General features: G+C 66.0%; 42 protein-coding genes and 3 pseudogenes. 20 read left to right on the forward strand and 25 right to left on the reverse strand.

The features are described from left to right. Positions 1 to 442 precede the first annotated feature (442 nt). From BJG92_RS00230 to ffh, 4 genes are all read right to left on the reverse strand, one after another. Entirely contained in the window at positions 443 to 1318 is an 876-nt protein-coding gene (locus tag BJG92_RS00230) for a VOC family protein (protein WP_231961623.1), read from the reverse strand. A 74-nt stretch (positions 1319 to 1392) separates the two neighbouring features. Continuing rightward, positions 1393 to 2532, reverse strand: a complete 1140-nt coding sequence (locus BJG92_RS00235; RefSeq protein ID WP_231961624.1) for an amidohydrolase family protein — start codon at positions 2530 to 2532, stop codon at positions 1393 to 1395. Next, positions 2498 to 3262: a triacylglycerol lipase gene (locus BJG92_RS00240; RefSeq protein ID WP_231961625.1), complete on the reverse strand. Its 765-nt coding sequence runs from the start codon at positions 3260 to 3262 to the stop codon at positions 2498 to 2500. Before BJG92_RS00240 ends, BJG92_RS00235 begins: the two co-directional genes overlap by 35 nt. A gap of 60 nt (positions 3263 to 3322) precedes the next feature. After that, the gene (gene ffh, locus BJG92_RS00245; protein WP_231961626.1) at positions 3323 to 4906 is read right to left on the reverse strand and encodes a signal recognition particle protein; all 1584 of its coding nucleotides are present in this window, start codon (positions 4904 to 4906) and stop codon (positions 3323 to 3325) included. Positions 4907 to 5058: 152 nt separating this feature from the next. On the opposite strand from ffh, the gene BJG92_RS00250 reads away from it, so the two are divergent. After that, positions 5059 to 6447 carry a glucose-6-phosphate dehydrogenase gene (locus BJG92_RS00250; RefSeq protein ID WP_231961627.1) on the forward strand — a complete coding sequence of 463 codons (1389 nt, stop codon included), beginning with the start codon at positions 5059 to 5061 and terminating at the stop codon, positions 6445 to 6447. Between the two features lie 99 nt (positions 6448 to 6546). Here BJG92_RS00250 and BJG92_RS00255 read toward each other — a convergent pair whose 3' ends face one another. Together BJG92_RS00255 and BJG92_RS00260 are read right to left on the reverse strand one after the other, a co-directional pair. Continuing rightward, the gene (locus BJG92_RS00255; protein ID WP_028276847.1) at positions 6547 to 6885 is read right to left on the reverse strand and encodes a P-II family nitrogen regulator; all 339 of its coding nucleotides are present in this window, start codon (positions 6883 to 6885) and stop codon (positions 6547 to 6549) included. Further along, complete coding sequence (locus tag BJG92_RS00260; protein WP_231961628.1) at positions 6882 to 8243, reverse strand: ammonium transporter; 1362 nt, start codon at positions 8241 to 8243, stop codon at positions 6882 to 6884. Before BJG92_RS00260 ends, BJG92_RS00255 begins: the two co-directional genes overlap by 4 nt. A gap of 259 nt (positions 8244 to 8502) precedes the next feature. Between BJG92_RS00260 and BJG92_RS00265 the strand changes: the two are divergent. Both BJG92_RS00265 and BJG92_RS00270 read left to right on the forward strand, forming a co-directional pair. Continuing rightward, a pseudogene (locus BJG92_RS00265) lies at positions 8503 to 9738 on the forward strand (MFS transporter). Between the two features lie 381 nt (positions 9739 to 10119). Further along, positions 10120 to 11517 carry a hypothetical protein gene (locus BJG92_RS00270; protein ID WP_231961629.1) on the forward strand — a complete coding sequence of 466 codons (1398 nt, stop codon included), beginning with the start codon at positions 10120 to 10122 and terminating at the stop codon, positions 11515 to 11517. Between the two features lie 82 nt (positions 11518 to 11599). Here BJG92_RS00270 and ftsY read toward each other — a convergent pair whose 3' ends face one another. After that, on the reverse strand, positions 11600 to 12817 hold the full coding sequence (ftsY, locus tag BJG92_RS00275; RefSeq protein WP_231961630.1) for a signal recognition particle-docking protein FtsY: 1218 nt from the start codon (positions 12815 to 12817) through the stop codon (positions 11600 to 11602). Between the two features lie 54 nt (positions 12818 to 12871). Continuing rightward, positions 12872 to 16480 carry a chromosome segregation protein SMC gene (smc, locus tag BJG92_RS00280; protein WP_231961631.1) on the reverse strand — a complete coding sequence of 1203 codons (3609 nt, stop codon included), beginning with the start codon at positions 16478 to 16480 and terminating at the stop codon, positions 12872 to 12874. Positions 16481 to 16713: 233 nt separating this feature from the next. Here smc and BJG92_RS00285 point away from each other — a divergent pair, with 233 nt between their 5' ends. Genes BJG92_RS00285 through BJG92_RS00295 form a run of 3 tightly spaced genes read left to right on the forward strand, consistent with a single transcriptional unit; the run spans position 16714 to position 21406 of the window. Beyond that, positions 16714 to 17736 carry a 3-oxoacyl-ACP synthase III gene (locus BJG92_RS00285; RefSeq protein WP_231961632.1) on the forward strand — a complete coding sequence of 341 codons (1023 nt, stop codon included), beginning with the start codon at positions 16714 to 16716 and terminating at the stop codon, positions 17734 to 17736. Further along, positions 17730 to 20432 carry an alpha/beta fold hydrolase gene (locus BJG92_RS00290; protein ID WP_231961633.1) on the forward strand — a complete coding sequence of 901 codons (2703 nt, stop codon included), beginning with the start codon at positions 17730 to 17732 and terminating at the stop codon, positions 20430 to 20432. The genes BJG92_RS00285 and BJG92_RS00290 overlap by 7 nt, the downstream gene beginning before the upstream one ends. Next, complete coding sequence (locus BJG92_RS00295) at positions 20429 to 21406, forward strand: NAD(P)-dependent oxidoreductase (RefSeq protein ID WP_231961634.1); 978 nt, start codon at positions 20429 to 20431, stop codon at positions 21404 to 21406. Before BJG92_RS00290 ends, BJG92_RS00295 begins: the two co-directional genes overlap by 4 nt. A gap of 27 nt (positions 21407 to 21433) precedes the next feature. Here the strand turns inward: BJG92_RS00295 and mutM are convergent, their stop codons facing one another. The 5 genes from mutM to coaD all read right to left on the reverse strand — a co-directional run bounded on the left by mutM (position 21434) and on the right by coaD (position 24648). Then, the gene (mutM, locus tag BJG92_RS00300; RefSeq protein ID WP_231961635.1) at positions 21434 to 22393 is read right to left on the reverse strand and encodes a bifunctional DNA-formamidopyrimidine glycosylase/DNA-(apurinic or apyrimidinic site) lyase; all 960 of its coding nucleotides are present in this window, start codon (positions 22391 to 22393) and stop codon (positions 21434 to 21436) included. 8 nt (positions 22394 to 22401) lie between these two features. Continuing rightward, positions 22402 to 23187, reverse strand: coding sequence for a ribonuclease III (gene rnc / locus BJG92_RS00305; RefSeq protein WP_231961636.1), 786 nt, complete (start codon positions 23185 to 23187; stop codon positions 22402 to 22404). Positions 23188 to 23208: 21 nt separating this feature from the next. Continuing rightward, complete coding sequence (gene rpmF / locus BJG92_RS00310) at positions 23209 to 23412, reverse strand: 50S ribosomal protein L32 (RefSeq protein WP_009356569.1); 204 nt, start codon at positions 23410 to 23412, stop codon at positions 23209 to 23211. Between the two features lie 36 nt (positions 23413 to 23448). Further along, the gene (locus tag BJG92_RS00315; RefSeq protein ID WP_231961637.1) at positions 23449 to 23973 is read right to left on the reverse strand and encodes a DUF177 domain-containing protein; all 525 of its coding nucleotides are present in this window, start codon (positions 23971 to 23973) and stop codon (positions 23449 to 23451) included. A gap of 174 nt (positions 23974 to 24147) precedes the next feature. Continuing rightward, a complete protein-coding gene (gene coaD / locus BJG92_RS00320; RefSeq protein ID WP_231961638.1) occupies positions 24148 to 24648 on the reverse strand; it encodes a pantetheine-phosphate adenylyltransferase in 501 nt (166 codons plus the stop codon). Between the two features lie 48 nt (positions 24649 to 24696). Between coaD and BJG92_RS00325 the strand changes: the two genes are divergently transcribed. Genes BJG92_RS00325 through BJG92_RS00335 form a run of 3 tightly spaced genes read left to right on the forward strand, consistent with a single transcriptional unit; the run spans position 24697 to position 27589 of the window. Further along, positions 24697 to 25602 (forward strand): SDR family NAD(P)-dependent oxidoreductase, encoded by a 906-nt coding sequence (locus BJG92_RS00325; protein WP_231961639.1) that lies wholly within the window; start codon positions 24697 to 24699, stop codon positions 25600 to 25602. Further along, positions 25599 to 26807, forward strand: a complete 1209-nt coding sequence (locus BJG92_RS00330; RefSeq protein WP_231961640.1) for an aminotransferase class I/II-fold pyridoxal phosphate-dependent enzyme — start codon at positions 25599 to 25601, stop codon at positions 26805 to 26807. Before BJG92_RS00325 ends, BJG92_RS00330 begins: the two co-directional genes overlap by 4 nt. Continuing rightward, positions 26807 to 27589, forward strand: a complete 783-nt coding sequence (locus BJG92_RS00335; protein WP_231961641.1) for a spermidine synthase — start codon at positions 26807 to 26809, stop codon at positions 27587 to 27589. Before BJG92_RS00330 ends, BJG92_RS00335 begins: the two co-directional genes overlap by 1 nt. Before the next feature lie 286 nt (positions 27590 to 27875). Here the strand turns inward: BJG92_RS00335 and rsmD are convergent, their stop codons facing one another. The 4 genes from rsmD to BJG92_RS00355 are packed head-to-tail and all read right to left on the reverse strand — an operon-like array spanning position 27876 to position 32929. Further along, entirely contained in the window at positions 27876 to 28517 is a 642-nt protein-coding gene (rsmD, locus tag BJG92_RS00340; protein ID WP_231961642.1) for a 16S rRNA (guanine(966)-N(2))-methyltransferase RsmD, read from the reverse strand. Positions 28518 to 28547: 30 nt separating this feature from the next. Then, a complete protein-coding gene (locus BJG92_RS00345; protein ID WP_231961643.1) occupies positions 28548 to 30833 on the reverse strand; it encodes an ATP-dependent DNA helicase RecG in 2286 nt (761 codons plus the stop codon). Further along, positions 30823 to 31878 carry a DAK2 domain-containing protein gene (locus BJG92_RS00350; protein ID WP_232082032.1) on the reverse strand — a complete coding sequence of 352 codons (1056 nt, stop codon included), beginning with the start codon at positions 31876 to 31878 and terminating at the stop codon, positions 30823 to 30825. The genes BJG92_RS00345 and BJG92_RS00350 overlap by 11 nt, the downstream gene beginning before the upstream one ends. Before the next feature lie 22 nt (positions 31879 to 31900). Then, positions 31901 to 32929: a thiamine-phosphate kinase gene (locus BJG92_RS00355; RefSeq protein ID WP_232082033.1), complete on the reverse strand. Its 1029-nt coding sequence runs from the start codon at positions 32927 to 32929 to the stop codon at positions 31901 to 31903. 123 nt (positions 32930 to 33052) lie between these two features. Between BJG92_RS00355 and BJG92_RS00360 the strand changes: the two genes are divergently transcribed. Continuing rightward, positions 33053 to 33634, forward strand: a complete 582-nt coding sequence (locus BJG92_RS00360) for a YdcF family protein (RefSeq protein ID WP_232082034.1) — start codon at positions 33053 to 33055, stop codon at positions 33632 to 33634. Between the two features lie 73 nt (positions 33635 to 33707). Continuing rightward, on the forward strand, positions 33708 to 33986 hold the full coding sequence (locus BJG92_RS00365; protein ID WP_232082035.1) for a hypothetical protein: 279 nt from the start codon (positions 33708 to 33710) through the stop codon (positions 33984 to 33986). Positions 33987 to 33995: 9 nt separating this feature from the next. Here BJG92_RS00365 and BJG92_RS00370 read toward each other — a convergent pair whose 3' ends face one another. Beyond that, entirely contained in the window at positions 33996 to 35456 is a 1461-nt protein-coding gene (locus BJG92_RS00370; RefSeq protein WP_232082036.1) for a hypothetical protein, read from the reverse strand. A gap of 1424 nt (positions 35457 to 36880) precedes the next feature. Here BJG92_RS00370 and wecB point away from each other — a divergent pair. From wecB to BJG92_RS00405, 7 genes are all read left to right on the forward strand, one after another. Further along, complete coding sequence (wecB, locus tag BJG92_RS00375) at positions 36881 to 38032, forward strand: non-hydrolyzing UDP-N-acetylglucosamine 2-epimerase (protein ID WP_232082037.1); 1152 nt, start codon at positions 36881 to 36883, stop codon at positions 38030 to 38032. 66 nt (positions 38033 to 38098) lie between these two features. Next, the gene (locus BJG92_RS18500; RefSeq protein ID WP_232082038.1) at positions 38099 to 39289 is read left to right on the forward strand and encodes a glycosyltransferase; all 1191 of its coding nucleotides are present in this window, start codon (positions 38099 to 38101) and stop codon (positions 39287 to 39289) included. A 113-nt stretch (positions 39290 to 39402) separates the two neighbouring features. After that, complete coding sequence (locus BJG92_RS00385; RefSeq protein WP_232082039.1) at positions 39403 to 40386, forward strand: GSCFA domain-containing protein; 984 nt, start codon at positions 39403 to 39405, stop codon at positions 40384 to 40386. A 122-nt stretch (positions 40387 to 40508) separates the two neighbouring features. Continuing rightward, positions 40509 to 41159 (forward strand): hypothetical protein, encoded by a 651-nt coding sequence (locus tag BJG92_RS00390; protein ID WP_232082040.1) that lies wholly within the window; start codon positions 40509 to 40511, stop codon positions 41157 to 41159. Next, entirely contained in the window at positions 41156 to 41572 is a 417-nt protein-coding gene (locus BJG92_RS00395; protein ID WP_232082041.1) for a hypothetical protein, read from the forward strand. The genes BJG92_RS00390 and BJG92_RS00395 overlap by 4 nt, the downstream gene beginning before the upstream one ends. After that, positions 41565 to 43592, forward strand: coding sequence for a glycosyltransferase family 2 protein (locus BJG92_RS00400; RefSeq protein WP_232082042.1), 2028 nt, complete (start codon positions 41565 to 41567; stop codon positions 43590 to 43592). Before BJG92_RS00395 ends, BJG92_RS00400 begins: the two co-directional genes overlap by 8 nt. Then, positions 43589 to 44245: a hypothetical protein gene (locus BJG92_RS00405; RefSeq protein WP_232082043.1), complete on the forward strand. Its 657-nt coding sequence runs from the start codon at positions 43589 to 43591 to the stop codon at positions 44243 to 44245. Before BJG92_RS00400 ends, BJG92_RS00405 begins: the two co-directional genes overlap by 4 nt. Before the next feature lie 63 nt (positions 44246 to 44308). Here the strand turns inward: BJG92_RS00405 and BJG92_RS00410 are convergent, their stop codons facing one another. After that, positions 44309 to 44911, reverse strand: a complete 603-nt coding sequence (locus BJG92_RS00410; RefSeq protein WP_232082044.1) for a polysaccharide pyruvyl transferase family protein — start codon at positions 44909 to 44911, stop codon at positions 44309 to 44311. A gap of 487 nt (positions 44912 to 45398) precedes the next feature. On the opposite strand from BJG92_RS00410, the gene BJG92_RS00415 reads away from it, so the two are divergent. Next, positions 45399 to 46715, forward strand: a complete 1317-nt coding sequence (locus BJG92_RS00415) for a UDP-glucose/GDP-mannose dehydrogenase family protein (protein ID WP_232082048.1) — start codon at positions 45399 to 45401, stop codon at positions 46713 to 46715. A gap of 144 nt (positions 46716 to 46859) precedes the next feature. Continuing rightward, a complete protein-coding gene (locus tag BJG92_RS00420) occupies positions 46860 to 47192 on the forward strand; it encodes a transposase (protein ID WP_232082045.1) in 333 nt (110 codons plus the stop codon). Between the two features lie 270 nt (positions 47193 to 47462). On the opposite strand, the gene BJG92_RS18505 is transcribed toward BJG92_RS00420, so the two are convergent. The 6 genes and pseudogenes from BJG92_RS18505 to BJG92_RS00445 all read right to left on the reverse strand — a co-directional run bounded on the left by BJG92_RS18505 (position 47463) and on the right by BJG92_RS00445 (position 51281). Next, complete coding sequence (locus BJG92_RS18505; protein WP_308011600.1) at positions 47463 to 47693, reverse strand: transposase; 231 nt, start codon at positions 47691 to 47693, stop codon at positions 47463 to 47465. Continuing rightward, the gene (locus BJG92_RS18510; RefSeq protein WP_308011601.1) at positions 47662 to 48402 is read right to left on the reverse strand and encodes a transposase; all 741 of its coding nucleotides are present in this window, start codon (positions 48400 to 48402) and stop codon (positions 47662 to 47664) included. Before BJG92_RS18510 ends, BJG92_RS18505 begins: the two co-directional genes overlap by 32 nt. Before the next feature lie 342 nt (positions 48403 to 48744). Then, positions 48745 to 48960: pseudogene (locus tag BJG92_RS00430) on the reverse strand (IS3 family transposase); the annotation flags it as partial. Positions 48961 to 48976: 16 nt separating this feature from the next. Beyond that, a complete protein-coding gene (locus tag BJG92_RS00435) occupies positions 48977 to 50053 on the reverse strand; it encodes an IS110 family transposase (RefSeq protein WP_232082046.1) in 1077 nt (358 codons plus the stop codon). Positions 50054 to 50118: 65 nt separating this feature from the next. Then, a pseudogene (locus tag BJG92_RS00440) lies at positions 50119 to 50958 on the reverse strand (IS3 family transposase); the annotation flags it as partial. 32 nt (positions 50959 to 50990) lie between these two features. Next, positions 50991 to 51281, reverse strand: coding sequence for a transposase (locus BJG92_RS00445; RefSeq protein ID WP_232082047.1), 291 nt, complete (start codon positions 51279 to 51281; stop codon positions 50991 to 50993). Positions 51282 to 51644: the final 363 nt, after the last annotated feature.

A 51644-nucleotide genomic window follows, 5' to 3' on the forward strand; every position in this document is an offset into this window, starting at 1 on the left:
GCCCCAGCCAGCCCCACCCGGTCCCGCCACTGGGCATGCGTTCCTCTGGCCCGCACCAGTGGACATAATGCCGCTATGTCCATTCCAGGTGGCGACCGGAGGACATGTGCCGCGGCCCGGTCCGCGACGAGTGGGCATGTCCTCCCCGGGCCCGGCAGAACCCACCACTCACGGGCCCGGCCGAACCCCGCCCCAACCAACCCCACACGGTCCCGCCACTGGGCATGTCCTCCCCTGGCCCCCGGGCATGTCCTCCCTCGGCGCGGACCAATGGACATAATGCCGCTATGTCCATTGCGGGCCGCGACCGGGGGGCATGTCCCGGGAGGTCCAGCCGACGAACTCATCCTGAATAGCTGCGGCTATGCGCGGCCGCCGTGCATAGCCGCTCGGGCTGCTCGGGCCGCTCAAGGGCCGGCGTCGGCTCCGGGTCAATGCGCCCTTAGCGGACCGCCACGCGGATGCGGTTGCGCCACGGGTCCTCGAAACGCAACTCGGCTCCGGTGTGGTGCAAGGAGACGCGGGCGGTCTTGAGGCGCTCGGCGAGCGCCCCGACGTCGTCACCCGAAGGTACTTCGATGAGCACTTCACCAAGGCCCAGGGTGTCCCGGCGCGGGCCGGCGCCGCGGCTGTTCCAGACATTCATGGCCATGTGGTGGTGGTAGCCGCCGGCCGAGACGAACAGCGCCTGGCCGTGCCAGCCCGCCGTCCTCTCGAAGCCAAGGGTCCCCACATAGAAGTCCTGGGCCGACTGGACGTCACCCACCTGCAGGTGGACGTGCCCGACGCCGGCCTCCGCCTCCCGCTGTCCGGCCAGCGACGCTTCGGTGAGGTGCTGCTCGAGGTAGCGCCGCGGCGGCAGGGCCAGGCTGTCCATCACGACGTTCTTGCCGTCCCAGGACCAGGCCTCGCGCGGCCGGTCCCAGTAGAGTTCGATGCCGTTGCCCTCGGGATCACTGAAGTAGAAGGCCTCGCTGACGAGGTGATCGGCGCTTCCGGTGAAGGACTGCGGCTCGTACTGCGCGGCGGACGCGACGGTGGCCGCCAGGGATGGCTGGTCCTCGAACAGCAGGGCCGTATGGAAGAGGCCCGCCTCTCCGCGCGGGGGGATGGCGAGCCCGGGTGAAGGGGCCAGGTGGACCAGCGGCTTCTGCCGGCGTCCAAGGTAGATCCCGCCGTCCTGCTCGGCCACGATCTCCAGGCCGAGGGCCTGCTGGTAGTAGGCGGTCATGACCTTCATGTCACCGACCTTGAGCATCACGGTGCCCATGGCCAGTTCGGCGGGAAGAAGGTCCTGGGTGCTGGCTTTTGCAGACATGTGATCGCTCCGGTGCTTCATCGGCCACCGACCTTCGATGACCTCCTACAGAGTAAATTACTTGAAGCTTCAATTTATTCCGAATCGGCCCGATATCCCCGGCTGACGAGCTCTCCCCGCAGCACAATGTGCGTGAGCTCCCGCAGTGTGGCCGGATTGTTCCGCGGATCCTCGGCGACTACGAGGACATCGGCGCTAGCCCCTTCCGTGATGGAGTCAGCCCCGAGCCAGTCCCGCGCGGCCCAGGCGCCGGCGTCGAGGGCGGCCCGGGCAGGCAGCCCGGCTGCGTGCAGGGCCTCGAGCTCGTCCACGATGCGCCCGTGCCTGATCACGCTGCCGGCATCCGTTCCGGCGTAGATGGTGACGCCGGCCTCGAATGCCTCAAGGACCCGCTCAGCGCGCCGTTCCCAGAGCGTGCGCATGTGGGCCGCGTACCGGGGGAACTTCGCGCCGGCCTGCGCGGCGATGTCCGGGAACGTGGCGATGTTGATCAGGGTGGGGACAATCGGTACGCCCTGCTCCACGAAACGGGGCAGGTGCCGGGACTGGAGGCCGGTGGCGTGCTCAACGCAGTCGATCCCGGCGTCGAGCATGCCATCGAGCGTGTCCGCGGCGAAACAATGCGCCGTCACGCGGGCGCCCTCGTCGTGCGCGGCCCGCACGGCGTCCTTGAGCACCGCGGCGGGGAAACAGGGGGTGAGGTCACCGGCGTCGCGGTCGATCCAGTCCCCCACAAGCTTGACCCAGCCGTCCCCGGCGCGGGCCTGCTTGCGCACCGCCTCCACGAGGCCCTCCGGTTCCACTTCGACGGCGAAGCCCTGGAGGTAGCGGCGGGTCCGGGCGATGTGCCGTCCCGAGCGGATGATACGCGGCAACTCTTTCCGCTGCTGGAGCCAGCGGGTGTCATGGACCGCCCCGGCGTCGCGGACCAGCAGCGTGCCGGCGTTCCGGTCCGTGACGGCCTGGCGTTCGGCCAGCTCGGCCGTGACGTCCCCGCCGGGGCCAAGACCGATGTGGCAGTGCGCATCCACCAGCCCGGGCAGGACCCAGCCGTCCAGCACCAGGTCCGGGGAGCCGGCGGGCCGGCGGAAGGTCAGCAGGCCGTCCACCGACCAGAGCCCGCGCGCTTCCCGGTCGGGTCCGGTAAGAATGGGGCCGCTGAACTCGATGATGCCCACGTCAGGAGGCCCGGGCGTGCTGGCTCCGGCTGACATCGGCGATGAAGGAACGGATGATGCCGTCGCCCTCGGCGGAATCCTGTGGCCGGTGGCCCCCCGGGGCGGTGCGGTGCAGGGCGCCGGTTTCGCGCAGGTAGCCGGCGATTTCCTCGTAGAGGGGCTCCCACCCGCCGGTGAGAATCAGGGTGGGTACGCCGGGCACTATCTGCAGCGGCGCCTCCCACGGGGGTGCCTGCAGCCGGAGCCGTCGGGCCTCGCGCTGATCAGGCGGTGTCGAGGCCGCAGCGCCTGGCACGTGGGCGGGGTCCGAGACTGGGTCCGAGACTGCAAAGGCACGGCGGATAAACTCCCGCTGGAAATCATCGTCGCTGAGGTGCAGCCGAACGTCGAAGAGCGGCTGCATCAGCACCCGGTGCGCCGCCGTGGCGGGAAGCTCGGCCGTGAGCGAGAGGCAGGCCGGTTCCACGAGCGTCAGGGACTGCACCAGCTCGGGCCGTTCGACGGCGGCCATCATCGCCGCGATGGCCCCCTGGGAATGCGCCACGATGTGGCCGCCGGCCTCCCCGCGGCCGTCGTCGGCCAGGGCGGCGAGGACAATCGCGGCGTCAGCGGAGAAGTCCGACGGGAGCGGCTCTGCGACGGCGTCGAAACCGTGCCGGCGCAGGAACAATGAATCGTAGCCCAGCGCCATCCCGTGCTGTTTCGGCCACGCGGCAGCTCCGAAACTGCCCGCCCCGTGGACGAAGACAACGCGCTGCTTGAACATGCACTAACCCTATTCCACCGGCCCGACAATAAGGCCGGCGACATCGCCGCGGGCGGCTGCCTACTTGTTGCCGCCGAGGAACTTGTCGAAGCCCTTGGGCAGGTTCAGCTGGGAGGGATCGAAGTCCGCACCCTGCTGCCCGAAGGATGCCCCGGTGGGCAGTGCCTTGGGGCCTGCGGCACGCCGGGTCTCCGCGTCCTTGAGTTCCTGCGCGGCCTTGGCCGGGTTGCCGGAACGGGCCTTCTTCTTGGGGGCGCTCTTGGCGGCCTTGCGCGCACCGCCGCCCGTGCCGGGCATCCCCGGCATGCCGGGCATGCCGCCGCCGGCAGCCATCTTCTTCATCATCTTCTGCGCCTGGCCGAACCGCTCCAGCAGGCCGTTGACCTCGGAGACGTGCACACCGGAACCACGGGCAATGCGGGCCCGGCGGGAGCCGTTGATAATTTTCGGTGCCACGCGCTCGTGCGGCGTCATGGAGCGGACAATGGCCTCCACACGGTCGATTTCGCGTTCGTCAAACTGTTCCAGCTGCTGCCGGATGTTCTGCGCGCCCGGCATCATCATCAGCATCTTCTTCATGGAACCCATGTTGCGGATCTGCTGCATCTGGGCCAGGAAGTCATCCAGGGTGAAATCTTCCCGGTCGGCGAACTTCTGCGCCATCCGGGCAGCTTCATCCTTGTCCCAGGACTTCTCCGCCTGCTCGATCAGGGTGAGCACGTCACCGAGGTCGAGGATGCGCGAGGCCATCCGGTCCGGGTGGAAGAGCTCGAAGTCATCGAGGCCTTCGCCGGTGGAGGCGAACATGACGGGCTTGCCGGTGACCGACGCGACGGAAAGGGCGGCACCGCCGCGGGCGTCGCCGTCGAGCTTGGAGAGCACGATGCCGGTGAAGTTGACGCCCTCATCGAAGGCGAGGGCCGTGTTGACGGCGTCCTGGCCGATCATCGAGTCGATGACAAAGAGGACTTCGTTGGGAACGATTGCCCGGCGGATCTGGCGGGCCTGCTCCATCATCTCGGCGTCGACGCCGGTCCGGCCGGCGGTGTCCACAATCACGACGTCGTGCAGGGTGCGGCGGGCCTCCTCGACGCCGGCACGGGCGACGGCGACGGGGTCGCCGATCGGGTGCTCAAGCTCCGCGGAGGTGGCACCGGGGTGCGGTGCGAAGACGGGGACGCCGGCGCGCTGGCCGACGATCTGGAGCTGGTTGACCGCGTTGGGTCGCTGCAGGTCCGAAGCGACCAGCATGGGGCTGTGGCCCTGGGCTTTGAGGTGCTTGGCCAGCTTGCCGGCGAGGGTGGTTTTGCCGGCGCCCTGGAGGCCGGCGAGCATGATGATGGTGGGCCCGGTCTTGGCGAGGCGGATGCGGCGCGTTTCGCCGCCGAGGATCTCGACGAGCTCCTCGTTGACGATCTTCACAATCTGCTGGCCAGGGTTCAGCGCGGCGTTGACCTCGGCCCCGAGCGCGCGCTCGCGCACGCGTCCGGTGAACTCGCGGACCACGGGCACGGCGACGTCGGCGTCCAGCAGGGCACGCCGGATCTCGCGGACCGTGCCGTCAACGTCAGCCTCGGTGAGGCGGCCTTTGCCGCGGAGGTTCTTGAAGGTTGCTGTCAACCGGTCAGAGAGTGAATTGAACACGCGCCGTGCACTTCTTTCAGTGGATCTACAGTTGGCGGCCGGTCCCGCATGCCAGCGTCGTGACTGGTGTTCGCCTGAACGAACCGCCTCGACAACGGGACTCGACTATCTAGGGTACCAAGACGCGCGTTCAAGATGGCATGCTGGCTTAGGTGACCAGCCAAATAACTGTGAAAACCCTGCTCATCCTCGGCGCGACGGGCGACCTGACCGGCAGGCTGTTGCTCCCCGGCCTGGCCAGGCTCGTGTCCCGCGGACGCGCCGATGCGCTGACGCTGGTAGGGGCGGGCTCGGATGCCTGGACGCAGGAACAGTGGCTGGGCCGGATTGAAGAGTCCTTTGCCGATGAGGCTTCCCAGGCCGAGGCCTACGGCAGGCGGGAACTGAAACGGATCCGGGAGACCAGCAGCTACCACCAGCTGGATGTCACGGCCGCGGGTCAGCTGGCCGGACTCCTGGCCCGGCTGGAGGGGCCCGTAGCCATCTACTTCGCGCTACCGCCGCGCGTCAGCCAGCTGGCCTGCGAGGCGCTGGCTCCCGGGCAGGTACCGCCCGGGACCCGGCTGGTCATGGAGAAACCGTTTGGTTCCAGCGAGGACTCCGCCCGGCACCTGAATGTTAGCCTTGCCGGCCTTGTCCCGGAGGACCACATCCACCGGGTGGACCACTTCCTGGGCAAGGCGACAGTGCTGAACATCCTGGGCCTGCGCTTCGCGAACGCCTTCCTCGAGCCGGTGTGGAACCGGGAGCACATCGAAAAGGTGGAGATCATCTTCGACGAGGACCTCGCCCTTGAGGGGCGTGCCCGCTACTACGACGGCGCCGGCGCCCTCCGCGACATGGTCCAGAGCCACCTTCTCCAGGTCATGGCGCTCATGGCGATGGAAGCTCCGGCGTCCGTCGATGAGCGCGATTTGCGCGATGCGGTGGCCACGGCCCTGCGCGCCAGCAGCATCAAGGCGCCCTATGCCAAGAGCACACGCCGCGCCCGGTACGCCGCCGGCTCCATCAACGGGCGCAAGGTCCCCGACTACGCCAAGGAAGAGGGGGTGGACGCGGCCCGCGGGACCGAGACTCTTGCCGAGGTCCACGTGGAGATCGACAACTGGCGCTGGCAGGGGGTGCCGTTCATCCTGCGCTCCGGCAAAGCCCTGGGCATAAAACGCAAGGAGGCGGTGGTTACCTTTCGTCCCGTCCCGCACTTGCCGAAGGGCTTCACCGGGGTGGACTCGCCCAATCAGCTGCGGATCGGGTTCGGCCCGGACACGCTGGAGTTCGACGTCGATGTGAACGGCCCGGGCAATGTGCTCAGCCTGGACCGGGCCACGCTCAAGGCCGAACTCAGCGGTTCCGGGCTGCTCCCTTACGGCGAAGTCCTGGAGGGGGTCCTGACCGGCGATCCCCTGCTCTCAGTCCGGGCGGACATCGCGGAAGACTGTTGGCGGATCATCGACCCCGTCCTCAGGGCCTGGGGCCGGGGCAGCGTGCCGCTGGAAGAGTATCCCGCCGGCGGTGCGGGGCCGGCGGGCTGGCCGGCCTGACCGCCGCCGCCTGAGGCGGCCCGACCGCCGTCGTCGTCGGACACGAAAGCGGGCCGGGAACCATGTGAGGTTCCCGGCCCGCTTTCGGTTGCGCGCCGCCTAGATAGCGGCCGATCCGCGTTCTCCAGTGCGGACCCGCACCGCCTCGAACACGTCCATCGTCCAGACCTTGCCGTCACCGGCCCGGCCCGTGTTGGAACTGGCGATAATGACGTCCAGAATGTCGTCCGCCTGCTCGTCGGTGGCCAGGACTTCCACCCGGATTTTGGGCAGCAGGTCAACGTTGTATTCGGCGCCGCGGTACACCTCGGTGTAGCCGCGCTGCCTGCCATACCCGCTTGCCGCGCTGACCGTGAGGCCCTGCACCCCGTAGGCTTCCAGGCCCTCCCGGATCGCTTCGAGCTTTTCCGGCCGGACGATTGCTGTAATCAGTTTCATGCCCCCACACTTTCCTTGCCTGCTGCGGTCTTCTTGCCGTTGGACGCCGGGTCCATCGGTGCGGCTGGGGCCCCTGCGGCCTGGGCCTTGCCCGTGATGAGTTCGTGCAACGGGGTGAAGCTTCCGCCGTGGCCGCCGACACCGAATTCGTAGGCGGTCTCTGCGTGCAGGCTGAGGTCCACGCCGACGACTTCCTGCTCCTGGGAGACCCGGAAGCCCATCGTCTTGTGGATGGCCAGGGCGATGATGGTGGTCAGGATCGCGGAGTAGGCGATCGCGATGCCCGCCACTGCGAGCTGCGCCCAGAGCTGGGTGAGGCCGCCGCCGTAGAAGAGGCCGCCGCCCACGCCCTCGACCGGGAGGGCAATGAAGCCCAGCGCCACGGTGCCGATGATGCCGGACACGAGGTGGACACCGACGACGTCAAGCGAATCGTCGAAGCCCCAGCGGAACTTGAGTCCGACGGCGAGTGCGGAGGCCACACCGGCGATAACTCCGAGGCACAGCGCGCCGACGGGGCTGACGTTGGCGCAGGCCGGGGTGATGGCGACGAGGCCGGCGACCACACCGGAGGCGGCACCGAGCGAGGTCGGGTGGCCGTCGCGGATGCGTTCCGTGATGAGCCAGCCGAGCATGGCCGCGGCCGGGGCTGCCAGGGTGTTGACCCAGATGAGGCCGCCCTGTTCCGCAGTCGTCGCCGCGCCGCCGTTGAAGCCGAACCAGCCGAACCAGAGGATGGCGGCACCGAGCATGACGAAGGGGATGTTGTGCGGACGGTGGTTGGGATCCTTGCCGAAGCCCTTGCGGTTTCCGATGATCAGCACGAGCATCAGGGCCGCGACACCGGCGTTGATGTGGACCACCGTACCGCCGGCGAAGTCAATCGCGGGTCCGAGGGCCTTGCCGATGGCGCCTTCCGGGCCGAACAGCCCGCCGCCCCAGACCATGTAGGCCAGGGGGCAGTACACGAGCGTGACCCAGACCGGCACGAAGACCGTCCAGGCGCCGAACTTGGCGCGGTCGGCGATCGCGCCGCTGATCAGTGCCACGGTGATGATGGCGAAGGTTGCCGCGTAGCCGACCTTGATGAGTCCGTCAGGGGAGGTGATGCCTTCCAGCCCGAAGGTGGCGAAGGGGTTTCCGACGATCTGCAGGAAGCCCTCACCGGAGCTCATCGAGGCGCCCCAGAGCACCCACACCACACCGACCATGCCGATGGAGATGAAGCTCATCATCATCATGTTCAGTGCAGCCTTGGCGCGTGTCATGCCGCCGTAGAAAAATGCGAGTCCAGGTGTCATGAACAGCACGAGTGCCGCTGCCACCATCAGCCATACGTGACCTGCGGTAAGTTCCATGGTGCACGTCCTCCCTTGCTTGGATGCGATCTTGATTTCTTCTTGCGGAGTTTCTCCGCATGCCTCAACGCGGTTTGCGCTCTAAGAAGAGTGTGGCGGGGCCGTGTTTCGCCGCCGGAGGATTTATATTGCCGGGTTGTTACAAGAACCCCCGGGAAGTAAATGATGCAATTCCTTCTTGTTACGGTTATGTTTCACGCGATCCATCACGCCGTTGCAGCGGCCACGCCCCGCACCCCCACCGCCAGGAAGCCAGCACATGAGTAAGGCCCCACGCCAGGCCGCAGCCCCGCCCCAGACCAGCGACAGCAAGCCCGGACGGACACGGCTGCCGCGCGATATCAAGGTGATGTTGGTCGCGGCGTTCCTGATCGCCGTCGGATTCGGGCTGGTGGCGCCCGTGCTCCCCCAGTTCGCCACCACGTTCGACGTCGGCGCGACGGCGGCGGCCGTGATCGTGAGCATCTTTGCTTTCATGCGGCTCGTGTTCGCCCCGGCCGGCGGCGCCCTGATCGTGAAACTCGGGGAACGGCCCGTATATGTGGCCGGCCTGCTGATCGTCGCGGCCTCCACCGCGGCCTGCGCCTTCGCCCAGGACTACTGGCAGCTGCTGGTGTTCCGGGGCCTGGGCGGCGCGGGCTCGGTGATGTTCACGGTGGCGTCGATGGCCCTCGTGGTCCGGCTGGCACCACCCGAAAGCCGCGGCCGGGTCTCGGGGGCGTAAGCCTCCGCCTTCCTGATCGGCAACGTCTGCGGGCCGATCGTGGGCGGGTTGCTCGCCAGCTTCGGGCTGCGCGTGCCGTTCCTTGCCTACGCTGCTGCCCTGGTGCTGGCAGCCATTGTGGTGCAGACCCAGCTCAGCCACGTCCCGGCAGGCTCCCGTCCGGAGGGCGGGACAGCTCCGCCCATGGAGCTGCGCGATGCGCTGAAGGACAGCGCCTACCGCGCGGGGCTGTTCTCGAGCTTCGCCAACGGCTGGGCAACGTTCGGGGTGCGGATGGCCACCGTGCCGCTGTTCGCCGTCGCCGCCCTCAGCGCCGGGCCGGAATCGGCGGGCTGGGCGCTGGCGGTCTTTGCAGCGGCCAACGCTGCCGCCCTGACGTTCTCGGGCCGGCTGGCGGACAGCCTGGGCCGGAAGCCGCTGATGATCACCGGGCTGCTGGTGACCGGATCAGCCACGGCCACCATCGGCTTCACCCACGAGCTGCCGTGGTTCCTCGCAGCTACCGCCGTCGCCGGCATCGGATCAGGGCTGCTCGGGCCCGCCCAGCAGGCCGCCATGGCGGATGTGATCGGCAACCAGCGCTCCGGCGGCAGGGTGCTCGCGGTGTTCCAGATGACCGCGGACAGCGGGGCAATCATCGGTCCGGTGCTGGCCGGTGTGCTGGCGGACCGGCTGGGCTACGGCTGGGCGTTCGGCGTCACCGGAGGCATCCTGATCGCCGCGGCCGCCGGCTGGCTGCTGGCCCGGGAGACTTTCCAGCGTCCCAGATGAACTTTCGTCAACGAATTCTTCCGCGTCAAAAGCACCCCGCGGCCTTGGCTAAGCTGGTGGACACGTGTCACAAATCTCCGGAGGTAGTCCCCTATGCCCGAATTCGATTCACCATCCGGGAATGTGGGCCAAACTCGCTCCGATAACCGGCTGCGCGACAAGAGATCGCGGAGGCGGATTGTCTGGGCCGCGGGGCTTGTGGCACTCGGCACAGGAGTGGCCGTGGCCGTCCCGCTTACAGTCGGCACTCCGACGCCACCTTCAGCGCCAACACCCAGTGCAAGCAGCGCAGTGCCGACGGCAACCAAGTTGCTTCCGCCTGCTCCGGCTGTGACGTACTACGACCAGGCGGGTCCGCCGGCGGGGTCTCCACGGACCCCTGTGGAACCCCTCCAAGTCAAAATCTCAGCAGAGAAAACCGGCACGTCGCTGCCCGACGGCATAGTGGGGCTGTCCCTGGAAGCCACGGATCTGGCCGACACGAGCCTCCGCGCGGACAATCCGCAGATCGTTGCCGTGCTGCGAGGGCTCGGCAAGCCTCTTCTTCGTTTCGGAGGAAGCTCGGTTGACCGCCGGATGTTTTGGACGTCAACCGGCGAGGCTGTACCCGGAAACTATGAAGGGGACAAGCCTCGCCCCGTAAGGGCAGTCACTCCAGCCGACCTTGAGCGAGTCAACACGCTCCTGACTGCTGCTGACGCCAGTATCGCCCTGACTGTGGACCTAGGCCATTACGACCCCGCCAGGGCTACAGATATGGCCAAAAATGCGAGAAGGATCTTCGGGACCCGGCTGGTCGCTATCACCGTCGGCAATGAGCCCAACGGATTTCCTACAAGCGGTGTCCGGCCCGGCAACTGGGGCCTCAAGAACTACTTGGACGAGCTCAACACATACGCGGGCGCCATCAAGGCCCAAGCACCGGATGTTCCGATCGCGGGGCCGGGAGCGTATGCAGAGTCATGGTGGGAGCCGTTCATTAAGGCGGACCTGCCCCAGCAAAAGATCCTGTCCTTTCACCACTACCCCCTGACCAGTTGCGACGCCAAGGATCCGCAAAGTGCACCGACGATGGCCAACCTCGTGAGCGGTCGGATGCATGACCGCACCATTAGCTATCAACAGCAGGCGTTGAGCCAAGCGGGTGCTGCAGGGCTCGAGACCTGGATTTCCGAGACGGGAGTTTCCGCCTGCGACGGCTCGAACCCCACGAGCCGGACCCACGCCACCGCTCTGTGGAGTACCGACTACGTCCTGAGCTCAGCCCAGCAGGGTATCAAGCGGTTGGGTTTCCACAGCTCACTGCTGACGTGCAAGGGCGGTCCGCCGCTCTCCACTATCTGCTCCGGAGGACCGTATTTGAAACCTGACGGCACCATCACGGAACGCGCCCCCTATTTCGGCCTCTCCATGGCGGCCCGGATTGAGGCCGGCGACTTCCTCAAACTGAAGAGTTCGGGCGGCGGCCTGGCATATTCCTATGCCCTCCAGCAAAAGGACGGCAGCACCACGGTTGTTATTGTCAATGAAAACGACCCTGAAAAAGCTGCCCAGACTGACGTGGCCCTCCAGCTCCCCGGCAAGGCCCTAACCGGGACCATGTCCCAACTCACCGGCCCCAGCTACGCGGCTGAAGACAGCACGGCAATCGACGGGGCCAAGTCTGAACCCATCCCGCTCGCCGATCGTGCCACCGTCGCGGGCTTTGCCTACGGCTCCGATACGCAGAAGTTCAAGCTGACGGCAGGCACCGTCACCGTCCTGAACTTCAAGTACTAGACACCACAAGCAACTAGCCCGCAGTTGGTGCCGTTTTCAGGGTTCTCAACGGCAACTACTGCGGGCTGGTTGGGATGCCGGCTCAGTTCAGCAGGGCATCGACAAAGCTTTCGGCGTCGAACGGCGCGAGGTCGTCCGCGCCCTCGCCGAGGCCGATCAGCTTCACCGGGACGCCGAGGGACTTCTGGATGGCCACGACGATGCCGCCCTTGGCGGTTCCGTCCAGTTTGGTCAGCACGATGCCGGTGATGTTCACGACCTCGGCGAAGACGCGGGCCTGGTTCAGGCCGTTCTGGCCCGTGGTGGCGTCCAGGACCAGGAGCACCTCGTCCACCTCCGCGAGCTTTTCGATGACGCGCTTGAGCTTGCTCAGCTCATCCATCAGGCCCACCTTGTTCTGCAGGCGCCCGGCGGTGTCGATCATGACGACGTCGACTTCCTGCTCGATGCCCGCCTTGACCGCTTCGTAGGCGACGGAGGCCGGATCCGCGCCGTGGACGTCCGACTTGACGGTGGGGACGCCGACGCGCTGTCCCCACGTGGCCAGCTGCTCGGCGGCGGCGGCGCGGAAGGTGTCGGCGGCGCCCAGCAGCACGTCCTTGTCCTCGGCCACCAGCACGCGGGCAAGCTTGCCTACCGTGGTGGTCTTGCCGACGCCATTGACGCCCACCACCAGCACGACGGCGGGTTTGTCACCGTGGCGCTCGACGCGCAGGGCACGGTCCATGGTGGGGTCGACGAGCTTGATGAGTTCCTCGCGCAGCAGGGCCTTGACCTGCTCCGGGGAGCGTGTGCCGAGGACCTTGACCCGTTCGCGGAGCGCGTCCACGAGCTGCAGGGTCGGTTCGGTGCCAAGATCCGCCAGCAGGAGGGTCTCCTCCACCTCGTCCCAGACGTCCTCGTCGATCTTGTCCGCGGAGAGCAGCGCCAGCAGGCCTTTGCCGAAGATGTTGTTGGACTTGACGAGGCGTTCACGCAGCCGCGTCAGGCGGCCGGCCACCGGCAGCGGCGTCTCCACCGGCACGGTTTCCAGGCCGGCGACGTCATCCGGCACCTCGACGGTTTCGAGGCCTTCCAGGTCGACGGCGGCGGCGTCCGGGGCCACGCGTTCACCCGGCGGCGCGGGGCGGTCCTCGAGGAGGGTTCCGCCGCCCCCGCCCGGCTTCACCGGATCGTTCTCGTCGCGCTTTCCGGGGTAGCTGGTGATGTTCCTCCGGGTCTTCATGAGGACCGGGATGAGGGCACCGAGGACCACCAGGGCAGCGAGAATGGGCAGGAGAATGGGGAGGATGTCGTTCACTCCCCTAGCTTCTCACAAACCCCAAACGCGCCGGCGCCGCCGGGGAAGGACCGCTCACACCTGCGCGCCGAGCCGCTGGCTGATGACGGTGGAGACGCCGTCGCCGCGCATCGTGACGCCGTAGAGGGCGTCCGCGATCTCCATGGTCCGTTTCTGGTGGGTGATGATGATGAGCTGGCTGGACTCGCGGAGCTCCTCGAAGATGGTGATGAGCCGGCCCAGGTTGGTGTCGTCCAGGGCCGCCTCCACCTCGTCCATGACGTAGAACGGGGACGGCCGGGCCTTGAAGATCGCGACGAGCAGGGCCACCGCCGTGAGTGAGCGTTCCCCGCCGGAGAGCAGTGAGAGCCGCTTGATCTTCTTGCCGGCCGGGCGCGCCTCGACCTCGATGCCGGTGGTGAGCATGTCCGAGGGGTCGGTGAGGACCAGCCGGCCCTCACCGCCCGGGAAGAGCCGGGCGAAGATCCGGACGAACTGCGCCGAGGTGTCCTCGAAGGCTTCGGCGAAGACCTTCTGCACCCTCTCGTCGACTTCCTTGATGATGTCCAGCAGGTCCTTGCGGCTGGATTTGAGGTCTTCGAGTTGGGTGCTGAGGAACTGGTGGCGTTCCTCGAGGGCTGCGAACTCCTCCAGCGCCAGCGGGTTGACCCGGCCCAGGGCGGCCAGATCGCGTTCGGCCCGTTTGAGCCGCTTTTCCTGTTCCGCACGGACAAAGGCTTGGCCCGCCACGATGTCGCGGCCGTCCTCGTCGACGGGGGCGCGCAGCGCGGCCCACTTGTCCCCCGATTCGGCTGCCGGCACCGGCACCGGCTGGTCCGGGCCGAAGTCGGCGACGAGCTGCTCGGCGGTCAGCCCCAGCTCCTCCACGCTGCGGAGCTCGAGGGCTTCGATCCGGAGCCGCTGCTGCGCCCGGGCGAGCTCGTCGCGGTGCACAGAGTCCGTGAGCTCGGCCAATTCGCGGGCGAAGGCGTCATTGCCGCTGCGCACCCCGGCGAGTTCGCGGTCCACCTGATCCCTGCGCTCCTCCGCGGCGTCCCGCTCCCGGCGGGCAAGTTCGACCGAGACATCGATGAAGCCGATCACTTGGCCGACGGCGGCGGAGACGGCGGCGGCGCGTCTGGCCTGGAGCCCGCGGCGGCGGGCCCGTTCGGCGGCCTCCGCGCGGGCACGCCGTTCGGTGGCTGCGGCGCGTTCGAGCGAGGACGCCCGGTTGGTGGTGGCCGTGAGTTGTTCCTCGGCACTGCGCAGGGCCAGCCGCGCCTCCATTTCGGCGGCCCGGGCCAGCGACGCGGCCAGGGCGAGCGCATCGCGGCGCTCCGGGGACGGTTCCGCCTCCGCAGGCGCCTCCTGGGCGGCCGCGAGCCGGGCCGCCACCGCGTCGAGGGATCGCTGCTCGCTGACGATGTTGGCCTCGGCCCTGGCGAGGGACGCGGCGAGGCGGTCACTTTCGCCGACGGCGCTGCGCAGCACGGAGTTGAGATGGGCCAAACGCTCGGCCACGGCTGCCAGCCGGGCGTCCGAGTCGTGGAGTTTTTCGAGGGCGGCATCGGCCCGGTCCTGCGCCTGGGCCTTGCGGGTCCGTGCTGCGGAGAGGGCAAAGCGGTTGCGCTCCAGCTCGGCCGTCACCGTGGCCAGTTTCCCGGCGGCGTCGTCGACGGCGGCCTGGACCTCCAGCAGTGAGGGCGCGGTGGCGGACCCGCCGCTGACGGTCAGGGCGGTGAAGACGTCACCGGTCCGGGTCACGGCGGTCAGCACCGGATGTGCGTCAATCAGCCGCGCCGCGGCGTCCAGGTCCTCGACGACCGCGACTCCGGCCAGGAGCCGGGATAGCGGCAGGCGGGGACCGGCATCGTCGGTGGCGGACGCCGTCACGAGCAGGGACGCCCACCGGGCGCCCGCCGGGAGCTCCTGGTCGCGGGCGGGGGGCTCCTGGTCGCCGGCGGCGGCGGTTGATCCCGTCAGCACCAGCGAGGCCCGGCCGGCGTCGTGGTCCTTCAAGCGCCGGACCGCGGCCGCAGCGGCGTCCGCGTCCTGGACCACCACCGCGTCGGAGGCGCTGCCGAGGGCGGCGGCGATGGCGGTCTCGAACCCCGGTTCCACGGTGATCATGGCGGCAAGGGACCCGAGCACGCCCGGCAATCCGGCACCGAGCACGTGCTCCGAGCCGTCCTTGCGGTTCAGGCCAAGCTGCAGGGCCTCGCGGCGGGCGAGGAGGGCGCCGCGTTCCCGTTCGCCCTCGCGTTCGGCCGCTTTCAAGGCGTCGATGTCGGCGGCAACGGCGTCCAGCGCCGCGCTGGCCTCCTCATACTCGGCGTCGAGGGTTTCCTCCCCGTCCTCTACCCCGGCCACCTGGGATTCCAACGCCGTGAACTCGCCGTGGGCGAGCCGGCGCCGGTCCTCCCCCGCCTTGAGGGATTCGCGGAGCCGGCCGATCTCAGCGTGGGCAGACTCCACCCGAGAGCGTGCGGCGCCGACCTGCCCCGCGAGTTTGGCGAGGCCCTCACGCCGGTCTGCGGCGGCGCGGAGCAGGGCCGCGAGGCGCTTGTCCTCCGCGGCGGCGGCGTTTTCCGCCTCCTGCTTGGCGGCGGCGGCGGTGTCGAGGGCCCTCCTCCGGTCCAGGATCTGGCGCTCCAGCCCGGCCTGTTCCTCACGCACCCGGGCGGCCTGCCGGTCCAGCTGGTCGGGATCCCGGCCGGAGTCCGGGACCGCATCGGCCGCGCCCAGAAGGCGGCGGCGTTCCGTGGCCAGCGAACCGAGGGACCGCAGCCGTTCGCGGCCGGCAGAAAGCTGGTACCAGGTGTCGCGGGCGGCGTTGAGCCTGGGCGTGGCCTCAGCTGCGAGCTGTTCCAGGGCCGCCTGGCGCTGCCGGCCGATTTCGAGGTCCTGTTCGACGACGGTGCGGCGGGCCTTGAGCGCGCTTTCGTCCGCGATGTCCTGGGCCAGGGCGGACTGCAGCTGGACGAGGTCGTCCGCGAGGAGCCGGGAGCGCGCGTCCCGGACCTCGAACTGGACGGACTGGGCACGCCGGGCCACTTCGGCCTGTTTGCCCAGCGGCGTGAGCTGGCGCCGGATTTCACCGGTGAGGTCGCTGAGGCGCGCCAGGTTCGCCTGCATCGCTTCGAGCTTGCGGACGGTTTTTTCCTTGCGGCGGCGGTGCTTGAGGATGCCGGCGGCTTCTTCGATGAACCCGCGCCGGTCCTCGGGAGTGGCATGCAGGACCTTGTCCAGCTGCCCCTGGCCGACGATTACGTGCATTTCCCGGCCCAAACCGGAGTCCGACAGGAGTTCCTGGATGTCCAGGAGCCGGCAGCCGGCACCGTTGATGGCGTATTCCGAGCCGCCGGTGCGGAACAGGGTGCGGGAGATCGTGACTTCGCTGTAGTCGATCGGCAGGGCGCCGTCGGAGTTGTCGATGGTCAGCGAGACGTGGGCGCGGCCCAGCGGCGGGCGTCCGGACGTTCCCGCGAAGATGACATCTTCCATCTTTCCGCCGCGGAGGGTCTTGGCGCCCTGCTCGCCCATGACCCAGGCCAGGGCATCCACCACGTTGGATTTACCGGACCCGTTGGGGCCGACCACGGCCGTGACCCCGGGTTCGAATTCGAAGGTCGTCGCCGAAGCGAACGACTTGAATCCCCGGACGGTCAGGCTCTTGAGGTGCACGGTGTTTCTGGTCTCCTGCTCGGCGGACGCGGATGGTGGGGACAGCCGCGGATACCTACAATCTACTGCGGGGCAGGGACATTTCTGCGCAGAAGCCCGGCAACGACGGTGCAGATGCTCCGATTTGCTGATGCAGGAATGGATCGGCACGGGGCATAGTTAAGCTCTTGGGCTTGCATCTGAAGGTGCGGACACCCGCCTGGGCGCAGGACAGACACGAACAGAGGCCTGAAGTGATAGGGAATGCAACGTTCCGGCACCGCAACACCGCCCTGCTTTCGGTGAGCAGCGTCGAAGCTCCGAGGATCATCAGCTCCACGGATTTCGACCACAAGCTGGCGTCGACGCTGCGCCGGTTGAAATTCCCGCCGAAGCTGCTGGAACGGGTTGCCGGCGTCACGCACCGGCGGTGGTGGGCCCCCGGGACCTCGTTCGACGACGCCGCCATCGAGGCCGGCGCGAAAGCCCTGGCCGAGTCCGGCATCGAGGCCTCCGAGGTGGGCCTGCTGATCAATACCTCCGTGACGCGGCGGAACCTCGAGCCGTCCGTGGCGGTGAAGATCCACCACGGACTCAGCCTCCCGTCGTCCGCGATGAACTTCGACCTCGCCAACGCCTGCCTCGGCTTCGTCAACGGTATGACCCTGGCCGCCAACATGATCGACTCCGGCCAGATCAAGTACGCGGTGATCGTCAACGGCGAGGATGCCCAGGCAACGCAGGAGGCCACCCTGGCCCGGCTGCAGCGGCCGGAAACCACGCGTGAGGACTTCAACCGCGAGTTTGCCACGCTGACCCTGGGTTCCGGGGCCGCCGCGGCCGTCCTCGGCCCGGCGGACGAGCACCCGGGGGCACACCGGATCCTCGGCGGCGTGATGCGCGCCGGAACGGAGCACCATGAGCTGTGTGTGGGCGGCATCGACGGCATGACCACGGACACCAAGGCCCTGCTCGACGGCGGCCTGCAGCTCGTGGTGGACGCCTGGCACGAGGCGCAACCGGAGTGGAACTGGGGTTCGATGGACCGTTACGTCACGCACCAAGTGAGTACCGCCTACACCCAGGCCATCATCGACGCCATCGACCTGGACCCGGACAAAGTGCCCATCACCTTCCCGCACTGGGGCAACGTGGGCCCGGCCTCCCTCCCGATGACCCTCGCCGAGGAGGCGCAGACCCTCGGAGCCGGTGACCGTGTGCTGTGCATGGGCGTCGGTTCGGGCCTCAACACCGCGATGGTGGAAATCGTTTGGTAGCCGCCGACTGGCCCGGCGTCGACCCCGCATGGTCGCGCGAAATCAGCGTGGCCTCGACGTCCGCAGCGGATGAGCCCGGAACCGTGCGCAGCTGGCACCTGCTCGACAACGGAGCCCAGCTCTCCCGCCGCGGCCTGACCCCGGCCGGTACCCTCCTGTGCGTGCACGGCAACCCCACCTGGTCCTACCTGTGGCGGACCCTGCTGGCCGCCGGATCGGACCCCGCCCAGCCGTGGCGCGTCGTGGCGGTGGACCAGCTGGACATGGGCTTCTCCGAGCGCACCGGCACGTTCCGGCGCCTGGCGGACCGGATCAACGACCTCGGCGACCTCACCGCCGCCCTCGGACTGGAAGGCCCGGTGGTCACCGTCGGCCACGACTGGGGCGGAGTCATCAGCCTCGGCTGGGCCCTTTCCCACCCGTTGCAGCTCGCCGGCGTCGTGCTCACCAACACCGCCGTCCACCAGCCCGCGGGCTCCCCCATCCCGCCGGCCCTGCGGCTGGCCCTGCACCCGGCCGTGCACCGCTGGGGCACCACGACGTCGGACGCCTTCCTGCGGGTGACGCACTCCCTGGCGCGCCCGCCGCTGGCCGCGGACGTCCGCACCGCCTACATGTCCCCGTACCGGGGCGCCGGCCGCCGCGAGGGCGTGGGGAACTTCGTCGCGGACATTCCCGCCGAAGCGTCCCACCCAAGCTTCCCTGCTCTCAGCCGGGTCGCCGACGGGCTGCACGGGCTGAGCGTGCCCGCCCTGATGCTCTGGGGACCACGGGACCCGATCTTCTCCGACCGGTACCTGAAGGATCTCCTCGACCGGCTGCCGGCCGCGCAAGTGCACCGCTTCGAGGGCGCCGGCCACCTGGTCGCCGAGGACCGGGACATCGCCGCTCCCGTTTTCGCGTGGCTCGCCGAGCACCGCCTGCACAGCGGACCCGCGGACGTTGAGGCAGTATCGCCGGGGGTTCCCCCGGCGGATGTCCCGATGACGGCGCCCGGCGTCCAGGCCCCGCCCCTGTGGGCGCCCCTCACGGAGCTCGCGGCGGGACCCGACGGCGGGGACACCGCCGTCGCCGAAATGGGAACGGACGGGAGCGTCGCCCGCTCCCTGAACTGGCGGGAACTGGAACACAGCATCGCCGCCCTCGCAGCAGGTCTGCAGGACACGGGCGTCCGGCCCGGCAGCCGGGTGAGCCTGATGGTTCCGCCGGGCGTGGACCTGACCGTGGTCCTCTACGCGTGCCTGCGGCTGGGGGCCGTGGTGGTTGTGGCCGATGCCGGGCTCGGCACCCGCGGCCTGAGCCGTGCCGTCAAAGGCGCCACCCCGGATTTCCTCATCGGCATCGACAAGGCCCTCGCCGCCGCGTCAGTGCTGGGCTGGCCGGGCCGGCGCATCAGTGTGCAGGACCTGCCGGCCGCGCGACGGCGGCTCCTCGCGGTGGAGACCTCCCTGGCCGCCCTCGCCCGCCGGGGACAGCTTCGGGAACGGACCGCGGCGCCGCCGCACGCCCCGCACGCCCCGGCCCCGGACGCCCCCGCCGCCGTGCTCTTCACGTCAGGCTCCACCGGTCCGGCCAAGGGTGTCCTGTATACCCACGCTCAGCTGGCCGCGATGCGGGACACCCTGGCCGCGACCCTGGGGATCCTGCCGGGCGCACGCCTGGTGGCGGGCTTTGCACCCTTCGCGTTGCTGGGACCGGCGCTCGGAGCCGTTTCAGTGACGCCCGCCATGGACGTCACCGCGCCCCGCACCCTGACGGCCACCGCGCTGGCGGACGCCGCCGCGGCCATCGACGCCACCGTGGTGTTCGCCTCGCCCGCGGCGCTGCGCAACGTCCTCGCGACCCAGGGCAGCCTCAGCCGGGCCGGGCACGAGGCCCTGGGGAGCGTGGAGCTGGTGCTTTCCGCCGGGGCGCCCGTCCCCGCGTCCCTCCTCGCCGAGGTGCAGCGCCTGCTGCCCCGCGCCTCCCTGCACACCCCGTACGGGATGACCGAAGCGCTGCCCGTCACGGACATCAGCCTCGAACAGATCCGCGCCGCAGGCGCAGACGCGGCCGCCGGCACCATGCCGGGTGCCGGCAACGGCGTGTGCGTGGGCCGGCCGGTGCACCGCGCCCGGGTGGCCATCATCCCGCTCGCCGACGACGGCACCGCCCCCGGGAACGACCCCGTCACCGAACCGGGAGTGACCGGTGAGATCCTGGTCAGCGCCCCGCACGTGAAGGAAACCTACGACAGGCTCTGGCTGACCCAGCGCGAGAGCGTCCGCTCGGCCGGCTGGCACCGCACCGGCGATGTGGGGCACGTCGACGCCGACGGCCGGCTCTGGGTCGAGGGGCGCCTCGCGCACGTCGTGACGGCGCCCGGGACAGTCGTGACGCCCGTGGGCGCCGAGCAGGCCATCGAACGCCTGGACGACGTCGGCCTGGCCGCCGTCGTCGGGGTGGGCCCGGCCGGGACGCAGGCGGTCGTCGCCGTCGTCGAAGCCGTTCCGCCCGTGCGCCGCGCGGGCCCTGCCGCCCCGGAGCTCGCAGCGCGCGTGCGCGACGCGGCCGCTGAGGCAGGCGTCAGCGTCTCTGCAGTGCTCAGCGTTCCTTCCCAGCCGACCGACATCCGCCACAACGCCAAGATCGACCGGACCCGCCTGTCCCGGTGGGCGTCCGCGGTGCTGGCCGGCGGCCGGCCGGGCACGCCATGAGGGTCCTCGTCACCGGCGCGAGCGGCCTGCTCGGCGGGGAAGTGGCCCGCCAGCTGGTCCGCGACGGCCACACCGTCACCACCTTCCAGCGCCGTCCCGCCGGCGTCGACGGCGCTGCGGATGTCTGCGGGTCCATCACGGACGACGGCGCCGTCCGCCGCGCCGTTGCCGGGGCCGGGGGCGTCATCCACCTGGCCGCGAAGGTCTCCTTCGCCGGCCGCGCCGCGGACTTCGACGCGGTGAATGTCGAAGGCACGCGCCGCCTGCTCCGGGCGGCCCGCGAGGCCGGTGTGCGGGACATGGTGTTCGTGTCCTCCCCGTCCGTGGCAAACTCCGGGGCCGCCATCGCCGGGCTGGGCGCAGAGCCGGCGGATCCGGCCCGGGCTCACGGCGACTATTCCCGCACGAAGGCCTCCGCCGAGCTGCTGGCGCTGGCCGCGGACTCGCCGGACTTCCGGGTCGCGGCGGTACGCCCGCACATCGTGTGGGGCCCGGGAGACACGCAGCTGGTGGAACGGGTGCTGGACCGCGCCCGCCGCGGCCGCCTGCCGCTGCTGGACGGCGGGGCGGCCCTGATCGACACCACCTATGTGGACAATGCCGCGTCGGCCATCATCGCCGCCCTGCACCGGATGGAACACGTTCACGGCCGGGCGCTGGTGGTCAGCAACGGCGAGCCGCGCCCGGTCGGTGAGCTGCTGGCGGGCATCTGCGCCGCGGGCGGTGTCCCGGCGCCGTCGTGGTCGGTGCCGGGACGGCTCGCGCGGGCGGCAGGATCGGTGGTGGAAAAGGTGTGGACCCGTTCCGGCCGGGCGGACGAGCCGCCCATGACCCGGTTCCTCGCCGAGCAGCTCTCCACCGCCCACTGGTTCGACCAGCGCGAGACCCGCCAGCTCCTCGACTGGGCCCCGGCCGTGTCACTGGACGAAGGCCTGGCGCGGCTGGCCGGGCACTACGGTTCGCCCGGGCTGTAGTGCCGTGCTAACGCGTCCCCGGCTCCCCTACCAGCGGCCGTTGCGCGGCCGGCGCTGGCAGACGGGGCACGTGTAGGAGGACCGGTTCATGAACTGTTCCCGCTTCATCACGCTGACCAGACCGGCGGCGGCGCATCGTTTGCATTCCTCACCTTCGCGGCCGTAGGCGTTGAGGGAGCGGTCGAAGTAGCCGGAGGCGCCGTTGACGTTGACGTACAGCGAATCGAAGCTGGTTCCGCCGGCGGCGAGTGCCTCCGTCATAACCTCCCGGGCGGCCTCGAGCACCCGTTCGGCGTCGGCCCGGCGCAGGGTGTCAGTGGGCCGGGCGTAGTGCAGCCGGGCCTTCCACAGGGCCTCGTCGGCATAGATGTTGCCGATTCCCGAGACCAGTCCCTGATCCAGCAGCGCCCGTTTGAGCCCGGTTTTCCGGGCGCGCAGCCGGCGGTAGAACTCGTCGAAGGAAAAGTAAGGGTCCAGCGGGTCCCGGGCGATATGGGCGGCTTCCCCGGCGATGAGCGGCAGCGGCGTTTCTGCGAGGCCGCCGGGACCGCCGTCGGCCGTGGGGACCAGCGAGGTCAGGAAAAGCCCGCCGAAGATCCGCTGGTCCACGAACCGGAGCTGGTCCGGCATGCCCTCGGAGGGGCTGAGGCGCAGGCGTACCTTCAGGTGCTTCTCGTCCGGGACGCCGGCGTCCTGCATCAGGAGCTGGCCGGACATGCCGAGGTGGGCCATGAGCGCAACGGAGGGCATGTCCGCTGCGGCGGAATCCCCCGCCGGCGTATCCGCCAGCGGCATCCAGAGGAACTTTCCGCGCCGGACCACGTCCAGGACGCGGGCGCCTTCGAGGTTGCCGGCAAAGTCCTCCGGGCCCAGGGTGTGCCGGCGCACCGAGCGCGGGTCCACCACCTCGACGGAGGTGATGGACCGCCCCCGCACCCAGCTCACGAGGCCGCGGCGGACAACTTCGACCTCGGGCAGTTCCGGCACGGTACGTGCTAGCTGCCGGGCTGGGTCTGCGGCCGCTGGGCTTCCGGAAGCGTTTCCGAAACCGTCTCCGGGGAAACCTGAGCTGACGGAACCTGCACCGGGGGCACCGGCGCCGCCGGCGCGGAAAGCCGGCGCCAGGCGTCCGCGGCGGCCTCCTGCTCGGCTTCTTTCTTCGAGTTTCCCGAGCCGGTGCCGTAGTCGTTGCCGCCGATCCGCAGCACAGCTTCAAACGTCCGGGCATGGTCCGGGCCGGAGCCCTCCACGGCGTAGTTGATGGTCCCGAGCTGGCGGCCGGCCGCAAGCTCCTGGATGCTCGTTTTCCAGTCCGTGCCGGCGCCAAGCGCTTCGGCGTCCTTGAGCAGCGGCCCGATCAGCCGCATGACCAGCAGGCGTGCGGTCTCGATGTCGTTGGAAATATAGGTGGCGCCGATCAGCGCCTCCATGGTGTCCGCGAGGATGGACGCCTTGTTCTTGCCCTCGGTGAGCTTCTCGCCCTGTCCGAGGTAGATGAACTCACCAAGACCGATGCTGCGGCCGATGCCCGCGAGGGCCCGGGTGCTGACGACGGCGGAGCGGCGCTTGGCCAGGTCCCCTTCAGGCAGCGTGGGGTTGTCGCGGTACAGTGCGTCGGTCACCGAGAACCCCAGAATGGAGTCACCCAGGAACTCGAGCCGTTCGTTGGTGGGTAGGCCGCCGTTTTCGTAGGCGTAGGAACGGTGTGTGAGCGCAAGACGAAGCGTCCCGGCGTCAATAGTGACACCGAGACGCTTCAGAAGCTCTTCAGTTGAAGACATCTTAGTCAGCCAGTTGGCGGATTAGACGTCTGCGACCTTGCGGCCCTTGTATTCAAGGAACAGCGCGGTGCCAGCCGAGTCGGTAACGACCTTTGCCTGGTGCGGCAGGCTGTACGTAACCTGACCGTTTTCGACAGTCTTCACCAGGTGGGGGGCAGTTGCCTTCCACTGGGAGCGGCGGGCGCGGGTATTCGAGCGAGACATTTTCCGCTTCGGGACAGCCACGGCTAACTCATTTCTCTCTAGTCCAACACTTACAAATCAGTTTTGCCGGTCAGGCTTAGCCAAGTCAGCTAGGGCAGCCCAGCGAGGATCTACCACCTCGTGGTGATGCCCCGGCTCGTCTTCCAGGCGAACTCCACATTCGGAGCAAAGGCCCTGGCAGTCTTCCCGGCACACCGGCTGGAACGGCAGTATGGTGACAACTGCGTCCCGCAACACCGGCTCAAGATCGATCAGATCGTGCTCGACTCGACGTTGCTCTTCTTCGTCTTCTTCATCCGAGAACACGGCGTCCTCGTAGAAGAAAAGTTCTTGCACATCGACCTCTTGGTCATACGCAAGGGGATCCAGGCATCGGCCACACTCGCCAGTTACTCCGACGTGCGCGGTTCCTGATACCAGAATTCCTTCGTGTACGGCCTCGAGCCGCAGATCCAGCTCGACATCCGAGCCTTCCTGCACACCGATGAGTGCCACACCGAGATCACCCGGTGCGGGTACATGTTCCGTCAGCGTCCGCATGCTTCCCGGACTGCGTCCGAGGTCCTTGACGTCAAACACCAAGGGCGAACTAGCATCTCGTTTAATGAGAACTCCTGTTGAACATATGACCGACGTACTATCTTAGCCTGATCTTCCGGACGGACTCAAACCGGGGGCACGCCTGCGGTTCACACCGCAGGCCGCTTCGGATTGGGGCCGCGCAACCGGCAGCAGGCCGCCGAGTACCGATCAAGCTTACCCTCTGCGCGGCTGTTCCTGGACCGGCTCGCCTGCGTGGAGACGTTTGAGCACGGACCGCGGGACGAACTCCGAGACATTGCCGCCCAAGGTGAACACTTCCTTGATCAGCGTCGAGGACAGGTGGAGATAGTGGCTTTCGGCCGGCAAGAAGACCGTTTCGACGCCGGTGAGCTGGCGGTTCATCGTGGCCATCGGCAGTTCGTAGTCGAAGTCCGAGGAGGAGCGAAGGCCCTTGACGATCGCGGAAACGCCCCGCTTCCGGCAGTACTCCGCCAGCAGCCCCTCCCCCACCGGCTCAACCACGATGCCGCCCAGGGACGCCAGGGTCTCCTGGGCCATGTCGATCCGCTCCTGCAGGGTGAAACGGTACGTCTTGGCGTAGTTGGTGGAGACGCCCACGATCACCTCGTCAAAGAGGCCCGCGGCCCTGGCAATGACTTCCAGGTGTCCGTTATGGATGGGGTCAAAGGAGCCGGGGCAGATAGCGCGTCGCATGCTCCGAACCTACAGTATTGCTGCCGCAGGCCGGGATAACATGGCTGAATGTCAGCATCGAGCATTCCTTTCACCGTGGCCGGAGGCGTGGTCCTCGTGACCGGCGCCGCTATGGGCATGGGCCGCCTGTACGCCCTGCGAGCGGCCCGTGAGGGGGCCGGCGTCGTGATTCTCTGGGACGTGGATGCCGACGGCCTGGCGAAGACCGCCGCCGAAGTGACCGCGCTCGGCGCGCGCGCCGTCGTCCGGCAGGTGGACCTCGCGGACCGGCAGTCAATCGCGGACGCCGCGGCGGACGCGGCCGCGGAGGGCCCGCTGTCCCTGTTGGTCAACAACGCCGGAATCGTCCGCGGCGCACTCTTCTGGGAGCACAGCCCCGAACGGGACATCGCCCTGACCATGGACATCAATGCGCTGGCGCCCATGTACGTCACGCACGCCTTCCTGCCGGCCATGATGGCCGACGGCGGCCGCCAGCGCCGGATCCTGAACGTCGCGTCCGCCGCCGGAACCGTGTCCAACCCGCGCATGAGCGTCTACGCGGCCTCCAAGTGGGCCGTCATCGGCTGGAGCGACTCGCTGCGGCTCGAACTCGAACAGCAGGGCTACCGCCACCTGAAGGTGACCACGTTCTGCCCCAGCTACATCTCCACCGGCATGTTCGACGGCGCCCGCGGCCCACTGATGACGCCCTTGATGACGCCGGACGACGCCGTGGACCGGGCCTGGCGCGCCACCACTGCCGGCCAGCCGCAGCTGATCGCCCCGGCAATGGCGGCGCTGGGCAAGGTCCTGAGGGGCATCCTGCCGGTGCGGGCCTGGGACTTCGTGGGCGGGAAGGTGTTCGGGATCTACTCCACCATGGACAAGTTCACCGGTCGGGCCGACGGTCCTGCCGGCGGTTCTGCCGGCGGTTCTGCCGGCGGTTCTGCCGGCACGGCAGGCTCGCGGTGACCGCGCCGCTGCAGTTCCCGTGGCAGCGTGCCGCGACCGGCGCCAACCTGCTCTCCCCCGACGGCAGCCTGGGCGTCACCATCTTCGAGGAAATGACCACGCTCGCCCAGCAGAGCGGCGCCATCAACCTCGGCCAGGGCTTCCCGGACGAGGACGGCCCGGCAGAAATGAAGGCCGCCGCCCAGGCCGCCATCGCCGCCGGCTACAACCAATACGCACCGGGCAAGGGCATCCTGGAGCTGCGCGAGGCCATCGCCCTCCACCAGGCACGCTTCTACGGCCTGACACCGGACCCGCAAAGCGAAATCATCGTGACCACAGGCGCCACCGAGGCCATTGCCGCTTCCCTGCTCGCGCTCGTGGGCCCGGGAGATGAGGTCCTGACCTTCGAGCCGTTCTACGACTCCTACGGCGCAATCATCGGCCTCTCCGGCGCCCGGCACGTCACCGCCCCACTGCTGGCCCCTGACTTCATGCCGGACCTGGACGCCCTCGAAGCGGCGTTCAGCAGCCGCACCAAAGTAGTGCTGGTCAATAACCCCCACAACCCCACCGGTGCGGTGTTCCCCCGCGAGGTGCTGGAGCGCGTCGTCGAGCTCGCCACAAAATACGACGCCGTCATCATCACCGACGAGGTTTACGAGCACCTCACCTTTGGTGCCCTGCACATCCCAGTGGCCACCCTGCCGGGAGCCGCCGGGCGTACGCTGACGATCTCCTCGGCCGGCAAGACGTTCTCCTTTACCGGCTGGAAGATCGGCTGGCTCAGCGGTCCCGAGCATCTGGTCGCCGCCGCCCGGACGGTCAAGCAGTTCCTCAGCTACAGCTCCGGCACCCCGTTCCAGGGCGCCATCGCGGTGGGCCTGGGACTGCCGGATCCGTTCTATGCCGGGATCGCGGATACCCTCCAGCTCAAACGCGACATCCTCAGCGAGGGCCTCCGCGCAGCCGGGCTGGACGTCTTCACTCCGCGGGGCACGTACTTCGTGAATGTCGACACGGCACCCCTCGGGATCTCCGACGCCGTCGACCTGGCCCGCCGGCTGCCCGCCCTGGTGGGCGTCGCGGCCATTCCGGTGGCAGTTTTCTGCCACCCGGAAGGCGCCGAACGCACCCGGAGCCTGCTCCGCTTTGCCTTCTGCAAGCGAATCGATGTCCTGCAGGAGGCCGCGGAACGGCTCGCGACGCTCCGGGACATCCTCTGATGCCGGCTACGCCAGCAGCGTCACGGTTCCTGCGGACCACCGGCCAGCACGCCACGATTGAGCCCGACGCGTTTACCGGGGGCGCCTTTGTGCTCAGCATCGGCGGCGCGGAGCAGTCCCACGTGAACCTCGCGGACCCGTCGGACATCTTCTACGAATATCTGCGCCGGATCGGGCATGTGGTGGACCTTGCGGCGCCGTGGGGCGAGCCCATCAGCGCCCTCCACCTCGGCGCCGGGGCCCTGACCCTGGCCCGCTACATCCAGGCCACCCGGCCCGGCTCCGTGCAGTACGCCGTGGAGCTGGAACGGGAACTGCTGGACTTCGTCCTGGACCAGTTGCCGCTGCCGGCGGGCACCGCGCTGGACACAATCATCGGCGATGCCCGGGACGCGCTGGCCGAACTGCCGGCCGGGCTGCGCTTCGACGTCGTGATCCTGGATATCTTCTCCGGCCCCGAGGCGCCGGCGCACATCGCCTCTGCCGGGTTCTACCGGGAGGCTGCGGCCAGGCTGACGCCGCGCGGGGTCCTGATCGTGAACGTGGGAGATGAACCCGGGCTGACCCTGGTCCGCAGCCAGGTGGCCGCGCTGCGACGCGCGATGGCGGATGTGGCGGCGTTTGCGGAGGCGGGCATGTTCACCGGGCGCTATCCGGGAAATATCATCCTGACCGGGACGCAGGGCACGTGGCCGGACGTGTGGACGGCGGCGCTGACCGCCCGCGGGCCGCACCCGGCCAAGGTGCTCTCCGGCGTCGGCCTGGATGTGCTCTCGGACTAGGCCAGTCGATCGGGCACTTCCCCGGGGAGGACATGTCCAGTCCCCGCGCCCAGGACCGGGCATAACCGGAATATGTCCATCCGCAGACCCGGGCGCGGGGCATGTCCGGGCAACGGCGTGGCACGTCCGGTTCCTGGGGCACGTCCGGTTCATGGCCCCCCGAGGGACATGTCCAGTCCCCGCGCCCAGGACCGGGCATAACCGGAATATGTCCATCCGCCGGCCCCACCGCGGGGCATGTCCGGGCACCGGCGGCAGCTGCGGTGGGCTACGCCGGGAGCAAGGGCTAGTTTCCGTCCTCCGGCCCGTCCGCGGGTTCGTCGTCGGCTTGTTCAACGGCGTCCGGCGCCGGCGCTTCTTGGACGCCCGGCTCCGCGAACCAGAGCCGGGTCTCCCCGTACTTCCTCTCGGCAAAGCGTTCCATACCCTCGGGCCAGGTGGGTTCCGGGCTCCGGGATGAGCGCTCCACCACCACGACGGCGCCCTCGGCGAGGTGCGGGCCGAGCTTCGCCAGGACCTCGGCCAGCGCGGGCTCCTCCAGCGGGTAGGGGGGATCGAGGAAGACGAGGTCCCAGCGGACGGCTTCCTTGGCCCGGTCGAGAAACGACTCAACCTTCGAGCGGTGCACGGAGACGACCTTGCGGCGCGCGACGGTGTTGACGAGGTCCGCGTTGCGCTGGCAGACCTCGCTGGCCTTGCCATCGAACTCCACCAGGTCCACGGCCCGCGCCCCACGGCTGGCGCTTTCCACGCCGAGCGACCCGGAGCCCGCATAGAGATCCAGCACGCGGGCATCCGCTATCACCTCGAAGGCGTCCAGCCGGGAGAAGAGTGCTTCCTTGACCCGGTCTGTGGTGGGCCGGGTCAGGGACCCGGGGACGCTCACCAGGGTGGTTCCGCCCGCGGCACCGGCAATGATGCGGCTCATGGCCTGGCCGCCAGGGATTCATCGATGTTCTTAGCCGCGTTCAAGGAACGCCTCCTTTTCCGGATTGAGGTATTCCTCGATTGCCGCCGCCAGGACGGGGTGGGCGGCCAGCGACGGGTCGACGCCGACAATCTGCCAGGCGTCCTGCCGGGCGCGGGCAATGACGTCCTCGTGCTCCAGCACCCGGAGGAGCTTCAGCGTGGACCGGCCGCCGGACTGCGAAGCACCCAGGATGTCGCCTTCACGCCGCAGCTTGAGGTCCTCCTGGGACAGCGCGAAGCCGTCGGTCGTGGCCGCGACGGCGTCGAGCCGGCGGCGGCTGGGATGGCCGGGTTCCAGGGTGGTGACGAGCAGGCAGGTGCCGGGCAGCCCGCCCCGGCCCACCCGGCCGCGGAGCTGGTGGAGCTGGGAGATACCGAACCGGTCGGCGTCGAGGATCACCATGAGTGTGGCATTGTGCACGTCCACGCCGACCTCGATCACCGTGGTGGAGACGAGCAGTTTGGTCCGGTTGGCGGTGAACGATGCCATGGTCTCGGACTTGAGTACGGGGTCCTGCCGGCCGTGCAGCGGCGCCAGCGGAACCCCGGCCAGCGCCGGTTCGTCCCTGAGCTGTTCGACGACGCCGGTCACCGACGCCAGTTCGCGCGCCCCGCTGTCGCCTTCAAGGTCCGCGGCCGACGGTTCGGCCTCCCCGGGGCTGAAGTCGCCGTCGTCGTCGGTGCCGATCTTGGGGCAGACGATGTACACCTGGTGGCCGGCGTCGATCTCTTCCCGGGAGCGGGTCCAGAGCCGGCCGAGCCACGCCGGGTGCTCGGCGAGTCCGACCACGTGCGTGGTGATCGGGGCGCGTCCGGCCGGGAGCTCGTCCAGGATGGAGGTCTCGAGGTCGCCGAAGACGGTCATGGCCACGGTCCGCGGGATGGGGGTGGCGGTCATGACCAGCAGGTGCGGGGGCTTGTTGGCCTTGGACCGGAGCACGTCGCGCTGCTCGACGCCGAAGCGGTGCTGTTCGTCCACCACGATCAGGCCGAGGTCGTAGAAGGAGACGTTGTCGCTCAGCAGGGCGTGCGTGCCGATCACGATCCCGGCCGTTCCGGACGCGGCATCAAGCATGGCCTGCTTCCGGGCCGCGGTGGGCATGGAGCCGGTCAGCAGGGTGACCTGGACGGCGTCCGGGCCGAAGCCGCCGAGCATCCCGTCGCGGGAGAGCGGGCCGAGGGTGCGGCGGATCGATTCAAAGTGCTGGGCGGCGAGGACTTCGGTGGGGGCGAGCAGGGCCGCCTGTCCCCCGGCGTCGACCACCTGCAGCATGCCGCGCAGCGCGACGATCGTCTTGCCGGAGCCCACCTCGCCCTGGAGCAACCGGTTCATCGGCGAATCCCGGGCCAGCTCTTCGGCGAGGGTCTTGCCGACGGCGGACTGGCCTGCGGTCAGGGTGAACGGCAGCTGCCGGTCAAAGGACGTCAGAAGCCCGTCCGCAACGGGGCAGCGGGCCGTCGCTTCCTCGGCGGCGAGCTGGGCGCGCCGCCGGGCGAGCGCGGACTGGAGTACCAGGGCCTCCTGGTAGCGGAAGCGGTCCCGGGCGCGCTGCCAGTCCGCAGGGGTCTGCGGTGCGTGGAGCAGCCGGTAGGCGTCCGCGATCGGCAGGAACTTCTCCCGGGCCGCGATGTCGGCGGGCAGCGGGTCGTCCAGGCTGTCCAGCTCGGCAGTCTCCAGCAGCGTGGAGACCACCTTCTGGATGGACCAGCTGGTCAGCTTGGCCGTGGCCGGATACACCGGGATGGGCATCGCCGCTAGCTTCTCCGGATCCATGCCCGGGATGTCCGGGTCCTCATCCAGCAGCTGGAACTCTGGGTTGGTCAGGCCCAGCGAGCCGCCGTAGCGGGTGACCTTGCCGGAGAACAGGGCTCGCCGACCCGGCTGGAGCTCCGCCTTGGCACGGAAGCCGTTGAAGAAACTCACCTTGAGCGTGCCCGGCAGGCCCGCTCCGGGGACGCCCGCCCCGCCGGCTCCCCCGGCGTCGTCGGTGATCACGACGTCGGTCAGCGAGCCGCGGCGGGCGCGCATGGCCCGGGTGCTGCTGGAGAGCACCCGCGCGATCAGTGTCACTTCCTCGTCGAGCGGGACCTCGCTGATGGGGGTCAGCTCGCCGCGGTTCATGTACCGGCGCGGGAAGTAGTTCAGCAGCCCGCCGACCGTGGTGATGCCGAGGTGCTTCTCGATGACGGCAGCGGAGCGTTTGCCGATCCGCCGTTCGAGGCCACGGCTTAATTCGGGGTTGCCCGGTTCGGCATGGTCCGGTTTAGAGTTCATGTCCGTCGTAGACCTGTCCCGCGGGTTCGGGGGCTGCGTGGGGCTCGGCGTCAGGCACGGCGAGCTCGCTGATGGAAATGTCCGTGGGCTCGCCGAGGGACCGGATCAGGGCCACGGCTGGCTCTGCGGAGGGCACGTGGACGTGGACGCGCCAGCGGTACGCCCCGGCGGCATCGGCCGCGGCCCCGACCTGGCTCATGATGACTGAGTCGCCCATTTCGTCGAGGCGCTGGCGCATCATGGCGGCGTCCAGCGGCGAGAGCGTGATAGTGCACATCACCTCTACCCCGTCATCCCGGGGCATGCCGGCGTGGATGTGCGGGTCCTGGACGTCGTAGCCGTGCAGGCCGTCGAGGAGCTCGCCCTGAAGCTCCACGCCGAGAACGGCGGAGCGGAGGCAGTCAAGGATCAGGAGCATCCCAACACCGCCAGCGTCCACCACATGGGCGGCGTGCAGGGCGTCCAACTGGTCCTCGGTGCGGACCACGGCTTCGAGGGCGGCCTCGATGACGGCGTCGAGCGCGAGCCCCAGCGTGTGGTTGCTGTCGTCGCCGTCGTGCGCGGAATCCACCGCGGCCGCGGCGCGGGCGGCGGCTTCCATCACGGAGAGCATGGTGCCGGGCACAGGATCGCTCAGCGCGGACCAGGCCCGGAGCTGGGCGCGGTTCAGCGCGGCGGCCAGCAGTGGCGCGCTCAGCCGGTGGTGGCCGGACAGTGGCTCTGCGGCGGCGCAGAGAAAAACGGCGAACAGGGTTCCTGAGTTGCCGCGGGCCTGCTCCATGGCCGCCTGGCCGGCGTGCGCCAGGACGGCGCCGACATCGTTCAGGGCCGGGTCGGGCGGCAGAACCAGATGCAGGGACGGGTCTGCGCCGATCCGGGGCAACGCCGCGGTGGGAACGCTGTGCAGGGCGTGGGCCGCGGCGCGGGCGGTCAGGTAGAGGTTGGTGCCGGTGTCGCCGTCCGCGACGGGGAAGATGTTGATGGCGTTCAGGCGGTCGCTGTGGTTCCCTAGCGTTGTTTCTGCCTTGCCCAACCACCGCCTCATCGCTTGCGCGTTGGCGGCAATCTTAGTTTGCAAAGTGATCCCATCCCCCAGTGTCAGCGGGCTGGCCCGCGATCTTAACCCCCGGTCTGTCCGTTGGTGCAAGGGCCTCTACCGAGCCTATCGCAGTGAAACCGGGAGGAAGCTGAAGGCCCCGGGGGAATGTGGCGAGCAGTCCGTGGTCCTCCCCGCCGCCGAGGACCCAGGCCAGGGGGTCCGTGCCGAGCACGTCCGCGGCGGCCCGGAGCGGTTCCGCCAGTTCCTTCAGGGCCGCGGCGTCGAGGTCGAGGACCGCGCCGCTGGCCGCGGCCATCCTGCTGCCGTCCCGGACGAGTCCGTCGGAGATGTCCATCATGGCCGTGGCGCCGGCGTCGCGGGCCAGCGGCCCGGCTGCAAGCGGGGGCTCCGGGCGGCACTGCGTGTCCATCAGGTCCCGCTGTTCCTTTGTGAGGGCATCGACCGGGAGGGACGATTCCAGCAGGGCCAGGCCGGCGGCGGCACGCCCCACCGTGCCGGCGAGCGCCAGGGTGTCCCCCGGGCGGGCGCCGGAGCGCAGCACCGGCGCCCGGCCGTCGAGGGTGCCCAGGATCGCGACGCTGACGGCGAGTTCGCGTCCCCTGCCAAGGTCCCCGCCGGCCACCGCGCAGTCCGGGGCTCCCAGTTCGCGGATGCCGGCGGTGAGGCCGTCGGCGAAGTCCTCTACCCAGGCCACGAGCGTCTCCGGCGGCATGGTCAGGCTGACCACCAGCGAGGTGGCCCGGGCCCCCATGGCGTTGATGTCGCTGAGGTTCTGCGCGGCGGCCTTCCAGCCGACGTCGAAGCCGGAGGTCCGGTAGCCGTTGTTCCACTCCAGGCGGAAGTCCTGGTCCACCACCTGCGTGTCGATGCTGACCACCGTCCGCCCGTCCGGCGCGGCCACGATCGCGGCGTCATCCCCCGGCCCCAGGAGCAGGGACGGGTTGCCGTCCTGCCCGGCGTGCAGGCGCGGGAAGATGCGCTCGAGGAGCTGGGATTCGGAGAGCTCGGCGACGGTCAGGGGGGATTCTTCAGGCACAGCCCTACGCTACCGCGCGCGGGTGACACCGGCGGTTTCGTAGGGCGTCAGAGCGGGGCCGCCTAGCGCGCGCCCTGGTGATCGTTTTCCCTGCGGCGCGGGCTGCATGCGACACTCATACCCATGCCCCCGCCGCTGCCCCGTTTGAATCCCTTAGCTGCACGGATTCTGGCCTTCATTTCCGGGGCAGCCCTCCTCTGGCTGGTTTTCGCCGTCCAGCTCTTTGTCAACGTGGACCCCTTGACTATCCAACGCACCGACGCCGTCATCATGCTCGGCGGTGCGGCCACGGAACGGCTGCCGGTCGCGCAGCAGATGCAGCGTGACTACAACGTCCCCGTCCTGGTCCTGTCCCACACAGACACTCCCGGCAACATAGCGGCCGATGATGCCTGCAACTCTGCCGCCTTCCCGAGTGCCCAGCTCCTGTGCTTCCGGCCGGATGAGTTCGACACCCGCGGCGAGGCGCGTGCCATCGGCCGAATTGCCGAGGCAAACGGCTGGAAGTCCATCACGGTGGTGACGTCCAGCTATCACGTCTCCAGGGCGCAGAGGCTGATGGAGCAATGCACGACGGCGGACGTGCAGATGGTGAACTCCCATCCCACGCTGAGCGGGGCGCAGTGGCTGCGGCGGTTTGTGATCGAGACCGGGGGCCTGCTGGATGTGTCCCTGCGGCCGGAATGCGCAAGCAGCGGGCAGTGATGCAAGAATTGAGCCTGACCAGGTTGAGTCCCTCAGCCTACTGACGATTTGTTGAGGCGAGGAGCACCGGCTGTTGGATGATCTTGCCGACGACGCTCCCCCGCTGGTCGCCGCCCCGCGCCACCTGCGCCGACGGGCCTTCCATGAGGAGATCCCGGACACGCTACTGGTTCCGGACGTTCAGCCATTTTCCCTCACACGCGCCGAGCCCGCTGCGCCCAAGCGGGTTGCTGTGGCAATTGATTCCAAGGAATCCGAATACCGGCGCAAGCGCCTCGTGGCTTTGCTGGTGGTACTCCTCGTTGCCGTCAGCGTGCCGGCTCTGGTGATCGCCCTACTGCTCGCCGGCTGAGCTGCGGCATCAGCCCAGTTTCGAGTAGAACGCGTCGTTCCGTGCGCCCCACCCGTTTGTTACGTTCACCATGTAGTACCTGCCGGCGCCGAGCGAGGTCCCCCCGACATTTACGGTGACCGACTGCAGGCCGGGATTGAGCCTGTGCTGCTGGCCGTAGGACGGGTTGTAGGCAGCCGCGGCCACGGTCCTGTCCTGCACCTGCCCTGTCGCCGTAGTCCACTTCAGCTGGACCTGTGCGCCGCTGAGGTTGAAGCCGGTGACGAAGAGGGAACCCGCGGCGGCGTTGAAGCTTGAGTCCGTAATCACCGGCGTAGCCTTTCCCGACGTGATCCTGTTCACCAATGGCACCCCCGTGTCCACGCAGGTGTAGTAGGTGTCCCACATGAACGAAATGACCTTGGCGGGCGCGTTACCCAACTGCTGCAGCTGGCGGTCCAGGCGGGCTTTGGTGGTTTGGCCCCGGGTGTTGGTGTCGCAGGGGTTAGCTCCGTTGGCCGGTGCCATGCCTTCCATGTTTGCCCAGAGGGTAGCACCGGTGCCGGCGATTCCCGCCGCGGCTGCTTGGAAGTAGTCCCGCACAGGCGCCAGATACCTTTCCCTCCAAGTTCCCGGCCCGACGATGGCGGCGGCGAACTGGTCCACTGAAGCGGCTGCTTCGTTACCGAAGTAAGCCCCGCCCTTACCGGTACCCATGCCGTCCTGGACGGCGATGTTCAGCCGGACGCCGCTGGCGGTTGACGCAATATTGCGAACTGCAGCTGCGGCCTGGGCGGGGGTGGTGCGGCCCGAGGCGGCGGCGCGCGCGTCTATGTAGGGACTAACGACGGCCGACCGAGAGGGCATGATGCGCCGGATGGCCTGGTTCTGTATTCTGTAGACCGTCAGGATCGAGTTGAACACGGGACCATCGCTGACGGGCATTTCAGTGGAGAGGTAGAAGCCGGCCAGACCTGCGACGTTGTTCACAGCGGCCTGATACTGAAGATACCGGTCGGTGAACTGGGAGAATGTGCCCTGGTAAGAGAGATCTGGCAGGTACGCGAAGTCGGTTCTGTTGACCGGAATCGGCATTCCTGCAAAAAACTTCATGCCTTGCGCAGTCGCCGCCTTGGCCATGGATCCGGTTGCGCTCACCCCTGGTGCGCTTCCGGCGCTCACCACTATGACGTCGTAACGGTTGTCGGCAGCGGTGCATCCAGAGCCCTGTGCCGGCAGCACTAATATGGTGAAGAGCTTGTTGTTGTTGGTGATGCTCCGGTCCCGCGGGCATTTGACCGCAGCAGCGCCCCACGGACTGGAGTCCGAGTAGGTAAATACCCTGTCCAGCAGCACACCGTCCGCGAGTGACTGGACGCAATTGACGGCTGAGATCTGGCAGTCGGCGGGAATGCCCGCCAGGCTGGACGGCGTCAGACGCGACCCAAAAGTGATGACGGTGTCGCCACCCAGCGCCTTGATGGCCGCCAATTTGCTTGTGTTGATGGCGTCATTCGCACTTGCTCGGACGAAGTACCCTCCAACGGGGAAAGTAGGACTTTCGACTGCAACAGCCGCTGGCGGGCTGGCCGTGATGAGACTTACGGCCAGAGCTATGGTCGTCAAAATCACGAGATGTGCCCGAGCCGCCAACCCGTTGGTTTGTTGCCGCCGGCAGGTAGCTGCTTCGTGTCCCATTGTCCGTCCCTGGCTCGCTGGCTGAGACCGTGGCCTACGGAAAGAATGCCGCGGGGATCGGGAGAACGCAATAGCGCGACGAGCCTCAAGTACGTGCTCGCTTCATTTGAGAATTCCTCGCGAAAATCTTGAAACGTCACGGGCACACAGTGACGATCAGAGACGCCCGTGTCGAAACGAGAGAAGTACGCAACCGAAATGCCAATGCGGCCAAGAAGGCGAACGGCGCGATTCTGGACGAATTGGTCCAAGTGACCGGCTGGTCGCGGGCCAGCGCCTGTTGGGAACCTGTCCACAGCTCGTCAGTGCAAGGGGCCGGCGACAACGGTAGCGCGCAGGTCGCGCGGGCGGATCTACGGCTATGAGACGTTGAAGGTCCTGATCGGAGTGTGGCGCTAGTCCGGTATGCCCTCGGCAAATATCTGCCCGCCACTATGGACCTGTAGGTGCCCAAGCTGCAGACTTTCGGGGAGTTGGACGCGCATCGGCCGAGCCCGGCGCTGAGAGCCGAGTTGCCGAAGAAATCCGGGCACGATCGACCGGCTGCTCAAGCTGACCGGGGACCTCGGGAGCCCTAGGTGCGGCCTGGCTGCTGCTGTGGAACTTGACCACGGTCTGCAAGGCCGGGGACGAACATTAGACCGTGGTGCTTCTAAAGCCCAGAGACAACGCCCACATCGGCTAAAAGAACGGGCACGTTATCCGCCAACCCGCCTTCCACTAAGACTACGACCGCCCCGCGGAGCAGAAGCGGCCAGACGCCCTCTAGGTCCTCAACAGGGTCTGCTAGATCCTCCTCACAGCCGCCACCCAAAAAATCGGCGGCCGAATAAACACAGATATACGACAATCCACGGACGTCCCAACGCGTAAACCGCGCCGAAATCCCAACGGGACCCAAGCCGCTGAGCTCGCGGCACTGATGGTGAGCACCAACCCGGCCGACCTTAAGCGAATCATCGCCACCATCCAGACCTAGCTAATCGCTCTCGACGCGAGTGCAAACGGGTGATGCTCGGACAACGCTTTCGGAAGCATCTTGACCTGAGTCGTTACAGACCACGACGCAGAACTTTCGCCATCTATTCCTTGGTCAGTTATGCCTGACCGCCTCGAGGCCCACCACGAACGGCTGCCGGAAAGACAGATTCACGCCTGGGCTCGTGCATCCCGTAAGATTCACTGGTCCGCGGTCTAGAATCCTTGGGGGAACCACTGTGCCCAGCATCATGCCGATTTTCGGCACCAGACCAGAAGCCATAAAAATGGCCCCCATAGTTGCCGCACTCAAGAACTCGGAACACTTCGATTGCGCCGTAACCGTGACGGGCCAACACCGGGAAATGCTTGACCAAGTCAATGAGCTATTCGGCATTGTTCCCGACCACGACCTGAATATTCTGGAGCAACGTCAATCTCTATCAGGCATCATGACCCGGACGATCGATGGTCTGGAACGGCTGTTCAGCGCGAACAAGCCCGACGCCGTGATTGTCCAGGGCGATACCACGACCTCCACGGCGGGCGCGATCGCTGCGTTTTATCACGGCATCCCAGTGGTACATGTGGAAGCCGGGCTTCGCAGCGGGGACCTGTTCTCTCCTTTCCCAGAGGAGGCAAACCGCAAATTGACCAGCCAGATCGCCAGTCTCCATCTGGCTCCCACCAGCATCAGCAAAGCAAACCTAGTGGCCGAGGGAATAGACCCTGACAACATAGTCATCACCGGCAACACCGTCATCGACGCCCTCTTGGCTACCGCAGGCAAAAACGTGACATTTTCGGACGACCGGCTTGAGGCTCTGGCGACGACCGGCCGCCGGATTCTCTTGGTCACGACCCACCGACGTGAGAACCAAGGGGATGCTATGCGAGGATTTGGTCGCGCTCTGGCCCGGTTGGCCCATGCCCGGCCGGACTTGGAGATTGTATTGCCGGTCCACAAGAATCCTGTAGTGCGGGAGGCAGTCCTTCCGGCGCTTCATGGCCGAACGAATATCACCGTCACGGAACCATTGGCCTACGGACAATTCACTCGCATGCTGGCCATGGCCCACATCGTCCTGACGGATTCCGGCGGAGTGCAGGAAGAGGCGCCCAGCCTAGGAAAACCGGTGCTTGTCATGAGGGACAACACTGAACGCCCGGAGGCCGTTACCGCCGGGACTGTACTCCTCATTGGCACTGATGAGGACCGGATAGTCCTCGAGGTCACCCGGCTGCTTGATGATCAGACTCACTTTGATTCCATGGCAAATGCTGTCAACCCATACGGCGATGGGAAGGCGGCGGCGCGGACCATTGCGGCGATCGCCGAACTGCTCAACCTAGGGATGAGACTGGAGGACTTCGGAAAGGGACCCAGCTAGTGGGGCCACGCGCAGGACTCACGAGAATTCCAAGCATGACGAAGAATATGATCCAGGAGGATATCGGTGCAGCTAAAGCTCAGAGGATACTTTAAGGCGGAGGGCTCCCCCCTCACCGAAGCCAATGCTGCCATCGAGATGCTGGCGCCCACTTCAAGCTTTGCCCCGCACGTACTCGGCTACACGCCAGTCGGGAGGGTCAACCCCTACCAGTCTCTGCTCTATAAGGCCGCCGCCGACTATGACATTGCCACCGTCCCGATAATTGACAGTTGGTCTTTTGACAGGCTGGCCGCTGTGCGGCCGGATGCGTCGCATGTCATCCTTCACATCCATTGGACGTCTTTTGTCTTGAACGGCATCAAGAGCTACACGACTGCCGAGAAAAAAATCGAGGATTTCCAGGACTCCATCGACTCCTTCAAAAGCAGAGGCGGCCGGATCGTCTGGACTCTTCACAACATCATTCCGCACGATTCTCTCTTCCCCGACCTCGAAATGCGCGCCCAGCAGATCCTCGCGGACGAAGCCGACGTCCTGCATGTGCTCTCGGAAGCGTCGGCTGACATGATGTCTTCAGCCCTGCTCATTGACAAGAACAAGCTGCTGACGGTAGCGCATCCGAACTATCGGATGACATACGAGGACTACGTCACGCGGAACAATGCCCGGCTTGAGTTCGGCATTGGCCCCAAAGACCGCGTTTATGTGTTGCTCGGGGCGCTCAAGTCGTACAAGGGGCTGAACAGGCTACTCGATGCCTTTGACGCATTCTGCGCCGCGGACCGGACGGTGCCCCGGATTCTGCTGGTCGGCGGTAACCCGGACGGCACCCCTGAGGTCGCCGAGTTCATCGCACGGTGCCAAGCACATCCCAACGTATTGATCGAAGACAAGAAGATCGCGAACCACTTCGTGCAGAACTACATGCGCGCGGCCGATGTCGGGCTGGCCCCGTACACCCGCATGCTTAACAGCGGCGCCATTCTGCTCTATCAGTCCTTTGACCTTCCGGTTATAGCCTCTGACGTCCCGGCTATATGGGAGGACATGCCGGACGAAATCGGTGAACGCGTGTACGACAACTCGCTGATAAGTCTTGTCGAGGCGTTCCAGCGTGCAGACCGGTTCTTCCAGAGCGGAAGCCGGGAAGCCGTGCGGCGGTACGCCGACCAGTTCGATGCAATGAAGCTATCGCGCGAGTTTTCGCGTGGAATCCTGGAAAAGCTCGACGACCAACAGTCTCGTCAGAATTAACGGAATAGCCCGGAGGAACAGAACCTATGTCGTCAATGAACACCTCGACCGAGATTCACAAAGCACGATCCCCGTACCGAGGCAGACCTGCCAAGACCTTCTGGAAAGCAGGGGTGTCAAATGATCAGGGTGAGGCGCTCGAGGGATTGCATGAGAAGAAATTCGCCATCGGCGCTTCCGATGCCATTGCTACTGCCGGCAGCTGCTTTGCCCAGCACATCGCGAGAAATTTGCGACTCAAAGGCTTCAACGTCGTCGACTCCGAACCCGCGCCCCGCTTCCTCAATGCGAACACAGCTGAAAAGTTCGGATTCGGCGTCTACTCAGCACGGTTTGGAAACGTCTACTACGTTCGCCAGCTGCTTCAGCTAGCCCAAGAGGCCTTCGGCGAGCGGGAGCCAAGCAACTGGATCTGGGAAAAGGACGGTCGGTACTACGACGCCCTGCGTCCCTCTGTCGAGCCTGACGGACTCGATAGTCCCGAGTCCGTCAGGGAACACCGACAACAGCACCTTGCCGCCGTCCGGAGAATGGTCGAGTCGGCCACGGTTCTAGTCTTCACTTTCGGCTTGACGGAGGGTTGGGTAGATAGGGTCTCGGAGACGGTGTTCCCCACGGCGCCGGGCACCATCAGCGGAGATTTCGATTCTGACGTGTTCGAATTCAAGAACTTTGACTACGCGGAGATCCTGGCGGACTTCCAGGAGCTGCGGCTCCTCCTCCACAGGCACAATCCTGAGCTAAAGTTCATTGTCACTGTGTCCCCGGTGGCACTTGCCGCAACCGCCACGGATAACCATGTTTTGGTTGCCACGACGTATTCGAAGGCCGTTCTCCGTGCGGTTACTGGCGAACTTGCCCGGCTCTACCCCGACGTCGATTACTTCCCATCATTTGAAATCATCACCGGAAGCCAGGCCAAAGGCCGTTTCTGGGACGACACGCTTCGCGGTGTCTCGCCCGAGGGAGTCAACACGGTAATGCGGCACTTCTTCCGGTCCTATCCACCTGTCGCCGTGTCTCCACCGGCCAAAGAACTTGAAAGCGCCGAGGGAGTCCTATGCGAAGAAGCCCTACTGGAGGTGTTCGGAGAGTGAAATACTGCTTCATCGGTGATTCGCATTTGGGTCACGTCATGCCCGCGTGGAGAGAAAGAGTGGCGGGAAATGATTCGTACAAGGCCGGATTCCACATTGAACGTACCTACGGTGAGCTCCCTATGAGAATCATCGACGGCACGGAGGAACTCGCGTGCTTCGACGACATCCGGTGCGCGTACTCGCCCGACATCGACGTCAAATCTTACGATGTCTTTGTCGTCTTCGGGATGCACTTTTCCTTCACAGCCTTGGCTAAAACCTACGGGAAATTTAGGACTGAAGAGCACGAGCGCAGCGCAGGTTCTTATTTGCTCTCGCCAGCGGCGCACAAGGCCATGTGCCATGACCTTTACGCAGGATCCAAAGCAATGCGGGTCATTGAGGCCTTGCGGCTCAACACTTCAAAGCCGGTTTTCTATGCTCAGCAGCCTCTGCCCCTGGAGTGGGTGCTGGACCGCACTGAAGGCCCCCTGCGCTTCTTTCGGGACCTGTCGGACTCCGAGGATTTCGGCAGCTTACTTGCAGAGTATGAGGATAGGCTACTGCAACTAGACGCCAGCGGCGTGGGCGTGCTAGCCCAGCCAGAGTCCACTCTGGGCCGCCCCGGCTTCACGCAGAGCCGGTTCGGTCTGGCCGACGCCACGGACATGAGCCCGGAGAGTGCGTTCGCTAAGGGCGACTATTTTCACATGAATGCCGAGTATGGCGGCTTGGTAGTCGAGCAACTCATCGAGCTGTCTACAGCCTCGGCCCTAGAAAGGTCAGAATGAGAATGCTTGATACACGAAATTCCAGCCTGAGACTCGGATGGCAATTCGTGACACCCACTTCGTCTCTAGAGTTCGTCGTCGAACTAGCTACGTCGGTGCCGGCCAAGAGCCTCGTGGCGATGATCTCCCTGCCGGAGGGGGCCTCGATCACTTCGAGTGAGTGGGGCTTCTCAAAATCGCTGGCTGGCCACTACCGCTATATTGAGCTTGACCGTGCGGGCTGCCTGGCTCTCCCTGGAATCGTCCTGGACCGGGAAGTCTCCGAGGTATCGCTCTCAATCCTGCCCTGGGGGACGAAACAACTCTCGCCAAGAACCGCCGTAGCCGGTGCTTGGTCCATCGGAAATTTCAACAAGCCTGGAACGCCCGGTCTCAGCGCCATTTCAAAAGGGAAGTTGATGACCAATGACTGAATCCCACCACTATGATCTTGGCGCGATGATTGTGGCCGACGCAAACGTCGACGCCGAATCCGTCGCCCGAACGGCGAAGTCTCTTGAGTGGTCCGGTATAACCCCGGTAATCCTCTCCGCCTTCGCCCTCGCCGAGCCCGAATTTGAAACTTACGACAAGTCATACTTCAACCCGGCGTCCGAAACTGTCTCGTCCGCCGCGAACAGGTTAATCCGCGGGCTGGTGAATGAGCACATCCTCATCATCGCCGCTGGCACCGTACTGCCGTCAGAAACGTTCGGCGAACTCGTTGCTGCCGTATGCACCAACCCGGAATCTGTGGTTCGTCTCGTCACCCGTGTCGTCCGTCCATTGCACGCCCTGACGACGGCTGACGTGGACGACCTGATTGTCGGGTCGGCCGGCTCACGCACGGATTCTGTGACTACTCCCCGGAGCGCCTCGACTGCCGCGATCGTCGTTCCACGGCGGACGTTGCACACTCTGTGTGGTTTCAAAACTTCAATCCGCGACCCTGACGTCGCTGTGTCGGAATTCCTCCGCCGATGCAGAAAATTCGGCGTCCAAGAAGCTTGGACCCTACCCAAGGTCGGGGTCTACACGGTCGCCACACGGATGAACTCCAAGATGACGACCCAAGAGGTCCGTCTGGCTCCCGAACAGCACGATCCATCGTTCTTCGGTGATCTGCTCGGATGGGGTTCCGGTGCATCCGATGTACCCCTGGTATCCATAGTGATCTCCACCTACAACCGTGCCGCCTACATCGCGGAGTGCCTTTTTTCCATTCAGTCCCAGACGGTACGGGACTTTGAGGTAATAATTGTCGACGACGGCAGTACGGATAATACAGCGGACGTCGTGGCGTCGTTCGCTGACCATCGAATCCGTTACTTCCGCCGTGAGAACACCGGGATCTCGGCGTCCCGAAACTTCGGCGCCCGTCAGGCCCGCGGCGCATTCATTGCCGTCCATGACGACGACGACCTCATGTTGCCATGGCGGCTCGAACGCCAATTGGAATCGCTGGAACCCGGCGATCACGGCAGCTTCGGCGTTTCCGTGCATTTCGATCACGACACCGGTGAGATGCATCGGCTCGTACACCGGTTGTTTAACATCCAGACAGCCTTACGCTACGGAAACAACCCGACCCACCCGACCTGGCTCATCCGCGCGGACATCTTCAAGCAGTTCAAATATGATGAGTCGCTCAAAAGCGGCGTCGACAACAACGTTGCGCTACGGATGATCAGATCCGGCGTTCGGCTCCGGCACACGGGTGAGAACCTCATCCTGCGCCGCCTCCACGGTGGCCAGATTACCCGCAGTGCCGGGGAAATACAGCAGGCCTCGGCAAAAATGTCCCAGCGCCTGCTCAAATTCACTAACGGCGCCGCTGAGGACCCTGCAAAGACGCAGGCCTCGGAGGAGTGGTTGTCTGGTATGGCGGCGGACTCCTTCGAAAAAAGCGTCCGGCCTTATCTCCCGGACCATCTTGTCGAGCGCCGCGTACTCTCGGAGGTCCAGGAGTCGGCTTCGGGCGACGGGACGCCGGACTTTTCACCCACCAACGGGGGCGTCACGGTCATGAGCCAAACCATCCATCAGGAGGGCGTAACAGCCGCCCGGATCTTCCCAAACGTGATGTGGAAGGACCTGGCGGCGCTTCGGAATGCCGGTATCGATTTTTCTGCGGTCGAAGGCTCCGCTGGGGGTCCCATCGACATGGCGGTGGCGGCCATCGGCGACCACGTCACACGCGGTCGCGCTGACTGTGCCTGGGTGGGCCAGACACCTAGCCGGCCGTCGAAGTCCGGTTGGGCTTCGCCAACGAACTCAGATATCGAGTTCACGGTCCTGGATCAACCAAGCCTGACCGAAGGAGTGCGGAAGCTCCTGGCCAAGGACCGGAGCAGCGTGTCAGGTGCCCTGGAGCCATTTCTCATCGTGAAGTCGGCGAATAACCTCGCGTTGCAACTAGTCAACGCCATTAGGAACACGGGGGAATCGCGATGAAGATTCAATGGACCGGCAACAGTTTTGGACGATCAGGCATTCTGGCGATTGCCGAGAAGGGAGACACTCAGCCACCCATCGACACGATCTACCTCGACTACATCGTGGATATCGTAGACCAGGACCGGCTTGCGCTTGCCGCCGCGCTCGTGTTCGGCGCCTACGCCGGCAATCGGATTATGTTTGAGAGCCCGATTTCCGTAGGAGTGGCCCGCGCCATAGAAATCTTCCTACGCGAGCGCACAATCCGTGTTGACCCGGTCAGTTACGCAGAAAACAATTCTCTACACGGCGATTCCATCATCATGCTTGACCACTCCGAAGCGCATACCGCACCGACAAATGTGCTCGGTCGGCAAAGGCAAATCAGGGTCTCCATTCTCCCGACCGAGAGCAACTCCGGGGGCCTACTGACGATGGACTCCCTTAGAGTCGCCTCGAACGCATGGCTGCACGACCAGCTACGCCCGCCCGGATTCGCGGAAGACCGGTCGTCCATAGCGGCCGCAATCCTGCTATCCGCTGACCTGAGCGCCGCGGGCATCAACATGTGTGAACCGGCCGGAGACGGCGGATCGACAACACCGGATGCCCTCCGTCCACTCTTGGAGTCTGCGGGTCTGTCCCTCGTCGTTCAGGCGTGTTGTGCCTGATTGTCGCTGGTGAGCCATGCATCCCAAAGGCGGCTGATGGAGATCGCCAAGCTATAACGCTTGCTAAACAGCCCAGAGATCAACTGGAAATGATCTTTCCAACGGCGAAGGATCCCACGAGGCAAGAGGGGATCTGAATTCACTTCCCCTCTTGCCCAACGCCTGAATTGCATCGCTAAGATCCGGATAGCAAACGAACTCGCTCCGGCCGGTACCGAAAACATAGTCGCGGTATTTGAAGAGATTCTCTTTCGCCGGGCGAAACAACGCGGTGGGTATGCCCAGTACCTCGCCCACGACCAGTCCATGGAGGGAAGATGTTGCAATTATTTCGCTCTGAGCCAACTGCCTCAGAATGTCAAAAATTGGTCCCCTGGGATTGATGGAATTAGGCTCCGAGGCATACGAGTCGAAATCATTTAGGTTGGGAATAACGGCCAGGCGCCGGCGCTTGTCCTGCTTGAGCGCGGAAAGTTGTGGCACCGCCTTGAGTAGCAACAGGGCCGGGTCGCCATATATGCCCGCGTCTTGAATGGATTTGTTGCGTTCCAGCCATTGGCCCGTCAGCGGCCCCCTTACGGCGCGTACGTCCAAATAGGAAAATACATGCCCCTCCTTGGCGATCTTCCCGTTAATGCCTGCTCCCCAAACGACGTCCCCGTCCACGGCGAAGTGAAGGGTCGATCCGACAGCCAGCAGTCTGGCCGCTGGGGAGGACGGTGTACGCCGAGGCACTTTCGCGCCCGCATCCGCCCAACGGGCTTCCAGGATGCTCCTGACCAAAGGGGGGCCGAGCAAGTCTCCGAAATTGTCCGTAAACTTCGCGGGTCCGCCGTCTACGGACCGAACGGGGTTCCAGCTGAAAACATCTATGCCATGTACGTAGTTCAAGGAGGCGGCCGTCCTATCGCAGTTTCCCATACAGAATGGAGCAAATGTGAAAATGCTATGCGTGCTGGACCATTATTCGTCTAAGTCGCGGTCCGGATGACCGTAAAATGGCACAGGCCTCCATCGTCTGGGAAGTCGGTGGCCGAGTCAACTTTAGGCGCCCGCCGGGCCCAGGGCCATCCTCCGAGGAAAGCGCAGCCTCGGTTCGCCGCAGGCTCACAAAAAACATTCGAACCAAGCAAATAGGGGATCAACCTTGTCACTGAGAATCAGCGTTATCGGAACAGGATACTTGGGAACGACGCACGCGGCGTGCATGGCGGAGCTCGGGTTTGAGGTCGTGGGTCTGGACAGCGATCCGAAGAAAATCGAACAGCTTGCCTCGGGTGTTCTGCCCTTTCATGAACCCGGATTGCCGGAGCTGCTGCGTAAACACACAGCCAGCGGTCGTCTGCGGTTCACCACTTCGTACGCCGAGGTCGGTGCGTGGGCGGATGTGCACTTCATCGCGGTCGGCACTCCCCAGAAGGCGGGCGATCATGCCGCCGATATGACCTATGTGGACGGGGCGACCAGCGCTCTGGCCGGTCACATCACGAGGGACTGCCTCATTGTCGGAAAGTCCACTGTGCCTGTCGGCACAGCAAGGCGCTTGGGAAATCTCGTCCGCGAGTCAACCTCCGGTGACGTGAAAGTTGACCTCCTGTGGAACCCCGAGTTCCTCCGCGAAGGATACGCGGTTGAGGACACTCTGCGTCCTGACAGGCTGGTCGCCGGAGGCGACTCGGCAGCAGCAATTGACCTCTTGAAATTGGTCTACGCAAAGGCCCTAAAGTCGGGAACACCGTTTATATCGACTGATCTTGAGACGGCTGAACTAGTCAAGGCCGCCGCCAATGCCTTCCTCGCGACGAAGATTTCGTTTATCAACGCCTTTTCCGAGGTCACAGAACACGTTGGTGGCGACATCCGCGTCCTGGCCGATGCGATTGGTCTTGACAACCGGATTGGACGCCGTTTCCTCAACGCCGGAGTGGGATTCGGTGGCGGCTGCCTGCCCAAGGACATCCGTGCGCTGCAAGCCCGCGTCAGTGAGCTCGGTCTCGATCGCACCATGCGGTTCCTCAGCGAGGTAGACGAAATTAATCTGCGGCGCAGGGACCGCGTAGTCCACCTGGCGACGGAGATCCTCAAGGATCTGCAGGGCCGGAAGATAGCCGTACTTGGCGTTGCATTCAAGCCACACAGCGACGACGTCCGAGACTCGCCAGCTCTCGATGTCGCCGCGCAGCTGTTCAATGCCGGTGCGGACGTGAGCGTCTTTGACCCCGAGGCAATGGAAAACGCGCGCAAGCGCTTTCCCCGTCTGAACTACACAAAATCGGCTGCTGAGGCACTAGAGAATAGTGCGCTGACGATCCTTCTCACAGAATGGGACGAGTTCAAGGAACTTAATCCCACCGAAGTCGGAGATATCGTTGAGTCGAAAGCCATAATTGATGGTCGGAACGTCTTGCACGTCCAGGACTGGCTGGATGCAGGCTGGCGGTTCGAGTCGCTCGGTCGCAGATCGGTCTGACGTGAAAAATGTGGCGACCTGGCGTCGGTGACCGCAGGATCCGGCCGTTTGGCCCAAGGTTTTCATGGCGGGTCCGTTTGGATGGCATGTTAATAAGGGAAGGGCGCTCTGCACTGGGACGATAGTGGTTGTCGAGACCGATAATTGCCGAAGAGGCAGCACCCTTTCGATGCAGAAATCTACCGCTGTTTTCCGTCCTTTCCGGTCAGTTTCACCGGCCAATCGCTGATCTCCCACGCCGGGGGTACGGTGCTCACCGGCTTCATGAACGCGCTGGGTTTCGGCAGGCTGTGTGAGGACAGGCTGGCACAGTCTATTCCCTCCGGCGCCCGGCATCGTTCGGGCAAACTCCTCGGTTCTCTGGCAGCGATGCTCGCCGCCGGAGGCGAACATGCCTCTGACCTGGACATCCTGCGGTCCTCACCCCGGGGTCTTTGCTCAGTTGCCCTCGAACGCGAAAATCTCCCGGTTCTTTGAACGCACCGTGGCCAACCGGAGCTATTCAGTTGCGGATTCGAAACCCTCTGAGTATTTGAGGCTTTGAGCACCACCCAATCGTGCGGTTCAGCACCACCCAATCGTGCGGTTCAGCACGACCGATCGTGCGGGAGAGCGCCAGTGGTGTGAGCTGCCACGGGGATTTCGGACAGCGGAATTAGTTGCCCTTCGTCTCTAAGCGTGGTTGGGTGTTTTCTTCCGGTACGGGAGGTGGCCTCCGGCAGCGAGCAGGGTCCTAAGCCTGTAGTTCTAGAAGTTGCGGAAGCCGCGGGCAATCCGGCGGGTCGTTTCGATCACGCCGTTGATGGCTTCGGTGGGGCTGTTCGAGGCGCCGCCAGTGTCGAAGTAAGCCAGGATGGCCTGCTTCCACGCACGTAGGCTCCGGCCCAGCTTCGCGACCTCGGGAATCGGGCAGGACGGGAAACTGGCCAGGATTTCGGTGAGAAGCTCACGGCCCCTCTCCGGCCGGGCGTGATACACGGTCCGTAGCTTTTGGTAGCACTGCCAAGCGATGGCCACTTCGCGGGTCGGGTCGCCCTCTTCGAGTTTTTTTCTCCAGCCTGGCGACCTGCTTCTCCGACAGTGATTCGATGACCTGCTGGAGGGCGCGGCGGATGCCGTAGAGCGGGTCCTTGGCATGTCCGCGCCGCCCGAGTGTCTCCTGCTGAACGCGGCGCCGGACCTCATCAACCATGGCCGTTCCGAGCTTGACGATGTGGAATGCGACGACGACGGTGATGGCTTCAGGGAGTTCGTCCCGGATGGCGTTGGCGTAGCCGCGGAACGGGTCCAGGGTCGCAACTTTGATCCCTGAGGTGAAGCCGGCGCCTTGTTCCTTCAGCCAGTCGGCGCAGGCCTTCCCCGACCGGCCCGGGACCAGGTCGAGCAGTCTGGCGTGTACGGAGCCGTTCGCGTCGCGGGTGTGGTCAATGACGCCGGTGACCATGCCGGAACCGGGGAACCCGGCGTGTGTCCAGACATGCTCATCGACGCCGAGCGCATCAACGCCGGAGAGCCGTCCGGGCCTGTTGATCCGGAGCCGGGCCTCGAGTTCGATGCCTTTCCAGAGGGACCGCCAGGACACCCCGAGCTGGTGGGCGAGTGCGGAAACGGGGGTGTCGTATTTCTCCAGCGCATCGGTCGCCCAGCGGATGGCCCGGTGAGTGAGGATCGCCCGTTTCCCGGCCAACGCGTGCTGTTCGCTGAAGACTTGAGCGGGGCAGTGTTCGTCCGGGCAGCGCCACAGCCTTTTTGGCCCAGAGCAGCCGGACGGGCCGGCCCAAACACGGGATGTCGTGGAGGCGAATCCCGTGCCGGCCGTGGCCGACAGCGACAACCCCGCAGGCAGGGCAGCCAGCCATGGATTCGTCAGTTTCAACATGGATGATCAGGCCAGTGGTGGCCTCGGCAACGGAAGTGATGTGAACGCTAGGAACACCAAGCAGGGCATCCGCGCGATCGCACCACCTCCCGCCGGAGCAAGAAGTGAGGTGTGTCAAGGATGTGAGACAGTCGCGTAGTTTCGTTTTGGTCAGGCGGCCGCGGGTAGCGGCTGGTTTTTGGTCTTGAAGTTGGCCATCGCTGTTGCCGGCGGCAGGCCGGCGTTGTTGGTGTGGGGCCGCCAGCGGTTGTAGAACACCTCGATGTAGCGCATGGTTGCCCGGCGGGCGTCCCGGCGGGTGGCGAAGCTGTGGTGGTGGTAGAACTCGTTTTTCAGGGAGGAGAACGCCGACTCGGCGACGGCGTTGATGCTCCTATAGTTGTCAAGCCGTGATTTCTCCGCTTGCCGGGTTGGTTTTGAGAAGGTGGTAGACCTCGCGGATGACGTAGCGTTTGAGGCACCGGATGATGTCGCGTTTGGATTTGCCTTCGGCGGTTCTGCGGCTGACGTAGGCGATTGTGGGCTCGTGGAATCTCATGCGAACGATGACGGTGCGGTAGATGGCTGCGTTGAGTTGCCGGTGGCCGCCGCGGTTGAGGCGGTGGCGGCCGCTTGTCATTCCGGATCCGGTGGGGATGGGGCTGATGCCGGCGAGTTTGGCGAACGCTGCCTCGGAGTGGATGCGCTCGGGGTTGTCTCCTGCGACGATGAGGATTTCGGCGGCGGTATCGGCGCCAATCCCGTAGGCGTCCAGCAGTTGGGGTGCGGTGCGGGTTACGAGGTCCTCGATCATGCCGGCGAGTTCTTTGGCTTCGGTGTCCAGGTTCAGCCATCGCCGGGCGAGGGATCTCAGGGTGTGGCGGATGGAGTCCTCGGGGGTCTCCAGGGCCCGGGGACGCAAAGCCGCCAGGTGGCGGGCGAGCATGATCTGTGTTTTCTCTGCAGTGTCTTTCCGGAGCTGTTGCGGGGCGTGAACGAGCATGGCTTTGAGCGTGACCATGGCCGCGGAGCGGTCCTTTACGGCGGTGTCGTGGGCCACCTTGAGCTGGCGGATCATTTCGACGGCACCGTCGGCGGTTTTCGGGACCGCGGTCGCGAATCCGGCCAGAACAGCCCGGGCAGCGTGCTCCGCGTCGAGCGTGTCGGATTTGCCGACGAGCCTGCGCATCCGCCGGTCGGGGCGGTTCACTTCGACCACCTTGTGTCCGTGCCGGCGCATGAATGAGCTGAGCCCGGATCCGTATGAACCGGTGCCTTCGATGCCGAACGCGATGATTTTCCCGAAGGACACGGCCCAGTCCAGAAGCTGCCGGAACCCGCCGGAATCGGTGGCCACCGTCAAAGTGGCCAGGATCCCGCCGACCGAGTCCATTACGGCGGCGACATGGACGTGTTTGTGCGTGTCAACACCAACGACGACGTGCCCTGATCGAATGGGAGTGAGAGTATCTGATGCCATGGTGCCCGTAGCCTCCTGCCGGATAACGTGGATATCACGCTGTCGCCGGCGGGTGGACAGGACTGTCATGGGGACGCTGTCGAATTCTGGCTCCAGGCTCCTATCAGGTCACGCCCGGTCCGGCGGCAGTGCTTATTGCGTGCCCGGCCGCGGGACTGACAGATCAACGCAAAGACACCAAAGGGTCTATCCCAACAAGGGTCAAGTCCCACGACCAGGACTTCCGAATCTACGGCTGATGATTCGACAAGACCAGACTGACAATCCCAGCACACCCCGGTGGCGCCCATGGACTGCCGGACGCCGTTGCTGGTGCACCAGGCGCCCATTTCCCTGGACGTGTATTGCGTGCCGCGATCGCTGTGGAAGATGGCATCCGGGGCCAGGTGTCCGCGGTCCCTTGCCATCGCCAGCGCACCGGTGACGAGGGAGGCGCGCATGTGATCGGCCATGGCCCAGCCAACGACCATGCGGGTGCAGAGGTCGATGACGGTGGCCAGGTAGAGCCAGCCCTCGCCGGTACGCAGGTAGGTGATGTCCCCGACGAGCTTCGTGCCGGGGGTATCTGAGGTGAAGTCCCGGCCGATGAGGTCCGCGAAGACCTTGTCCGGGTCCGAGGGGATGGTCGTGCGTTTGAACGCGCGCATCCGCTTGGCCGCCCAGCCGTTCTCGGCCATGATGGCAGCCACCGTGCCCACGGAAACCTCCACACCGGTGGCGGCGAGTTTGGTGTGGACCATCCGGTGGCCGAAGATCCCGTCCGAGGAATCGAACATCGCCTTCACCAGTCCGGTCAGCTCCCGGTGCCGGGCAGCCGTCGGTGATTCCTTCTGCTCCAGCCACCGGTAGTACGAGGCCCGTGGAATGCCCAGCCGGACGCACATCCAGGCCACCGGAAATTCGGCGTTCTTCTCCTGAACAAGCCGGTAGAGGTCCTCTACCGTTGTTCTTTGGCGAAGAACGCCGACACTTTTTTCAGGAAATCATTTTCCCTTTCGACTTCCCGCAGCCGGGCCTCCAACGCCTTGTATTTCGCGGGATCCACCGGATCATCCGGCCTGACGCCGGCACCGGCCTCTCCTTCCCGGTGCAGCTGCACCCAGCGCTTCAGGGCGGTCACGGAGATCCCTAACTCGGGGGCAACTGAGGCGGGCGAACGGCCGGAGGAAATGACGAGATTCACGGCATCGGCCTTGAACTCATCTGAATACGTAGGACGGGAAGACATGGGCACAATCCTTTCAAACTGTGTCTCACATCAGTAGTACACCTCAAAGTAAAGTAAGACACGTCAGGGTTTCTTTGGGAAATGGCTGTTTAGTCGCTACCAATTCAAAGAGACCCTGACGCCTCTCTCCTGCCGCCACACCGACAACACCCCGACCCCTCAACTCAGCTGGACCTAACCACGCTTAGAGACGAAGGGCCAACATTAAGCCGAGGAACAGGGCCGCGACCCAGGAACCCGAAGGGCAAACTCCCCAAGCTCGGCTTAACGATTTCCTCGGCATAATCACTGTGATGGACCATGCCCGCAGGGACCGGCGTTCCGGCCTGGTCCCGGCGCCAGAGCGCCATCTTCAAGGTGGTG

Source organism: Arthrobacter sp. SO5, from assembly GCF_020532805.1.
Lineage (GTDB): Bacteria > Actinomycetota > Actinomycetes > Actinomycetales > Micrococcaceae > Arthrobacter.

Excerpts from the sequence above, each read along its gene's own strand:
- BJG92_RS00230 (WP_231961623.1), bottom strand. The coding sequence starts at position 1,318 with ATGTCTGCAAAAGCCAGCACCCAGGACCTTCTTCCCGCCGAACTGGCC.
- BJG92_RS00235 (WP_231961624.1), bottom strand. The coding sequence starts at position 2,532 with ATGTCAGCCGGAGCCAGCACGCCCGGGCCTCCTGACGTGGGCATCATC.
- BJG92_RS00240 (WP_231961625.1), bottom strand. The coding sequence starts at position 3,262 with ATGTTCAAGCAGCGCGTTGTCTTCGTCCACGGGGCGGGCAGTTTCGGA.
- BJG92_RS00255 (WP_028276847.1), bottom strand. The coding sequence starts at position 6,885 with ATGAAACTGATTACAGCAATCGTCCGGCCGGAAAAGCTCGAAGCGATC.
- BJG92_RS00260 (WP_231961628.1), bottom strand. The coding sequence starts at position 8,243 with ATGGAACTTACCGCAGGTCACGTATGGCTGATGGTGGCAGCGGCACTC.
- BJG92_RS00295 (WP_231961634.1), top strand. The coding sequence starts at position 20,429 with ATGAGGGTCCTCGTCACCGGCGCGAGCGGCCTGCTCGGCGGGGAAGTG.
- rnc (WP_231961636.1), bottom strand. The coding sequence starts at position 23,187 with ATGTCTTCAACTGAAGAGCTTCTGAAGCGTCTCGGTGTCACTATTGAC.
- coaD (WP_231961638.1), bottom strand. The coding sequence starts at position 24,648 with ATGCGACGCGCTATCTGCCCCGGCTCCTTTGACCCCATCCATAACGGA.
- BJG92_RS00325 (WP_231961639.1), top strand. The coding sequence starts at position 24,697 with ATGTCAGCATCGAGCATTCCTTTCACCGTGGCCGGAGGCGTGGTCCTC.
- BJG92_RS00335 (WP_231961641.1), top strand. The coding sequence starts at position 26,807 with ATGCCGGCTACGCCAGCAGCGTCACGGTTCCTGCGGACCACCGGCCAG.
- rsmD (WP_231961642.1), bottom strand. The coding sequence starts at position 28,517 with ATGAGCCGCATCATTGCCGGTGCCGCGGGCGGAACCACCCTGGTGAGC.
- BJG92_RS00345 (WP_231961643.1), bottom strand. The coding sequence starts at position 30,833 with ATGAACTCTAAACCGGACCATGCCGAACCGGGCAACCCCGAATTAAGC.
- BJG92_RS00350 (WP_232082032.1), bottom strand. The coding sequence starts at position 31,878 with ATGAGGCGGTGGTTGGGCAAGGCAGAAACAACGCTAGGGAACCACAGC.
- BJG92_RS00360 (WP_232082034.1), top strand. The coding sequence starts at position 33,053 with ATGCCCCCGCCGCTGCCCCGTTTGAATCCCTTAGCTGCACGGATTCTG.
- BJG92_RS00390 (WP_232082040.1), top strand. The coding sequence starts at position 40,509 with ATGAGAATCATCGACGGCACGGAGGAACTCGCGTGCTTCGACGACATC.
- BJG92_RS00395 (WP_232082041.1), top strand. The coding sequence starts at position 41,156 with ATGAGAATGCTTGATACACGAAATTCCAGCCTGAGACTCGGATGGCAA.
- BJG92_RS00400 (WP_232082042.1), top strand. The coding sequence starts at position 41,565 with ATGACTGAATCCCACCACTATGATCTTGGCGCGATGATTGTGGCCGAC.
- BJG92_RS00405 (WP_232082043.1), top strand. The coding sequence starts at position 43,589 with ATGAAGATTCAATGGACCGGCAACAGTTTTGGACGATCAGGCATTCTG.
- BJG92_RS00435 (WP_232082046.1), bottom strand. The coding sequence starts at position 50,053 with ATGGCATCAGATACTCTCACTCCCATTCGATCAGGGCACGTCGTCGTT.
- BJG92_RS00445 (WP_232082047.1), bottom strand. The coding sequence starts at position 51,281 with ATGTCTTCCCGTCCTACGTATTCAGATGAGTTCAAGGCCGATGCCGTG.